Source organism: Metapseudomonas resinovorans (genome assembly GCF_002003485.1).
GTDB classification, from domain to species: Bacteria; Pseudomonadota; Gammaproteobacteria; order Pseudomonadales; family Pseudomonadaceae; genus Metapseudomonas; species Metapseudomonas resinovorans_D.
The window spans coordinates 262500-314004 of the sequence record NZ_BDMA01000020.1 but is presented as its reverse complement, the minus strand read 5'-3'; the positions used below and the strand labels follow the sequence as shown (position 1 = coordinate 314004).

Annotated in this window: 35 protein-coding genes; 22 read left to right on the top strand and 13 right to left on the bottom strand. The window is 64.8% G+C overall.

What is annotated here, in order from left to right; genetic code table 11:
* Positions 1 to 358 precede the first annotated feature (358 nt).
* Positions 359 to 1684, bottom strand: coding sequence for an MFS transporter (locus MnOB_RS07240; RefSeq protein ID WP_077523486.1), 1326 nt, complete (start codon positions 1682 to 1684; stop codon positions 359 to 361).
* A gap of 300 nt (positions 1685 to 1984) precedes the next feature.
* Here MnOB_RS07240 and MnOB_RS07235 point away from each other — a divergent pair, with 300 nt between their 5' ends.
* The 9 genes from MnOB_RS07235 to MnOB_RS07195 all read left to right on the top strand — a co-directional run bounded on the left by MnOB_RS07235 (position 1985) and on the right by MnOB_RS07195 (position 13533).
* Positions 1985 to 3955: an alkyl/aryl-sulfatase gene (locus MnOB_RS07235; protein ID WP_077523484.1), complete on the top strand. Its 1971-nt coding sequence runs from the start codon at positions 1985 to 1987 to the stop codon at positions 3953 to 3955.
* 4 nt (positions 3956 to 3959) lie between these two features.
* Positions 3960 to 4655 (top strand): TetR/AcrR family transcriptional regulator, encoded by a 696-nt coding sequence (locus MnOB_RS07230; RefSeq protein ID WP_077523482.1) that lies wholly within the window; start codon positions 3960 to 3962, stop codon positions 4653 to 4655.
* A 213-nt stretch (positions 4656 to 4868) separates the two neighbouring features.
* A complete protein-coding gene (locus MnOB_RS07225; protein WP_077523480.1) occupies positions 4869 to 6299 on the top strand; it encodes a phenylacetate--CoA ligase family protein in 1431 nt (476 codons plus the stop codon).
* Positions 6300 to 6302: 3 nt separating this feature from the next.
* A complete protein-coding gene (locus tag MnOB_RS07220) occupies positions 6303 to 7760 on the top strand; it encodes an acyl-CoA reductase (RefSeq protein WP_077523478.1) in 1458 nt (485 codons plus the stop codon).
* Positions 7761 to 7812: 52 nt separating this feature from the next.
* The gene (locus tag MnOB_RS07215; protein WP_077523476.1) at positions 7813 to 8865 is read left to right on the top strand and encodes an NAD(P)-dependent alcohol dehydrogenase; all 1053 of its coding nucleotides are present in this window, start codon (positions 7813 to 7815) and stop codon (positions 8863 to 8865) included.
* A gap of 145 nt (positions 8866 to 9010) precedes the next feature.
* Entirely contained in the window at positions 9011 to 10351 is a 1341-nt protein-coding gene (locus MnOB_RS07210; RefSeq protein ID WP_234358208.1) for a DUF1214 domain-containing protein, read from the top strand.
* Between the two features lie 17 nt (positions 10352 to 10368).
* Positions 10369 to 11406 (top strand): DUF1254 domain-containing protein, encoded by a 1038-nt coding sequence (locus MnOB_RS07205; RefSeq protein WP_077523474.1) that lies wholly within the window; start codon positions 10369 to 10371, stop codon positions 11404 to 11406.
* A gap of 547 nt (positions 11407 to 11953) precedes the next feature.
* Positions 11954 to 13105, top strand: coding sequence for an iron-containing alcohol dehydrogenase (locus tag MnOB_RS07200; RefSeq protein WP_077523472.1), 1152 nt, complete (start codon positions 11954 to 11956; stop codon positions 13103 to 13105).
* Complete coding sequence (locus MnOB_RS07195; protein WP_077523470.1) at positions 13102 to 13533, top strand: acyl-CoA thioesterase; 432 nt, start codon at positions 13102 to 13104, stop codon at positions 13531 to 13533. The genes MnOB_RS07200 and MnOB_RS07195 overlap by 4 nt, the downstream gene beginning before the upstream one ends.
* 351 nt (positions 13534 to 13884) lie before the next feature.
* Here MnOB_RS07195 and MnOB_RS07190 read toward each other — a convergent pair whose 3' ends face one another.
* From MnOB_RS07190 to MnOB_RS07160, 7 genes are all read right to left on the bottom strand, one after another.
* Positions 13885 to 15483, bottom strand: coding sequence for an arylsulfatase (locus tag MnOB_RS07190; protein ID WP_077523468.1), 1599 nt, complete (start codon positions 15481 to 15483; stop codon positions 13885 to 13887).
* 69 nt (positions 15484 to 15552) lie between these two features.
* A complete protein-coding gene (locus tag MnOB_RS07185; RefSeq protein ID WP_077523466.1) occupies positions 15553 to 15993 on the bottom strand; it encodes an acyl-CoA thioesterase in 441 nt (146 codons plus the stop codon).
* Positions 15994 to 15996: 3 nt separating this feature from the next.
* The gene (gene hisD / locus MnOB_RS07180; RefSeq protein ID WP_077523464.1) at positions 15997 to 17280 is read right to left on the bottom strand and encodes a histidinol dehydrogenase; all 1284 of its coding nucleotides are present in this window, start codon (positions 17278 to 17280) and stop codon (positions 15997 to 15999) included.
* Between the two features lie 58 nt (positions 17281 to 17338).
* The gene (locus MnOB_RS07175; RefSeq protein WP_077523462.1) at positions 17339 to 18385 is read right to left on the bottom strand and encodes a LacI family DNA-binding transcriptional regulator; all 1047 of its coding nucleotides are present in this window, start codon (positions 18383 to 18385) and stop codon (positions 17339 to 17341) included.
* 242 nt (positions 18386 to 18627) lie between these two features.
* The gene (locus MnOB_RS07170; RefSeq protein WP_234358207.1) at positions 18628 to 19584 is read right to left on the bottom strand and encodes a SphA family protein; all 957 of its coding nucleotides are present in this window, start codon (positions 19582 to 19584) and stop codon (positions 18628 to 18630) included.
* Positions 19585 to 19794: 210 nt separating this feature from the next.
* The gene (locus tag MnOB_RS07165) at positions 19795 to 21165 is read right to left on the bottom strand and encodes a DUF1329 domain-containing protein (protein WP_077523460.1); all 1371 of its coding nucleotides are present in this window, start codon (positions 21163 to 21165) and stop codon (positions 19795 to 19797) included.
* 26 nt (positions 21166 to 21191) lie between these two features.
* A complete protein-coding gene (locus MnOB_RS07160; protein WP_077523458.1) occupies positions 21192 to 23024 on the bottom strand; it encodes a DUF1302 domain-containing protein in 1833 nt (610 codons plus the stop codon).
* A 376-nt stretch (positions 23025 to 23400) separates the two neighbouring features.
* Between MnOB_RS07160 and MnOB_RS29165 the strand changes: the two genes are divergently transcribed.
* Positions 23401 to 25911: a LuxR C-terminal-related transcriptional regulator gene (locus MnOB_RS29165; RefSeq protein WP_234358206.1), complete on the top strand. Its 2511-nt coding sequence runs from the start codon at positions 23401 to 23403 to the stop codon at positions 25909 to 25911.
* 4 nt (positions 25912 to 25915) lie between these two features.
* Here the strand turns inward: MnOB_RS29165 and MnOB_RS07145 are convergent, their stop codons facing one another.
* Entirely contained in the window at positions 25916 to 28636 is a 2721-nt protein-coding gene (locus tag MnOB_RS07145) for a winged helix-turn-helix domain-containing protein (protein WP_077523452.1), read from the bottom strand.
* A 240-nt stretch (positions 28637 to 28876) separates the two neighbouring features.
* Here MnOB_RS07145 and MnOB_RS07140 point away from each other — a divergent pair, with 240 nt between their 5' ends.
* The 10 genes from MnOB_RS07140 to MnOB_RS07095 all read left to right on the top strand — a co-directional run bounded on the left by MnOB_RS07140 (position 28877) and on the right by MnOB_RS07095 (position 40774).
* Positions 28877 to 30004, top strand: a complete 1128-nt coding sequence (locus MnOB_RS07140; RefSeq protein ID WP_077523450.1) for a CaiB/BaiF CoA transferase family protein — start codon at positions 28877 to 28879, stop codon at positions 30002 to 30004.
* A 153-nt stretch (positions 30005 to 30157) separates the two neighbouring features.
* Positions 30158 to 31345: a lipid-transfer protein gene (locus MnOB_RS07135; RefSeq protein WP_077523448.1), complete on the top strand. Its 1188-nt coding sequence runs from the start codon at positions 30158 to 30160 to the stop codon at positions 31343 to 31345.
* 59 nt (positions 31346 to 31404) lie between these two features.
* A complete protein-coding gene (locus MnOB_RS07130; RefSeq protein WP_077523445.1) occupies positions 31405 to 31845 on the top strand; it encodes a MaoC family dehydratase N-terminal domain-containing protein in 441 nt (146 codons plus the stop codon).
* Between the two features lie 10 nt (positions 31846 to 31855).
* Positions 31856 to 32290, top strand: a complete 435-nt coding sequence (locus MnOB_RS07125; RefSeq protein ID WP_077523443.1) for a MaoC family dehydratase — start codon at positions 31856 to 31858, stop codon at positions 32288 to 32290.
* Positions 32291 to 32336: 46 nt separating this feature from the next.
* On the top strand, positions 32337 to 33167 hold the full coding sequence (locus tag MnOB_RS07120; protein WP_077523441.1) for an SDR family NAD(P)-dependent oxidoreductase: 831 nt from the start codon (positions 32337 to 32339) through the stop codon (positions 33165 to 33167).
* A 17-nt stretch (positions 33168 to 33184) separates the two neighbouring features.
* Complete coding sequence (locus MnOB_RS07115; protein ID WP_077523439.1) at positions 33185 to 34336, top strand: acyl-CoA dehydrogenase family protein; 1152 nt, start codon at positions 33185 to 33187, stop codon at positions 34334 to 34336.
* A gap of 229 nt (positions 34337 to 34565) precedes the next feature.
* Positions 34566 to 35156 carry a DUF2889 domain-containing protein gene (locus tag MnOB_RS07110; RefSeq protein ID WP_234358205.1) on the top strand — a complete coding sequence of 197 codons (591 nt, stop codon included), beginning with the start codon at positions 34566 to 34568 and terminating at the stop codon, positions 35154 to 35156.
* Positions 35157 to 35188: 32 nt separating this feature from the next.
* Entirely contained in the window at positions 35189 to 36757 is a 1569-nt protein-coding gene (locus tag MnOB_RS07105; protein ID WP_077523436.1) for a long-chain-fatty-acid--CoA ligase, read from the top strand.
* 133 nt (positions 36758 to 36890) lie between these two features.
* Positions 36891 to 37913, top strand: a complete 1023-nt coding sequence (locus tag MnOB_RS07100; RefSeq protein ID WP_077523434.1) for a DUF1254 domain-containing protein — start codon at positions 36891 to 36893, stop codon at positions 37911 to 37913.
* 185 nt (positions 37914 to 38098) lie between these two features.
* Positions 38099 to 40774, top strand: coding sequence for a winged helix-turn-helix domain-containing protein (locus tag MnOB_RS07095; protein ID WP_077523432.1), 2676 nt, complete (start codon positions 38099 to 38101; stop codon positions 40772 to 40774).
* A gap of 281 nt (positions 40775 to 41055) precedes the next feature.
* On the opposite strand, the gene MnOB_RS07090 is transcribed toward MnOB_RS07095, so the two are convergent.
* The 4 genes from MnOB_RS07090 to MnOB_RS07075 all read right to left on the bottom strand — a co-directional run bounded on the left by MnOB_RS07090 (position 41056) and on the right by MnOB_RS07075 (position 47031).
* Positions 41056 to 41832, bottom strand: coding sequence for an SDR family NAD(P)-dependent oxidoreductase (locus MnOB_RS07090; protein ID WP_077523430.1), 777 nt, complete (start codon positions 41830 to 41832; stop codon positions 41056 to 41058).
* On the bottom strand, positions 41832 to 43016 hold the full coding sequence (locus MnOB_RS07085) for an acetyl-CoA C-acyltransferase (protein ID WP_077523428.1): 1185 nt from the start codon (positions 43014 to 43016) through the stop codon (positions 41832 to 41834). Before MnOB_RS07085 ends, MnOB_RS07090 begins: the two co-directional genes overlap by 1 nt.
* Positions 43017 to 43078: 62 nt before the next feature.
* A complete protein-coding gene (locus MnOB_RS07080; protein ID WP_077523426.1) occupies positions 43079 to 45190 on the bottom strand; it encodes a 3-hydroxyacyl-CoA dehydrogenase NAD-binding domain-containing protein in 2112 nt (703 codons plus the stop codon).
* A gap of 38 nt (positions 45191 to 45228) precedes the next feature.
* Positions 45229 to 47031, bottom strand: a complete 1803-nt coding sequence (locus MnOB_RS07075; protein ID WP_077523424.1) for an acyl-CoA dehydrogenase — start codon at positions 47029 to 47031, stop codon at positions 45229 to 45231.
* A gap of 246 nt (positions 47032 to 47277) precedes the next feature.
* Between MnOB_RS07075 and MnOB_RS07070 the strand changes: the two genes are divergently transcribed.
* Together MnOB_RS07070 and MnOB_RS07065 are read left to right on the top strand one after the other, a co-directional pair.
* Positions 47278 to 48420, top strand: coding sequence for an acyl-CoA dehydrogenase family protein (locus MnOB_RS07070; protein WP_077523422.1), 1143 nt, complete (start codon positions 47278 to 47280; stop codon positions 48418 to 48420).
* Between the two features lie 257 nt (positions 48421 to 48677).
* Positions 48678 to 51359, top strand: a complete 2682-nt coding sequence (locus MnOB_RS07065; protein WP_077523420.1) for a winged helix-turn-helix domain-containing protein — start codon at positions 48678 to 48680, stop codon at positions 51357 to 51359.
* The last annotated feature ends 146 nt before the right edge of the window (positions 51360 to 51505 follow it).

The following is a 51505-nucleotide window of genomic DNA, read 5'->3' as shown; positions in this document are numbered from 1 at the left end:
TCTTCCAGGTGGCCGATTACGGCCTGGTGGCTGACCTGTTCGAAGCGGTGCCGGAGATCGAAAGCCTGCTCTGAGGCTCACCGGCAACGAAAAAGCCCGCTCACTGAGCGGGCTTTTTTGTAGGGTGCGCCGCGCGCACCGACGGAGTTTCCGGTTTCCCCCGTTCCACGTCTGGGCGCCGATCCGGTGCGCATGGCGCACCCTACGGGAGCATCGCGAATGAATTCGCTCCCACAACGACGTGGGATTCACTGCCGAGATGTTGGGCCTCGCTTCGTTCGACCCAACCTACGGATGGAGTGGGGCGGGATTTTGTAGGTTGTGGCAGAGCTACGCGAAGCCCAACGCTTACCGAATCTTAATGGGGCCTTCCGAGGCGTCGGGCGGGGATGCCGATGAGCAGCAACAGCGCACCGAATACCAGCAGGATGGCAATCAGGTCGAACGCCAGGTAGAGGCTGCCGGTTGCGTCCTTCACCGCGCCCACTGCCATCTGGCTGAGCACGCCGGCCAGGTTGCCGATGCTGCTGATGACGGCGATGCCACCCGCCGCGCCGGACGCGCTCAACAGGGCGGGTGGCACCGTCCAGAACAGTGGCATGGCCGACAGCGCTGCAGCGGCGCCCAGGCTTATAAGTGCCACCGAAAGCACCGCATTCCCTTGGGCCAGGTCAAGCAGGCCGAAGCTGGCAGCCGCCGCCAGCATCGTCAGGCCAAGATGCCAACGGCGCTCCATATGGCGGTCCGAGCTACGGCCCAGCAGGTACATGGCGCAGAGGCCGCCAAGGAAGGGGAGGGCTGTGACCATTCCAATGACCTTCAGGTCTTCCAGGCCGAAGCCGCGTACCAGGGTCGGTAGCCAGTAGGACACGGTATTGGAGCCGCTGTAGATGCAGAAGTACACCAGGCCCGCTATGTAGAGCAGCGGATCGCGCAGCACGTCAGCGAAACCATGGTGCTTCACGGCGCAGGTCGTTTCCTCGGCCAGAGCCTGCTGGACCTGCTGCTTTTCCTCGTCGTCCAGCCAGGTGGCCTGCTCGGGACGGTCGGTCAGCCAGAAGCGGCCGATCACGCCCAGAACTACCGCCGGCAAGCCGGTGAGGACGAACAGCACCTGCCAGTCGCGAAGTCCGCGCCAGCCGTGTAGGTGCGCCATGATGGTCCCCGACAAGGGGCCGCAGATCACCCCGGCGAACATGGCCGCCATGAAGAAGGAAGCGGTGATGCGGCCGCGCAGGGCGGCAGGAAACCAGTAGGTGAGATAGAGGATCAGGCCCGGGAAGAAGCCCGCTTCGGCGATGCCCAGCAGGAAGCGCGCGGCGATCAGTTGGTTGGGCGTGGTGACGAACGCCGTGGCCACGGTAATCAGGCCCCAGAGGATCATGATCCGCGTCATCGTGGCGCGTGCGCCGACGCGCTGCATGTAGAGGTTGCTGGGCACCTCGAAGAGGATGTAGCCCAGGTAGAAAATGCCGGCACCGATGCCGTAGGCGGCATCGCTCAAGGCAATATCTTCGGCCATGCGCAGCTTGGCGAACGACAGGTTGAGCCGGTCGATGGCGTTGATGATGAAGGCCAGCATCAGGAAGGGCAGCAGTCGCCAGATGACCTTGGTGAACGTGCGTTTGAGATGTTGGGCCGGTAGTGCGGAGGTAGCCGGGAAGGGCTGGATGGCATCGCTCATGGAACCGCTCCTGCGGGAAAGCCGGATTGTTGTTGTAGTGGGGCCTCGGCGGGCCATTGGGCGAGTATAGGGACGCAGGGGTACCCGATGTTCCGGATTCCATCGAAATACAAGCTATTGATTTTATGAGTGAAATCACGCAAATCCGTGAGGTCGAAATGCCTGATTCCGATTTCCGTCGCCGTCCATCGCTTGAGGCCCGTGAACCCCCCCCGGAAGAGGGGGAGACGCCAGGCACTACCGGGTTAGCCTCTAGATCGGTAAACCTGGTCGAACCCGTGGATGAGAAGGAAACCCAGAATGCGCCATGCCCTCGCTACCCTTGCCACCGTCGTTTCCCTGCTGAGTGGCTCGGCATACGCCGCGACCGCTCCGGCCAACTCGGCCAAGGACGCCAGCCCGGTCACCGCCGCCGCCAACCGGGAGCTGCTGGGCAAACTGCCCTTCGACGACCGCGCCGACTATGAAGCAGCCAGTCGTGGCTTGGTGGCGCCCTTCGAGGGGGAAATCCGCAATGCCGAGGGCAAGCCGGTCTGGAACACCCACGCCTATGACTTCCTGCAGCAGAAGGACTCGCCGGATACGGTGAACCCGAGCCTGTGGCGAATGGCGCAGCTCAATACCAACGCAGGCCTGTTCCAGGTGACGGAGGGGCTGTACCAGGTGCGCGGCATCGACCTGGCGAACATGACCATCATCGAAGGCAAGGACGGGCTGATCATCATCGACCCGCTCTATGTCACGGAGACCGCCAAGGCTGGCCTGGAACTCTACTATCAGCATCGTCCGCGCAAGCCGGTGGTGGCGGTGATCTATTCCCACAGCCACGTCGACCATTTCGGTGGCGTACGCGGTGTGGTCGACGAGGCAGACGTCAAGGCCGGCAAGGTGCGCATCTATGCCCCGGAAGGCTTCATGGAACACGCCATCAGCGAGAACGTCCTGGCCGGTACCGCCATGTTCCGTCGCGGCATGTTCCAGAGCGGCGGTACGGTGCCGAGAAGCGAGCGAGGCCAATTGGATACCGGGATCGGCAAGGGCGCTCCTGTAGGCGGCACCATCAGCCTGATTCCGCCGACCGACCTGATCGTTCAGCCGCTGGAAAGCCACGAGATCGCGGGCGTCCAGGTGGAGTTCCAGCTGACCCCCGGCACCGAGGCGCCGGCGGAGATGAACCTCTACCTGCCACAGCTGCATGCCCTGTGCATGGCGGAAAACGCTACCCGGACGATGCACAACGTCCTCACTCCACGTGGCGCCGAAGTGCGCGACGCGAAGGCTTGGTCGCGGTTCATCGATGACAGCCTGGTGCGCTACGGCGACAAGGCCGAGGTGATGTTCGCCCAGCACAACTGGCCGACCTGGGGAGGCGAGGGCATCCGTACGCTCCTGGCCGACCAGCGTGACATGTACGCCTTCATCAACAACGAGACCTTGCACCTGCTCAACCAGGGCCTGACGCCGCTGGAGATCGCCGATGCGGTCAAGAAGCTGCCGGGCGAACTGGACCGCAAGTGGTACGCCCGTGGCTATTACGGCACCCTCAGCTTCAACACCCGCGCGGTGTACCAGCGTTATCTCGGCTTCTACGACGGCAACCCGGCCAACCTCGATCCGCTGCCGCCGGTCGAATCCGGCAAGCGTTATGTGGCGGCCCTGGGCGGGGCAGACAAGGTGTTGCAACTCATGGGCACGGCGATGGAGCAGGGCGACTATCGCTGGGCCGCAGAGCTGGGCAACAACCTGGTCTTCGCCGAGCCGGAAAACAAGGCGGCCCGCGCAGTCCAGGCCGACGTGCTGGAGCAACTGGGTTACCGCAGCGAATCGGCCATCTGGCGCAATATCTACCTGACCGGTGCCCAGGAGCTGCGCCAAGGCGCCCCTGAGCAGGGTGGCAGGGCCATCGCCGACCTCGTGACTGCCGCGACGCCGGCCATGTTCCTGGACATCCTGGCGGTGCGCCTGGACGCGGACAAAGCCGTGGGCCACGACATGACGCTCAACTGGGACTTCGAGGACCTTGGCCAGCATTTCGCGCTGACGCTGAGCAATGGCGTGCTGACCTACCGCGAGAACACCAGCCATGCCAAGCCGGATGCCTCGGTGAAGATGAGCAAGGCCGTGCTCGATCGCATCAGCCTGCGCCAGCTCGACTTCCCCACCGCACTGAAACAGGGCGACATCAAGCTCGAAGGGGATGCTGCGCGATTCAAGGCGCTGCTGGGCATGCTCAGCACCTTCCAGCCGACCTTCAATATCGTGACCCCCTGATCGCATGACGCGCCGAGCCAGCAGTTCCTCCCGTGGCGGGTCCGCCAACGACAACGCCCTGCGCGTGGAGGTGCCGGCCCGGCCGCGCAAGCTTCCGAAGCAGGCGCGCTCAGTCGCACTGGTCGACGCCCTGAAAGCAGCGGGGCGCGACATCCTCGAACGGGAAGGGCGGGAGGCGCTGTCCATCTATCGCCTTTCCGACTACTCGGGGGTGGCGATCAGTTCCATCTACGAGTACTTCCCCACCATCGAATCGTTGGTCGGCGCCATCTTCGAGGACTTCCGGGCTGCCACCCGCCTCGAAGCCATCGCCAGCATCCAGGCGCTGCCAGCGTCGGCGACGCTCTACGACGGCATCGAAGGGCTTCTGCGCACCGGCCTCATGGCGCTGCATCGCTGGATGCGGATCGATTCTGAACTCAGTCTCAAGGCCGCCTACTACGGCGAGTTGGTCCGGCTGGAAATCGTCAAGCCCGAGCGGTTCTGGATTTCCACGGTGATTCCCGCCCTGGTGGAGCGCTTCTCCGACGAGGTTCTGGTTCGTGATCGCGAGAAGGCCGGCTTCCTCGCCTACCAGGCCGTGACGGCCTTGCCCCGTGCCCTGCTGATCGAAAGGCCGGAATACCTGGTGGAGCCCGACACGGTTCGCCTGCTGGCGCGGATGCTCCACGCGCTGTTGACCACACCGGATGCGGAATAGTCACCTTCTGTCACCCGGTATTCGAATAAAAGTCCTTTAAAAACAGATTCTTGCCGTATCCCTTGTGGCTGCGGAATCCGGAAATGATTTCGCCCTTTCGCCCCCTAAACTGGTCCTGCCATTCAGGCCGTCCTGCCCCGACGGCCCAGTGATCAGCGCCTTCCTGACCGGCTGCCGGCCAGGACGCGAAGGTAAATCCGAGGAGACCGTCCCGTGACAAGAACAACAGAAGAACAGGTCGAACTGCTGCTGACCGATCCAGCGGCCCTGGCCGACCATTCCTTGCAGAACTGGGTCCAGTTGCCGCGCGAGCGGATCGACGTCCTCCAGTTGGCGGGCCTGAAGCGCCGCTTCGCTGAAATGCGCGAGCGCATCCCAGTGCTGAAGAAACTGGCGGACGCCGAAGGCGTCGAGCGCATCGAGCAACTGGATGATGCGCTGCCGCTGCTGTTCGAGCACACCATGTTCAAGTCCTACCCACCGTCGCTGCTGGAGAAGAACAACTTCGCCGCTATCAACAAGTGGCTCGGCAAACTGGTTACCCCGGAGCTCGCGGAAAAGATCGCAGCCGTTAACGTCAGTGCCTGCAAGGGCCTGGATGACTGGTTCGAGACCATGGACCGCGATGTCCCCGAGCTCTGCCTCAGCCATACCTCGGGGACCTCCGGAACCCTGTCCTTCCTGCCCTGCAGCGTGCGCGAGTTTGAGAAGGCCACCCAGGTGCGCAAGTTGTACGCCTGGAACATGGCCGGCCCGGACACCCCGGACCCGCATATGCACACCGCCTACCCGTATTACCGCAAGGGCTATCTGAGCCACCTGCGCGGCGTCGGTGCGCTGGTCAAGGGGCTGTTGCCGGACGAATCCCATTTCCATCCGGCCTATCCCTCCACCCTTTCCAGCGACGTGTTGCACCTCGGCGCCAAACTGCGTTCGGCCCATGCCAAGGGCACCCTGGATCGTCTCGTAGTGGCGTCGGAGCTGCTGGCCAAGAAGAAGCTGTTCGACCAGCAGCAAGCCGAAATGCCACAGCATCTGGCCGCTTTCTTCGACGACATCGCCACTCGCCTCAAGGGCAAGCGTGTCTACATCGGCGGCACCTGGAACCTGCTGCACGACATGGCCAAGGCCGGCCTTGAGCGCGGACTGGAAGGCGTGTTCCACCCGGACTCCTACATCGCCACCACCGGTGGCGCCAAGGGTGTGGTACAGCCCGAAGGCTGGCGCGAGGACGTCAAACGGTTCATCGGTGTGCAGGTGCTTCACGAGTCCTACGCGATGTCGGAAGTGGTCAGTGGTTCGCACATGCGTTGCGAGCAGGGCAACTACCACTTTGCGCACACCGCGATTCCTTTCCTGCTCGATCCGGAAACCAGCAAACCATTGCCGCGCTCAGGCCGCCAGACAGGCCGCGCGGCCTTCTTCGACCTGGGGGCGGACATCCACTGGGGCGGTTTCATCACCGGCGACGAAATTACCGTGGAGTGGGACAAACCCTGCACCTGCGGCCGACCGAGCCGCTATGTGGCGGGGGCGATCCAGCGTTACAGCGACAAGAACGGCGGTGACGACAAGATCACTTGTGCCGCTTCCGAGCAATCCCATCGCGAAGCGATGGATTTCCTGAATACCCTGGAGCTCTGAGTCATGTCCCATCCAATCGCGCCGATGATCATTCGCGGCGAAGTCATCACCGACAACCTGATCGAAGTCGGCGGCCGTGGCGGCGACCTGGCGTTCCTTACCCCAGACGCGCGCAAGTACATCGACCGCCTGCCCCTGGGCAATCCGACGAAACTGGCCGATCTCTACGAACTGAGCTTCGACGACATACTTGATTACTGCGTGGCCCTCGGCGAGCGCCTTGATTTCAGCAAGAACCGCTACCTGCAGGAAGCCTGCGAGCTGTCCTTCCTGACCGCACCCACCACCCCGACCATTGTCAAGGCCTCCTACATGGGCCTGCAGAACCTGCTGTCGCGGCCCTTCATCACTGAGATGGTGGAAAGCACGGTGGGTGTGAAGTACCTGGAGGGCTGGGTTCCACAAACCCTGCTGGATGGAACTCAACTGGAGGTCCGCTGCTTCGGCGCGCGCACCCTGCACATCGTCGCCGGCAATGCCGTGGCCCTGTCGCTGTGGACCATCATCCGCAACATGGTCCTGCGCAGTGACGCCATCATCAAGGCACCGTCCAACGATCCATTCACCGCCCTGGCCATCGCCCGCACCATGGTCGACATGGCGCCCGATCACCCGCTGACCAAGCACCTGACCGTGGCCTACTGGAAGGGGGGCGACCAGGAACTGGAGCAGCGCCTGTACCAGCCGCAGAACCTCGAGAAGATCGTCGCCTGGGGTGGTTTCGCTTCGATGAAGCACGTCACCCGCTACATCCAGCCTGGCCTGGAGCTGATTTCCCTGGACCCCAAGCGCAGCGCCAGCATCATCGGCAAGGACACCTTCGCCAGCGAAGCCAGCATGCGTGAAGCGGCGGTGCGCCTTGCCTCCGACATCGGCGCCATCAACCAGAAGGGCTGCGTTTGTGCCCGTTCCGTCTACGTCCAGTCCGGCACCGACGAGGCAGGCCTGGAGCGGCTGAACACCTTCGGCCAGTACGTCTACGAGGCCATGCTGGGGCTGCCCAATACGATCAGCACCACGCCCAAGTCCTATGACAAGAACCTCAAGGCCCACGTCGACGCGCTGCGCCTGGATGACGAGTGGTACAAGGTGATCGGTGGGAAGGAAGGCGAGGGCGCCATCATCTGCTCGCAGATTCCCGAGCCGGTGTCCTTCTCCACGATCCTCGACGACCGCACCGCAAACCTGGTGCCGGTGGACGAACTCAGCGAGATGCTCGATGCGGTGGACGCCTATACCCAGACGGTCGGCATCTACCCCGAGAGCATCAAGGACCAGTTGAAAGACGTACTGCCGCTCCATGGCGCGCAGCGCATCGTTTCCTTGGGTTATGCGGCGGCGATGAAGTTCGCCGCCCCGCAGGATTCCCTCGAACCGATGCGCCGCATGGGCAAGTGGATTTCCAACCAGATCGCCACGCCGGAAACCAGCCCGGCGCCCTGGCTGCGTCCTTCCATCTGACACCCCGCGCCCTGCTTCGGCAGGGCGCCTCCCCAAATTCGAGGAATCACCCATGACGACCTGTCTTGGCTATGGGGCCCTTGAGGCCCATGCGCAACTCAAGCCCCTGAGCTTTGAACGCCGTGCCTTGCGCGACGACGACGTCGCAATCGAAATCGCCTACTGCGGCGTCTGCCACTCGGACATGCACTACGTGCACAACGACTGGAACAACACCCGCTTCCCCTGCGTACCCGGCCACGAGATCGTTGGCCAGGTCACCGCAGTCGGTCCTGCCGTCACCCACTACAAAGTGGGCGACAAGGTCGCAGTCGGCTGCCTGGTGGACAGCTGCCAGCACTGCGCGGCCTGCGAGGCCCACGAAGAGCCTCACTGCAGCAACGGCATGACCGCCACCTATAACGGCCTGGACCGCATCAGCGGTCAGGTCAACTACGGCGGTTACTCCCAGCACATCGTGGTCCGCGAGCAATTCGTGCTGCGCATGCCCGACGCGCTCGATCCGCGCTTCGCCGGACCGCTGCTGTGTGCCGGTATCACGGTCTGGACACCCCTGCGCGAGTACGGCGCCGGCGCAGGCACCCGTCTGGCCGTGGTCGGGCTGGGCGGGCTGGGCCACATGGCGGTCAAGCTGGCGGTTGCGCTGGGTGCCGAGGTCACCGTCATCACCACGTCGCCGGGCAAGGCGGACGATGCCCGCGCACTGGGCGCGCACCATGTGCTGCTGTCCACCGATGCGCAGGCAATGAAGGAGGCGGCGAGCCGCTTCGACCTCATCCTCGACACCATCCCGCGCAAGCACAACGTCAACCCGTACCTGATGCTCCTTGGTCGCCACGGCAAGCTGGTGCTGGTGGGCGCTCTGGAACCACTGGAGCCGATCCATGGCGCGCTGCTGGCGATCAACAATCGCTCCATCGCCGGTTCGCTGATCGGGGGGCTGGCCCAGACCCAGGAGTTGCTGGATTTCTGCGCCGAGCACCAGGTGTTGCCTCAGTGCGAAATGATCGACATCCAGGACATCAATACCGCCTTCGAGCGCATGGAACGCAATGATGTGAAGTACCGCTTCGTGATCGACATGGCGTCGTTGAAGAACGCCTGACGGTCAGAAGTGGCATGGCCCTGGCAGGGTATGTCGGGGCTCTCTGCGTGAAGTCGGGGTTGCGCCCCACCCCAAAGGGGAGGGGCCAGTCGCGCCGGTAAAAGGCATAACTGCCGGTGATCGCTCATGACGGAGAAAAACAACAATGCGTTCAATACGTCTGGCGCTGGCCTGCGGCGCCTTCACTACTTCCTGCCTGATGGCTGCGGTCGCGCCATCGGCTTCCCATGCCGCTACCCCGCAGCAACCGGCACTTTCCGATCAGCAGGTGGGCGACGCCTACATCTACCTGCTCGGACGTCTGCTGGTGGTGCGCCAGCAGCAACTGGACTTCCAGCAAGGCATGCGCTGGAACCAGCTGGTACATCGCAAGCCGGGCGCGGTGGCTTGGCCCAATCCCAACCTGGACGTGGCTTATTCCGAAGCCTGGGTAGCGGTGGATGAAGGCAGTTGTACACTGGTCAGCGTGCCGAAGATTTCTGATCGCTATTACACGGTGCAGTTCCTCAATGGCTGGGGCGAGACCCTGGCCAACATCAATGAGCGCACCTTTGCGCAGCATCCCAGTGGCGACTTCGCGGTCTGCCTGAAGGGAACGAGCGTTTCGCTGCCGACGGGTGTTCAGCGCGTGGACCTGCCGGTCCGCACTGCACGCGTGCTGTCGCGGGTAGAACTTGGCGCCGACCCGCAACAGGCAGAGCGCTTGCAGCAGCAGTTCAGCATGCGGCCAACTGGCTCGCCGCGGCTTCCAGAAGTGCCCCAGGTACCGCTGTTTACGCTGCCGCAGCTGCCCGGCGTCGAGGCGTTCGACACCGCCGAGGTATTGCTGAAGGAACCGGACTTGAATCCCGGCATGGAGGCGCTACAGGCTCGCGTGCATGCGCTGGCCAATCTGGTCAGCGATCCGGCGCTGCGGACGCGTCTCGATGCGGTGATCAGGAAGCAGGCATTCGCCGTCCTGGCCAAGGCGGCTCCCACCCTCGGCCCCGGCACGGTTCTCAACGGCTGGGTGCGGCCGGCGGTATCGGGCAACTACGGCAGCGACTACCTGACCCGCACCCTGGTGAACCTGGGCGGCATCTGGGCCAACAACCAGCAGGAGGTGAACTATTTCCGTGGCGCCGTGGATAGCCAGGGCGAAGTGCTCGATGGCAGCCGCAGTTATTCCCTGACCTTCCCCCGTGAGCAACTACCGTCCGGTTTCGCGCGCTACTTCTGGTCGATCACGGCCACCGATGCGAAGACCTTCAAGGTCCTGCCCAACGCACAGGGGCGCTTCTTGCTCAACAACCAGTCTGCCCTGCGCTACAACCAGGATGGCTCGTTGACCCTCTACTTTGGACCGCAGCCGCCGGCAGGTGTCGCCGAGGCGAACTGGCTGCCGACCCTTGCAGGACAGAACTTCCGACTGATGTTCCGCTACTACGGCGCCAAGGGCCCGGTGGCAGGCGGTGACTACTTCCCGCCGACGCTGGTGAGACTCTGATGATGAGGACAGGAGCCATGTACGAATTGAAGGTAATACTGGCGGCCATCGCCCTGCTTGTGGCCTGCCTGCCGGATGCCCATAGCGAAGCGCTACCGGGCGAGCCGGTGCAAGTAACCGTGGACAACTTCATCCGCGCCGAGACAGACCGCTACTTCGGCCTCACCGTAGCGCGTGGCGGCCTGGGCAAGTTCTCTCACTGGCGCAATCTGATCCCGGTCGATCGTCCGACGGTGATCCGACCGAACCGCGACACGCTTTACTCCACCGCCGTGTTCGACCTGGACGCGGGCCCCGTCAACGTGACCATGCCGGATGCCGGCGACCGCTTCATGTCGCTGGCGATGATCGACGAGAACCACCAGGTCATCGGCGTCCATTACGGTGTCGGAAAGTACAGCCTGGACAAGGCGAAGGTGGGCACTCGCTACGTCCTGGTCGGCGTGCGCACGCTGTTCGATCCGACCGATCCGCAGGACCTGACGAAGGTCGCTGCGCTGCAGGACGCCATCGGTGTGTCGCAGCTCAGGGGGCCAGGCCGTTTCGAAGTGCCGAACTGGGACGAAACGAGCCGCGCGCAGGTGCGCAAGGCGCTGCTGACGCTGGGCGCGACCATTCCGAATTCCCACGGGATGTTCGGCAAGGACGGTGAAGTCGACCCGGTGCGCCACCTGATCGGCAGCGCCATGGCCTGGGGCGGCAACCCGGAGAAGGACGCCTATTACCAGGTGGTCACGCCTGCGCAGAATGACGGCCAGACGAACTACAGGCTGGAGGTGGGCAAGGTTCCGGTGGGGGCCTTCTGGTCCATCAGCGTCTACAACGAGGCGGGGCACTTCCAGAAGAACGCCCTGGAGGCCTATAGCCTGAGCAACCTGACAGCGAAGAAAGGCGAGGGCGGTGCCATTTCCGTGCGCTTCGGTGGTTGCACGCCGCAGGTGGAGAACTGCCTGCCGATCATGCCCGGCTGGAACTACATGGTGCGTTTCTACCTGCCTGGCAAGGCCATCCTGGATGGCAGTTGGAAGCTGCCTGAGGCGCAGCCTGCGTCCTGAAAGCATGAAGCGGCGAGGGCAGGACTGCGTCCTGCCTAGCGATTGAAATCGCCCCCACAGGACTGTGCCGAAGGTGGGCCGTGAGTCACCCCTCGCCCTTTGGGAGAGGGGCCGGGGGTGAGGGTTGCCATCGGCTGGCACGGGTGTCTCGCCATTTCGCGAATAAATTCGCTCCCACAAAAGCGGGCAGGACTGCGTCCTGCTTGGCGAATGAATTCGCCCCTACAGGACTGTGCCGAAGGTGGGCCGAGAGTCACCCCTCGCCCTCTGGGAGAGGGGCCGGGGGTGAGGGTAGTTACCGGCTGGCACGGTGTCTGACCATTTCGCGAATAAATTCGCTCCCACAAAAGCGGGCAGGACTGCGTCCTGCTTGGCGATTGAAATCGCCCCTACAGAACTGTGCCGAGGGTGAGCCCGAGCGTCACCCCTCCCCATTTCGCGAATGAGCTCCTGCACGCCCACTCCTAAGTGGGGGGGACTGTCTCCGGTCATCCCACTAAGGTGCCCTGGCAGTTCCCAACTTCCCGAACCACTCGCGAGGCGTCCCATGCGCACCCTGGCGTTCAATACGACCAAATCCATCCTCATCGAATGCGGTGCTGCGCGCCGCCTGGCAGCCCCGATACGAAGCATGGGCTGCCAATCGGTACTCATCGTCACCGACCCCGGTGTCCTGAAAGCGGGCCTTCTGGACTCGGTGCTGCCCGAACTGGAGCGCGACGGGCTTCGGGTGGCGGTGTTTTCCGATGTCCAGGCCGACCCGCCCGAATCGGTGATCCTCGCAGCGGTAGAGGCGGCCAAGGCCAGCTCGGCGGACTGCGTGATCGGCTTCGGCGGCGGCAGCTCCCTGGATGCCGCCAAGCTGACCGCCTTGCTTGCCCGCAGTGGTGAATCCCTGGCCGAGTCCTATGGCATCAATGTGGCCAAGGGGCCGCGCCTGCCGCTGATCCTGGTGCCGACCACGGCAGGCACGGGGTCCGAGGTCACGGCGGTGTCGGTGGTGACCACTGGTGCCGGCGAAAAGAACGTGGTGATTTCGCCGCTGCTCCTGCCTGACCTCGCCGTGCTGGACGCCGAACTGACCCTCGGGCTGCCGGCCGCCGTCACCGCCGCCACCGGTATCGATGCGATGGTGCATGCCATCGAGTCCTATACCAGCCGGCACCTGAAGAACCCGATCTCCGATTGCCTGGCCCGCGAGGCCCTGCGCCTGCTCGCGACCAACCTGCATGAGGCCTGCCGCAACGGTGCCAACCTGGAGGCACGGGAAAACATGTTGCTGGGCGCCTGCCTCGCCGGCATGGCGTTCGCCAATGCACCGGTGGCGGCGGTCCATGCGCTGGCCTACCCGTTGGGCGCGCGCTTCCACATTCCCCATGGGTTGTCGAACTCGCTGGTGCTGGAGCCGGTGATCCGCTTCAACCTGGAAGCGGCCGCGCCGCTGTATGCAGAGCTGGCGGATATCGTCCTACCCGGTCTCAGTGGCGATGCGTCGGCGAAGGCCAATGCCCTGGCCGACTACCTGGGTGGCCTGGCCGGTGAGCTGAGCTTGCCCACGCGCCTGCGGGAACTGGGCATCAGCCAGGCCGATATCGACGACCTGACCCGCGATGCCACCCGGCAGACCCGCCTGCTCGGTAACAACCCTCGGGAGCTGGGCATCGATGACATCCGCGCCATTTACGAGAAGGTCCTATGAGTCACGCACGTCCTACCCGCAGCCAGTTCTCCCACTTCACCAGCATGCCCAGCCGTTGGGGCGACCATGATTCCTATGGTCACGTGAACAATGTGGTCTACCACTCCTACTACGAGTCGGCCGTCAGCCTTTTCCTGGTGGAGCAGGGGACGCTGGACATCGCCAGCAGCCCGGTCATCGGGTTGATTGTGGAGAACTGCTGCACCTACTTCTCGTCGATCAGCTTCCCGGACCGCATCACCATCGGCATGCGCATCGCGAAACTGGGCAACAGCAGCGCCCGCTACGAGCTGGCGCTGTTCCGCAACGACGAAGAGGAAGCCTCTGCGGCGGGGTACATCGTGTACGTCTATGTCGACCGGGCCAGCAACCAGTCGACGGCCATTCCTGAGCATGTGCGAGCGGCGTTGATGAAGTTGGTGGATTAGTTCGTATCGGTCTAGTGGCGCCATTCCATACACGCCTCCGAGCCTGCTGATACAACCCTCTCCCCCGGCCCCTCTCCCGCAGGCGGGAGAGGGGTGACTTCCGGGCCACCTTCGGCGCAATCCTGTGGGGCACAACCCCTGTAGGGGCGAATTCATTCGCCAAGCAGGACGCAGTCCTGCCTGCTTTTTTTGTAGGAGCGAATTCATTCGCGAAATGGCCAGGCATGGAGCTGGCCTGCACTTTCCCTCTCCCCCGGCCTCTCTCCCAGAGGGCGAGGGGTGACTCGCGCCGGTGAGGTCAGAACAAACCTGATGCCACCAGCGGCCTGAAATTTGGAACGGAGGCGCGTATCAGTGTCCCTTCTTCTGCCCCTGCAGGAAATCCTGCACCAGGTTCGAGCGGTCGAACGACTTGGCGGATTGCACCGGCGGATACTCGGCCAGGGTCTTCAGATGTGCGCCGATCAGCTCGCCCATCGGCCCGGAAATCCACGACGACTTCTGGATGAGGTGGCCGTAGGAATCCTTGCTGTCGTAGCTCTCGAACGGGTCGCTGCGCAGGTTGAACATCAGCGGCGCGAAGCGCGGCACGACCTGCGCGTAGTAATCCTCCTTGGTGGAGAAGTGCATTTTCCAAGGACCCATGCGCACGGCAGTCAGCTTGCTTTCGATGTAGTACAGCAGGCTGCTGCGCTTGCTCTCCGGCGATTTGCCGGTCCAGTAGTCGCGGTTGTCGATGCCGTCGATGTACTGCTTCTTCTCCTGCTTCATCCGCTCGACGACGTCCGGCATGCCGGCTGCTGCGGCGAAGCTGGTGAACATGTCCTGGTGCGCCTGGATACCGTTGAGGATCTGCCCCGGCTTCACCACGCCCGGCCAGCGCAGCATCGACGGTACGCGCACGCCGCCCTCGTAGGTGGTCATCTTCTCGCCACGGAAAGGTGTCGTCGCGCCGTGGGGCCACGAAGAGTGCTCCGGACCGTTGTCGGTGGAGTACCAGACGATGGTGTTGTCCTCCAGGCCGTTGTCCTTGAGGAACGCGAGCACCTGGCCGATGTCGTGGTCGTGCTGGAGCATGCCGCTGCCCTGGGTGTCGTCCTCGTGGGTGTACTTGGCGGCGGCATGGCGCCACTGCTCGTTGAGGTGGGTGTACAGGTGCATGCGGCTGGTGTTGAGCCAGACGAAGAAGGGTTTGTCTTCCTTCTGCGCCTTGCGCATGAAATCCAGCGCCATGGGGATCACTTCGGCGCCGTCGAAGTCTTCCATGCGCTGGGTCGTCAGAGGCCCGGTGTCTTCGATGGTCTGCTTGCCGACCGGCCCGAAACGCGGGTCCACGGTCGGGTCGTCCTTGTCGCTGGCGAAGGTATGCAGTACGCCACGGGTCTGGAATTTCTTCGCAAACGCTTCCGGGCCGCCGGGGTAGGCATTCGCGAAGTTCTGGTAGTCGGTGTACTCCCGCTGTTCCTCGGTGTTGAGGTGGTAGAGGTTGCCGAAGAACTCGTCGAAACCGTGCACCGTCGGCAGGTTGGGATTGTTGTCGCCCAGGTGGTTCTTGCCGAATTGGCCGGTGCGGTATCCGACGGATTTCAGCACTTCGGCCAGGCTCGGTGAAGCGGCCTGCAGGCCGAGCTTGTCGCCCGGCAGACCCACCGTGGTCAGGCCCGAACGGATCGGGTACTGGCCGGTGATGAAGGCCGCGCGGCCGGCGGTGCAGGAGGGCTGGCCGTAGTGATCGGTGAAGCGGACGCCCTGCATGCCGATGCTGTCGATGCTGGGCGTGGTGTAGCCCATGGTGCCCATGCCGTAGGCGCTGACGTTCTGCCAGCCGATGTCATCGCCCCAGATCACCAGGATGTTGGGTTTTTCCGGCTTGGCCTGCGCGAAGGGTGCGGCGAGCAGGGCGCAGGCCAGGCCCGCCAGGGCCAGCATTCGGCCGATGCGTTCGTTCATGGAGGGTCTCCTTGTCGTTGTACGTTGCGGAACCCTGGCACCGTAGGTGCGCAGGGTCTGGAGCCGGTTTCAGGACGCGACGTGGATGCTCTCCAGCGCGTGGCGCAGTTCCGCCGGCAGCGGTACCGGACGACGCGTCACCCGATCGACGTAGACGTGGAGGAAGTGGCCCTGGGCGGATGCCACCTCGTTGTCATTGGCGAACAGGCCGACCTCGTAGCGCACGCTGGAATTGCCCAGGTGCGCCACGCGCAAGCCGGCACGCACGATGTCGGGGAAAGCGATGGACGAGAAGTAGCTGCAGCCGGTTTCCACCACCAGGCCGACGGTGGGGCTCTCGACGAAGTCCAGCACTTTCTGCTCCAGCAGCCAGGCGTTCACCACAGTGTCGAACCAGCTGTAGTAGACGACGTTGTTGACGTGGGCGTAGACGTCGTTGTCCATCCAGCGCGTGGTGATGTCGCGGAAGTAGCGATAGGCGTTGCGGTTCTCGGGACTGGGTTTGCCCATGGCTCAGGCCTCCTGCTTCATGCGGCGCACGCGGATGTCCGCCTGCTCCTTGTGTCCGGACATGTGCTCGTAGCCGCAAAGGCGCGAGCAGTACTCGCCCACCATCACGCTCGCTTCATCGGTCAGCACGCGTTGGTAGGTGTGGGTCTTGATGAACTTGCCGACCCACAGCCCGCCCGTGTAACGACCCGCGCCCATGGTGGGCAGCGTGTGGTTGGTGCCGATCACCTTGTCGCCGTAGCTGACGTTGGTGCGGTGGCCGAGGAACAGCGCGCCGTAGCAGGTCATGCGGTCGTGGTACCAGGCCGGGTCCTTCGTCATCACCTGCACGTGCTCGGAGCACAGGCGCTCGGCCACTTCCAGGGCTTCTTCGTCGGTGTCGCACAGGTAGATCTCACCGTAGTCGCGCCAGGCCGCGCTGGCGACCGGCGCGGTGTCCAGGCGGGCAAGCACTCGCTCGATGGCGGCCGGCAGTTCTTCGGCAATCGTCCTGCTGGTGGTCACGCAGTAGGCGGGGGAGGTGGGACCGTGCTCGGCCTGACCCAGCAGGTCGACGGCCACCAGTTCGGCATCCACCGTGTCGTCGCAGATCACCATCGTCTCGGTGGGGCCGGCGAACAGGTCGATGCCAACGCGTCCGAAGAGCTGCCGCTTGGCCTCGGCCACGTAGGCATTGCCGGGGCCGACGATCATGTCGACGCCCTTGATGCTTTCGGTGCCGATGGCCATGGCCGCTACCGCCTGCACGCCGCCGAGGCAGTAGATTTCGTCGGCGCCGGCCAGGTGCATGGCCGCCACGATTTCAGGGCAGGGCTTGCCTTCGAAGGGGGGCGCGCTGGCGATCACGCGCTTGACGCCGGCCACCTTGGCGGTGAGCACGCTCATGTGCGCGCTGGCGATCAGCGGGTACTTGCCGCCGGGGATGTAGCAGCCCACCGAGTTGACCGGAATATTGCGATGGCCGAGCACCACGCCCGGCAACGTCTCCACCTCGACGTCGTGCATCGAGTCCTTCTGCACCTGGGCGAAGTTGCGGATTTGCGCCTGGGCGAAGCGGATGTCGTCCAGCGTCTGTTGCGGCAGGCTGGCGATGCAGGCGTCGATCTGCTCCTGGCTGAGCCTGAAGCTTTCCGGCGCCCACTGGTCGAATTTCGCCGAGTACTCGCGCACAGCGGTGTCGCCGCGTTGCTCGATGTCGGCGAGGATGCCTTCGACGGTGCTACGCACCTGCGCCTGGTTGCTGGCCTTGGCCTGGGCCGACTGGCCTTTCTTGAGTTGTTGGATCATGGGATTACCTGTTGTTGTGGATAGCCGCCCGCGCGGCAGGCGGGTGATTGGGGGCTTTCTAGGCGGTGGAGCGCAGCACCAGTCGCCCCGGAATTTCGCGCAGCGACTCGGCGACGCTGCCGCCCGGGCGGCCTTCGTCGAGCAGCCGGATGGCGCACTCGATCATTTCGCGCAGCGGCTGGTGCACGGTGGTCAGGGCGTTCTCCGGGTAGGCAGCGGCGCGGATATCGTCGAAGCCGACCACGGCCACATCCTCGGGAACGCGTAGGGCGGTGTTCATGCGCAGGTGGCTGAGCACGCCAAGGGCCATCAGGTCGTTGGCGCAGAACACCGCATCGATGGCGGGCTGGCCGGCCGCGAACAGCTGGGCCACCGCGTCGCGCGCGCCTTCGTAGCTGTATCCGCCCTGCACGCAGGCGACCAGGCGCTGGCCTTGTGCGGCCAGGCCACGCTCGAAGCCGAGCAGGCGGTCGGTGGTGGTGGAGACGTTCGGGTCGCCAGAGACGAAGGCACAGGCGCGGCGCCCGCTATTCACCAGGTACTCGGCGACCGCCGCCCCCATGCGCTGGTTGTCGCAGCACACCGACCAGACCGTCGGGTCGTCGACGCGGCGGTTCATGAACACCAGCGGCACGCCCTGGCGTCCGCACAGGTCCGACATATGCGAAGACAGGCGCGCCGCGGTTACCACGATGGCGTCGACCTGATACTGCAGCAGCTGTGGCATCAACTCGTCCGCGTCGCCGCCCGGCGGTACCACGAAGAGCAGGAGTTGCCGGCCGCTTTGCCGCAGTTGCAGGGAGAACTCTTCCAGTGCCGCGGGGTAGAAGGGGTTGGTCATGTCGCCCATCACCAGCGCGACGATGCCGGTACGCCGCCGGTTCAGCGACCGTGCGATGGCATTGGGCCGATAGCCCGCTTCGTCGGCTATGGCGAGGATGCGCTGGCGAACGTCAGCTGAGATGCGCGACTGCGGGTCGAAGGCGCGGGTGACGGTAGAGGTGGCCACCCCGATGCGTTTCGCCAGGTCCTTGGCCGTTATTCGCCCGCCTGCCGGAGCGGAGCGCTGGACGGGGGATTCCGGAGGGAAAGTGTTGCGCGCCATCTGCAATGCCTCAGCTACTGTGCAAACGTGTGCACATGTGAGTTGAATGCTACCGGCGCGGTGTGAAGGTGAACCCGCCCCAATGGAGGGGGGCGTTCGAAAAAGGGCCAAGGGATTCGGTCGTAGGGTGGGTCACGCTTCATCGACCCACCAGCGAGGCTGGATGGGGCATCGGATGGTGGATGTAAAAAGCGACATCCACCCTACGCGTGCGCGAAACCCAATGTTCGCGGGTGAGGCAGCTACTCGCCGGACAACGGAATGTCGAGGGTCAGCCAGAGGTTCCAGCCCTCCGCGCGATTGCGCGCGTCGAATTCGTGGTAGCCCTTGAGATTGGTGTACCAGAGGTCCTTGCCCACCTTGAAGAAGTGGCCGACCTGCGGGCCAACGGCACTGACCTGGGACTTGAAGTCCCCCAGCACCGCGCCGCTGCCGGAATCGCCCGTTACCTGGTGATAGACGTAGCCGACGAGGCCCAGATGGGTGCTGTCGGTGACGAAGTGCGATGCGCTCCAGTCCAGGTGGGCGTCGATGCCGTTCTGGTAGTCGAGGTCGCTGTTCTCCCAGTTGTAGGTCAGGCCCGTCGCCACGGAGAACTCGTTGCGCTTGTCGAAGTAGGTGTAGCCGCCGCCAGCATCCAGCGCGGCATGGCCAAGGCCGATGTTGACCAGGCGATCGGGGTCGTAGGCGCCAACCGGCAGGTTGCCCATCCCGTACACCATGAAATTGTGCACGCCATGGTTCCACTTCAACGTTCCCAGGCCGTAGAGGTCGCTGGCACCTTTCAGGCTGTCGCTCACCTGGGTGGAGAGTGTGCGGCCGCGCGGGCCGGTAAGGGTGGATTCGACATCGACTTCCGAACGCGCCACGGCTGCCAGCACGGTGATGGCAGCCTGGCCGCCCAGGACCGGGTCGGCGAAGGTGTAGGTCGGCCCGCCGAACAGCAGGTCGGCCTTGGCATCCACGCCGGCGGCGATCCGGCCTCGTCCACCCCGAGGCAGGGGCTCGCTTGCGCCGATGTCCGCATCGACGTGCAAGTAGATCAGCGGGAAGCTCCAGCCCGGCGCGGTGGGTACTGCCGCCAGGGCGCCGAACTGGCCGGGAAGCCAGAAACTGATCCCGCCTTCATCGGCCGATGTCATGGCGGACGGCAGCCCGGCGAGCAAAGTCAGGAGTATTGCGGCCGCTGGCTTGTGCAATTGGGTTTCCTCGCTCGCTTTCCTGGTTGTGCCAACAATGGTAGGCGCTCTGGTCCGTGAGGCCAGTAGAGCGAATCCTGCACGGCGGCTCGTCCCCTCCTATTGGGTGGGGAGGATCGATCTCGGCTGACCAGCGGATAGCCTCTTCCCGGCCAAGGTCCGGACAAAGAAAAGCCCCCGGCCATTACTGGCCGGGGGCGGGGCAGGGCGTCAGCGAACGCCGGCGTTGCGCAGGGCGGCCGGGGTGAAGTCGTTCATGCGGGTCTGCTTGCCGTACATCGGCGCATGGCTGGCTTCGTTGGTCATCGCCAGGACGTTGTAGCGGCCGGCGATCAGGTCATAGATGCCCATCATGGCGTAGCCCGTGGCACCGCGCTCATAGTCCTGGACCGTGTAGCCTTCACCGACACGCCAGAGCTGGCCGCGACCGTCGTAGTGGTCCACCTCGGCGAGCTGCCAGGTGTCCTCGTCGAAGTACATGTCACGGGTGGCATAGATGTGGCGCTCGCCCGGTTTCAGCGTGGCCTTCACGTGCCAGACACGGTGCAACTCGTAGCGGGTCAGGTCCTGGTTGATGTGGCCGGGCTTGATGATGTCGGTGTACTTCACCTCGGGCGACCACAGCTTGTAGTTGTTGTAGGGGATGTAGATCTCCTTCTTGCCGATCAGCTTCCAGTCGTAGCGATCCGGCGCGCCGTTCATCAGGTCGGTGTTATCGGCGGTGCGCATGCCGTCGGCGCCCGAGCCGGGACCGTCGTAGGCGATTTGCGGTGCACGACGCACGCGGCGCTGGCCGGCGTTGTAGACCCAGGCCAGGCGCGGTTCCTTCACTTGGTCGATGGTTTCGTGGATCAGCACCACGTTGCCCGCCAGGCGGGAAGGCGCGGTGATCTGCTGTTTGTAGAAATAGAGGAGGTTGGCGGCCTGTTGCGGGTCGATGCCCTCCATGTTCTGCGGGTAGCTCAGCTCGTCATCGTATTCGACGATGGAGTAGCTGCCGTTGACCTGAGGGGCGGCCTGGGCGGCCTGGCGCAGCATGTTGCCGCCGCGATAGCGGTTGGTGTGGTTCCAGTACACCTCCACACCGCTCTTCGGAATCGGGAAGGGGTAGTAACGGATTTCGGCGAAGTTGCGCAGGCCGTTGCCGCCATCGGTCAGCTCGGTGGTGACCGCGCTCTTCTTGGCGACCGCGTAGATGTCCTCCGGTGCAGCCGCCGTGCGCTCGCTCTTGTAGACCGGGATGCGGTAGCTGTCGGCGTAGCGCTTGAACATCGCCAGCTGGCCGGGGGTCAGCTTGTCCTTGTACTGCTCGGCGTTGGCTGCGGTGATGGTGAACAGCGGCTTCTCGTCCTTGAACGGATTGCCGAGGAAGCCCTTGGCGTCGACCGGAGCCGCGCCGGGTTTGAGGCCGCCGGTCCAGGCCGGAATGCTGCCGTCGGCATTGCCTTCCTTCTGGGCGCCCAGCGGGGTCAGTGTGCTGCCGAGTTGATCCGCTTCCTGGGGCGAGACCGCAGCGATCACGCTGGTGGCCAGCAACGACAGGGTCAGTGCGCCGGTGCGCAACATAGAGATAGTGTTCATGCTTTTGTTCCTCTGCCAGTCTTGCGTCAGAAGTTCAGGCCAAAGCTGAGCGCGACGTAGTCGCGGTCGACGTTGGTGTTGAAGTCGCCACCGAAGAAGTCGGTGTAACTCAGGCTCGCGGTGTAGGTGTTCAGGTAGTCGGCATCCAGGCCGAGGCTGATGGCCTTGGAACCTTCCTCGAAGTTCGGCCCGAAGCCGTCCACGTCATGGGACCAGGCCAGGTTCGGGGAGAGGTTGATGCCGGCGATCACGTTCGGGTAATCGAGCTTGGCGCGCACGCGGTAGCCCCAGGAGCTGCTGGTGTAGAAGCCGTGGCTATTGCATTCCTGCGCGGGGTTGCTGGCAGCGGGCGTGCCTATGCCGGTGCCTCGGCAGGCGGCCAGTCCGGCTGCGCCCGGCAGGATGCCGGAGCCGTAGGCGGGGCTGCGACCGAAGCGCAGGTCGGTGCCATCGCTGTCTCCCAGGCCGTTGATGTGGTTGTAACCGACCTCGCCCACCAGTGTCAGGCGGCTGGCGCCCATGATCTGGTCGAAGAACTGGGTGGCGGTCAGCTGCGCCTGGACCACCGGCATGCGCTTGTAGCCATTGATGTCGGTGCCGGCGACTGCCGCCGAAGCGGGCGGAATGAAACCGGTGGTGATCAGCGGAGAGGTGGCGGTGTTGAGGGTGCCATTGAGCAGGTCGGCGGTATTGAGCTGCAGCGGCATGTTCGGGCGGTAGCTGACTTCGCCGCCCAGGGACACACCTTCCAGGTTGGTCTGGAAGCTCAGGCCATAAAGGCGAATGTCTTCCGGGTAATCGACGAAGTAGCGGGCATTGCGCGGTACGTTCAGGGCGCTCGGCGGGTTGCCCGCACCGGTGGTGCGCACGGTGCTGAGGTAGGGGCTGCGGCTGTGATAGTTCATGGCGTAGGCGCCGAACTCGGTGTCGTTCAGCTCCGGCACGAACCAGCGCAGGGCGATACCGTACTGGCCGCTGTCACCCGGCTCGTTGTCGGGCACGCGCGGGATGAAGATGTTGGTGTTGGCGTCCGGGGCACCCAGGTTGTCGGAGACACCGGGAGCCAGGTCGAGGCCGGATACCACCAGGCGGTCGTTGCAGCCCTTGGGTACGCCGTCGTTGCCGAAGAAGGTGCCGCAGTTGTCGAGCACCGAGTTGTCCCATTCCAGCTGGTAGAAAGCCTCGGCGGTGAGGTTCTCGGTCAGGCCCTGGGAGACGTACAGCATGTTCACCGGGATCAGGCCTTCCTTGATCTCGGCACCCGGACGACGCAGCGCAGCGACGTCGATGGGGTTGATGCTGTTGATCGAGTTGCCGATGAAGGTGCTTTCGCCCCAGCTCACCACCTGCTTGCCGAAGCGCACGTTACCGGCCAGGTCGCCCAGGTTGTAGTTGTGGTAGACGAAGGCATCGAGGAACTCGGCGCCGGAAGCCTTGGCGAAATCGTCGCGGCCGCTGTCGTCGATGTCGTAGAACAGGCGGTGCTCGTCCTTCAGTTCGAAGTCGTACCAGTACTTGCCACGTACGAATACGCCGCTGTCACCGTATTTCAGCTCCAGGTCATGCACGCCCTTGAAGATCTTCGAGAAGGTCTCGCCTTTCTTGAAGTTCAGGCGGTTGTCGTCGACGGTGCGCGAGGACGATTCGCCGCGCTTGCCCATGGAGTTGAAGTTGGAAATCAGCGACGGGTCAGCGCCGCGTACGGCCCAGCTGGCGCCGATCGACAGGGACGAATCGAACTGGCCCTTGATCTCCCCGATATTGAAATCAATGGCGCAAGCCTGGGTGCTTGCTCCTATGGCGACGGCTGCAGCCAGCAGACTTGGCTGAAATACTCCGCGCTTTGTTTTTCTTGTCATGCGGTTCACCAGATTCGGATGAAGTGGAGGCCTCATGCTAGGTGGCGGAACCGGGGCGTTGAATTGCCTGATCAGGTAGTTTCGCGCATTACCCGAAAGCATAATCCGGCCGCTTTCGGCCTGCTGCTCAAGGGGCGTCGAGGGGGATTCCAGTGATTGTCGGACGAGGCATGTTGCTGAAGGTAACAGTACCCCCTGTGGCCCCTGTGGCACGCGGTTTCCGAGTGGGGGAGGGAGATGGGGTAGGGCGAAAATACCTCGAATGACGGATGGGTGAGACGTGCTCCGCGCGCGAATATGCGAGCCCTGATCTTCCAGTTCGCCCGGTTTCGGTTTCCGGTGTGGATTGATCCGTCACTCAACTTCGGGAGGTTCCGTGACCCAGCCCCTTTCCATGATGGTTCAGGACGCAAGCATGGCTCCGGATGGCTCCGAAAACAGTTCCATGGGTCTGCCCAGGCCGCCTTCGGCGCATCTGCCGCGGGAGCGCTTGCAGGCGGTGTTGTTGGCCCGCCCCCAGCGTCTGCGTCTGCTCTGCGCGCCAGCGGGATATGGCAAGACGGTGCTGCTGAACGAGTGCCTGCGCTTGCGGCCAGCGGGAGTCCGTTGCTTGTGGCTGGACTTCGTCGGACAGCCCCTGGCCCTGGCTGACTTCTGCCAACGCCTGGCTGCGGGTCTCGGCCTCGCCCCCTCGGTCAATCGCGACGCCGACGCTCTGCTGGCGATGCTGGAGCGCAGCGAGGAAACCTGGTGGTTAGCGTTCGACGACTTCCCGGCTGACGCCTGTGCGCAGGTGAATGCCTGGATAGACCGGCTGCTGCGTTCGCAAGCGCGGGTACAGCTCTGGGTCGGTTGCCGGCAGAGGCCGCAATGGAAACTGGCGCGCTTGCTCCTGGACGGCGAATTGGTCGAGCTGGGCGCCGGGCAGCTGGCGTTCTGCCGCGAGGAACTCGACGAGGTGGTGGAACGCATCGATCCACTGGCGACCGAAAGCACCCTGGCCGAACTGTGGCGCCAGACCCAGGGCTGGTGCGCCGGGGTCCGCCTGCTGCTGAACATCCCCGGACGAAACGATCGGCCCGGCGGCCTGTGGATGCGCGAGTACCTGGTAGGCGAGCTGCTGGCGCGCCTGTCCGATGATGAGCGCACGCTGTTGTTGGGAGCTGCCCATCTGCCGCGCGTGTCGGTGGAGTTCTGCAGCCACCTCTGGCCGGAGCTGGATGCGGGATTCGTCCTGCGGCGCCTGCTGCAGTCCGAATCCTTCTTCCTGCCGGTGGGCAAGGATGCGCAGTGGTATCGGTTGTTGCCGGCGGTGGCGGTGGCCCTGCAGGGCGAACTCGGCGCAAGCGAGCTCAATCGGCTGCGCCTGGATGCCTGCCGCCTGCTGTGCGCGGAAGGCTTCACCGACGAAGCCATCGAACTGGCGCTCAGCGCCAACCAGGCGGAGGTCGCGGCCTGCCTGATGGAGCGGCTGACGCTGGACTGGATGATCAGCGAAAGGCATCTGCACACCTGGCTCGACTGGCGTGCGCGCCTGCCGTCGCGACTGCTGGAGAGCACGCCGAACCTGATCTACCTGAATGCGCGTGCGCTGCTCAGCAGCTGGCGGCTGGACGAGGCGCAGGCCTGCATTGCACATCTGGCCTCGATCTCGCCGCAGCCAAAAGCACGCGTCAACGTGCGCATTCTCGCCAACTGGCAAGCTCTGCAGGGCACCCTCCACGGCCTCACCGGCAATGCGACGCAGGCCCGCGAGCATTGCGAGTCGGCGCTGCAACACCTGGAGCTGCGCGACTGGCAGTCGTCCTTCCTCTGCTACTCGACCCTGGCGCGGGTCTCTATGGCCGACGGCGAGCCGGAACAGGCGCGCAAGCTGCTGGAAAGCTCCCTGGAGCTGGCGCGGCGCCAGGGCTGCCTGGCCAGCGAGGTGCTGATCAATGCCGATCGTATTCGCCAGATGATTCTCAGCGGCGAACTGGAACTGGCCGAGTCGCTGCTCCAGGAGTGCTTCACCCTGGTGGTGGCCGACGGGGGCGCTCACGACCTGCTGCTGGGCCGCCTCTTGCTATTGCGCGGCGAGCTGTACCTGCTGCGGGGCAATCTGGATATCAGCGAAAGTGCTTTGCTCTCCGGCCTGGAACGCGGCAGGGAAAGTGCTGATCCCTATGTGCTGCACGCCCTCATCGGATTGTCGGAAGTGGCAGCCTGCCGAGGCGATCTCGATCAGGCCCGACTGCATCTGCGTGGCGCAGAACGGCACATGCAGCGTGCCCGCGTCAGTGACTCCTGCTACCGGGGGGTGATCGAGTACCAGCACCTTCGGCTGTTGGCGCGGGAAGGCGCGTGGGATGCCATGCTGCCGCGCGCCCAGCTGGCATGCACCGATACCCGTGGGCTACCTCCGCTGCACGCGCCGTCCTTGCCACAGCGGATGCAGATGATGCTGGCGCTCGCGGAGCTGGGCTGCGGCAGACTGGATGACGCTACAGAACGGCTGCAGACGCTCCTGATCACCTGCGAGCGCTTGCGTTTCCGAGGCCTGATGCCTGAGCTGCTGGCGGCACTTGCACGCATAGAGCGAAAGCAGGGTGTCGCCAATCCGGGACAGCTACCGGCGCTGGCGTCTACCAGCCTGCTGGTGGCGTGGAAGCACCAGGATGCCGCGCCGACGCGGCTCAAGACCGGCAATCGCGACGAACTGACGTCGCGGGAGTTCTCGGTATTGCAACTGGTGGCCCAGGGGCTCTCCAACCAGGAAATCAGTGAGCGGTTGTTCATCTCGCTGAACACCGTCAAGGCTCATACCGTGAACATCAATCACAAGCTCGGGGTCAAGCGCCGCACCCAGGCGGTGATGCGGGCCAAGTCCATGGGCATGCTGGCCTGAGCCGCTAGTCCAGCAGGCCGCGCGCGCGGGCGATGGCGATCGCCTCGGTGCGGCCCTGGGCGCCGAGCTTGGCGCTGATATTGCGCAGGTGGGTCTTCACCGTGTGCTCCGACAGATGCATCTGGTCCGCAATGGCCCGATTGCGATTGCCGGCTGCCAGCAGACGGATCACCTGCAGCTCGCGGGCGGTCAGCTGCTGCTCGGGATCACCTGGCTCGTTGTGCTCGCTCGTGGCTCCCTGCGCGCCGATGCGCTGCAGCAGATCGGCAAGGAACTCGGGCTTGATATCCAGGCTGCTGCACAAGGCCTGAAAGGCCACGGCCCAGCGCTCCAGCAGTTTCACCAGCATCGGCCCTTCTTCAAGGAAGGTGCGCAGGAAGCCCTCATGGCTGGCCAGGCGCAGGGCTGGAGTGAGGGCGTCCAGCGCCTGCTTCTGCCTGCCCATGCCTGCCAGGGCCATGGCATGCAGCAGGCGCAATTTGAGTCCCCGGCGGCGCTGCTGTCGGCTGTCGGCCACTTCGATGGCGCTGCGCAGTTCGGCGGCAGCCTGTTGGTGTTCGCCACGGGCGATGGCCAGGCGCTGGCGGGCGATGAACGGTGTGTCCGAATCACAGGCGAAGGTGAGGTGTTCGGGACGTTCCCATTTGCCGGACAGTGCGACGGACGTCATCGCCTGGGCGGCGATATCCAGGCGACCTTCCAGGGTGGCGACACGCGCCCGCTCCAGCCAGGCACTGCAAAGAATTCGCATGGACCCGCTGCGGCGCCCCAATTGCTCCAGATCTGCCAGATGGCGCAGCCAGGCTTCCCGATTGCCGTTGTGCAGGGCAATACGAGCGAGCAACACCCGGTGTGCGATCAGGGCGTCGGGACCGCCGAGATCGAGGACGTTCTGCGGAATTTCGCTGAGGATGTTCCAGGCCTTTGCCAGCGCATCCTCTTCGTAGAGCACCAGGGCGTGGAGAATATCCAGCGTCGCCTTGCCGCCTACCCATTTGCCCTTCAGACCGGGGGGCTGGCTCGCACTGGAGGCTTCCAGGCGGGCCAGCGCACTGGTGCGATGGCCGAGTGTGAGTTCGAGTGAACATTCGATAAACACCGCGATGCCATCCACCAGCGCCGAGCGCTCCTGTGGCGCCTGTTGGGTGATGCGGATCAGCACTTCCCTGGCTTCATCGTAGCGGCCCGTCGCGATCAGGCAGAACGCCAGGGGAGTGGCCACGATGCCGTATTGCAGCATGTGGTCGGGCGAGACGTGTTCGATCTGGGCCTGGGCAGCGCTGATGGCAGCGTCGAGCTGGTCGGTGAAGGACAGCAGCAGGCAGCGGATGGAGTCCGTCTCCCGGCTGGAGGGCGTGCGCTCGACCATTTGCATGGCGTCCCGGTAACGATGATCCAGCACCAGGAGCCAGGAATGCGTCAGGATCAGTCGCGGACGGCCATCCAGCGACTCGACGGGAATCTGTTCGAACCAGCGCAACAGCAGACGTAGTCGACCCGCATCCACCAGGTCGTCCAGGTGCCGTTCCAGTTGCGCCACTGCTTCGTGGGTGGCACCTGCGCGCAGCAGATGTTCGATGGCCGACTCCGGCCGCTTCTGCGCCAGAAACCAGTGGGCGGCTGCCCGGTGCAGCGCTTCTGCCTGGCCGGGAAGCTGGCGCGCCAGGGCGCCCCGCAGGAACCCGGAAAACAGACGGTGATAGCGGAACCACTGGTGCTGCTCGTCCGTGGGCTGGATGAACAGATTGGCGCGCAACAGCTGTTCGATCAGCTGGCGGCTGTCCAGCCTTCCGGTGATGGCGTCGCAAAGGGGGGCAGAGAACCGATCGAGAATGCTGGTCTGGAGCAGAAACAGGCGGACCTCATCGCTCTGACTGGCGAGTATGTCTTCGGCCAGGTACTCGGCCAACTCCTGGTTGCTGCCCGAGAAGGCACGGACCACCTCGCCGGCGCTGCGGCCGCGCAGCGAAAGGGTGGCGAGGAACAGGCCGGTGATCCATCCCTCCGTGCTGTCCTGGAGTCTGGCGATGTCGGCGTCGCTGACCGGCATCTCACAGCGCTCCCGAATGAAGGCGACCGTTTCTTCAAGGCTGAAGCGCAGGGCGTCGGTGTCGATTTCCAGCACCTGACCCTGGATGCGCATCCGGCCGAGTCCGAGATCGGGATTGACCCGCGAAGCGATGACCAGCCGCCCATTGGACGGCAGGGCTGACAGCAGTTGCTGGATGAAGGCGAATGCCTGGGGCGAATCGAGGAATTCGAAATCGTCCAGCAGGATGGCGAATGGATGCTTGAACCCGCCCACATGCCGCAGCAGGGCCTGGCAATCGCCCTGGTCCTGCTGGTCGACCGGGAGGCCATCGAGGGTCTCGAATGCGGTCTGGAGGTGGGCGGCCAGGCGTCTCGGGTCGTTATCTGCACGGTCGAGGTTGAGCCAGAGCACTTGCCGCCCACCCTCGATGCAACGCTCACGGTATTGCCGCAACAAGGTGGTCTTGCCGAAGCCCGCGGCCGCTCTAACCAGGATCAGGCGGGTGTCGTCGCTGCGTTCCATGCGTTGCAGCAGGGCGTCGCGGACCAGCAGACCCGACGACGTTCCCTGGGCCAGGAACTTCTCCGCACGGATATCGAGGCGCGCGGCCTCCATCTCCTTGACGCTCTCCGACGGTTTGGTGCCCGTCGGTACGAGGCTTAGGCGGGCTATCAGGTCCGGGCGATTGGGCATGGTTCCCTCTGCGATTGGGGCCGTCTGTTCCGGCGACCTCGGGTTGTTCTTATCCCGCGCAATATTGCCACGGCTACCGCCGGTGAAAAGTCCCCGATCCCTGAGATGAGGAGAAAAGCGGGGGCGAACTTCACTCGTTTGAGCGATAGGTGGGGGCGACCCCGCTGGCTAGCCTGTTGCCGATCGCGAGCCGTGACGGCGCGCCGACGACAAAGCCAATAACAATCAGAGAGACGAGACATGGCGGGACCACTGGCTGGGGTGAAGGTAGTCGAAATGAACGCGATCGGGCCCGCGCCCTTCGCCACCATGCTGCTGGCGGATATGGGGGCGGAAGTGATCCGCATCGACCGCCAGCAATCGGGATTCCTCAACGGCGATGACAGCGTGATCAGCCGGGGTCGCCGCAGCCTGGTGATCGACCCGCGCAAGCCAGGCGCCACCGAGGTGCTGCTGCAACTGATCGAAGGCGCCGACATTCTCGTCGAGGGCTTCCGTCCCGGCGTCATGGAGCGCCTGGGCCTCGGGCCCGACGTCTGCCAGGCGCGTAATCCGAAGCTGGTCTACGGCCGCATGACCGGCTGGGGGCAGACCGGCCCGTTGGCGCCGAGTGCCGGCCACGACCTCAACTACCTCGCCATCACTGGCGCGCTGCAGGCCATGGGGCACGCGGATCGCGAGCCGACGCCTCCTTTGCATCTGGCCGGCGACATGGGCGGTGGCGCGATGTTCCTGGCCTTCGGCGTGGTCTGCGCGCTGCTGGAAGCGCGTCGTTCGGGCAAGGGCCAGGTGGTGGACGCCGCCATCAGCGACGGCGCAGCGCTGCTCAGCACCATGTATTACGAGTTCAAGCAGAGTGGTGAGTGGCGCGGGCGCGGTGAAAACATCTTCGACGGCGGCGCACCTTTCTACGGCTGCTACACCTGCGCCGACGGACGCTTCATTTCCATCGGTTCCATCGAGCCGCAGTTCTACAAGCAACTGATGGAGCTCTGCCAGATCGACGATCCCCTGTTCAAGGCGCAGTGGGACCGGGAGCAGTGGCCCAAACAGCGCGAAAAACTGGAAGCGCTGTTCCTCACCCGTAGCCGCGATGAGTGGTGCCAACTGCTCGAAGGCACCGATGTCTGTTTCGCCCCCGTGCTCGACTTCAGCGAGGCCCCGACCCATCCGCACCACCAGGCGCGCGGCACCTTCACGGAGAGCGGCGGGGTGATTCACCCAGCACCGGCGCCACGTCTGAGCCGCACCCCCGCCGAGATTGGCCGGGTGGTGCGCAATGGTAAACACAGCGTGGAAATCCTCCGCGAACTGGGCCTGGACGAGGCACGTATCGCCGCACTGCGCGCGGCGGGCGCTATCGCCTGAGGGGAAAAGGGGTGGGGCATCCCCACTCCAAACCCACCCCTTTCCACCCCCGGTGAGCGGGGTACAGCAAGAAAGCGTTGCGCAACCATGACTCCAAGGCGCCCCCGGACAGACCGGTGAGCCCAGCCCCGTTAACCGACCGTGGAGAAAGAGATGTCCCAGAAAACCTTCGTTGCCGGCGTCGGCATGATCCAGTTCGCCAAGCCCGGCGCCAGTGGCAGCTACATCGAGATGGGCGCCCAGGCCGTGCGCCAGGCGCTGCAGGATGCTGGCATCGGCTACGAGCTGGTACAGCAGGCCTACGCGGGCTACGTCTACGGCGACTCCACCTGCGGCCAGTCGGCCCTGTACGAAGTCGGCATGACCGGCATCCCGGTGATCAACGTCAACAACAACTGCGCCAGCGGTTCCACTGCGCTGTACCTGGCTCGCCAGGCCGTTGAAAGCGGCGCGGTCGATTGCGCCCTGGCCTTTGGCTTCGAGCAGATGCAGCCGGGCGCACTGAAGAACTTCTGGACCGACCGTCCGCTGACCATGGGCAAGGGTTTCGATGCCTCCGCCGTGGCCTTCCCGGAAGGCGTTGGCATGCCCGGCGCGCTGATGTTCTTCGGCGGCGCCGGCCGCGAGCACATGCAGAAGTACGGCACCAAGATGGAAACCTTCGCGGCCATTCGCGCCAAGGCCAGCCGTCACGCTGCCAACAACCCGCTCGCCGTATTCAAGAAAGTCGTCACCACCGAAGAAGTGATGGCTGACCAAGTGGTCTGGGAAGGCGTCATGACCCGCCTGATGGCCTGCCCGCCGACCTGCGGCGGCGCTGCTGCAATCATCGTATCCGAGCGCTTCGCCAAGAAGCACGGCCTGCGCACCGACGTTAGCATCCTGGCCCAGGCCATGACCACCGATACCCCGGATGCCTTCGATCCGCCGTCGATGATCGACATCGTCGGTACTGGCATGACCCGTTCGGCGGCCTGGCAGGTCTACGAGAAAGCCGGCGTCGGTCCGGAGGACATCCGTGTCTGCGAACTGCACGACTGCTTCGCCCACAACGAGCTGCTGACCTATGAAGGCCTGGGCTTCTGCCCGGTCGGTGGTGGCGAGAAGTTCGTGATGGATGGCGACAACACCTACGGTGGCCAGGTGGTGGTCAACCCGTCCGGCGGCCTGCTCTCCAAGGGCCACCCGCTGGGCGCCACCGGCTTGGCCCAGTGCTACGAGCTGACCCACCAGCTGCGCGGCACTGCCGAAGCCCGCCAGGTGGAAGGCCTCAAGCATGCCCTGCAGCACAACCTGGGCCTGGGTGGCGCAGGCGTCGTGACCCTTTACGGTCGCGGCTGATCGATCTGCGGCGCGCGCCTTCGGGCGCGCCCCTTGTCAACGAACAGGAATCTATCGAAATGGCAGACAAGAGTCTGATCGGCCGTTCGCTCGGCATCACCACCTCCGAGGTGGAAAAGGGCCGCCTGCGCTTCTTCGCCAAGGCCATCGGCGAGACCGACCCCGTCTACACCGATGAGGAAGCGGCCAAGGCAGCGGGCTACAAGACCCTGCCGGTACCGCCCACCTTCCTGCTGTGCCTGGAAAGCGAAGGCCGCAATCCGCAGGCCATAGTCGAAGACATCATGGGCTTCGACCTCGGCCGCATCCTCCACGCCGAGCAGGAATTCGTGTACCACCGCATGGCTTTCGCCGGCGATGTGCTGACCTTCGATACGCGCGTTGCCGACGTGTACGAGAAGAAGGGCGGGGCCCTGCAATTCGTCGTCCAGGAGACCCGCATCACCAACCAGGACGGTGAGCACATCGCCGATCTTCGTTCGTCGCTCGTGCAGCGCTGAGGTACAGCCAATGACCCTTTCCCGCACCCATGGCCCCCAGTTCAGCGATGTGCAGGTCGGCGACGTGCTGCCGCTGCTCAAGCTGCGCCCGGTCGATCGCACCATGCTGGCCCTGTACGCCGGCGCCTCCGGTGACCACAACCAGATCCATATCGACATCGACTTCGCCCGCAAGGCGCGCGTCCCGGATGTCTTCGCCCACGGAATGCTGTCCGCCGCCTACCTCGGTCGCCTGCTGACCGGCTGGGTGCCGCAGCAGCAGATCCGCAAGTTCTCCATGCGCTTCGTCGGTATCACTCAGATCGGCCACATCCCGCATCTCACCGGGCGCATCGCCGAGAAGTTCGAGGCTGACGGCGAAAAGCGCGTGCGCCTGGAAATCCAGTGCGCCAACCAGTACGGCGAACCCAAGGTGGTCGGCGAAGCCGTAGTGGCGCTGGCCTGACGACCAATCCCTGCAAACAAAGCAATAAGAATCGAAGGTACGAACAATGAAAAAGCTCGAAGGTAAAGTCGCCCTGGTCACCGGTTCCGGCCGTGGCATCGGCCGCAGCGTCGCCCTGAAACTGGCCGCTGATGGCGCTCGCGTGGTGATCAATGACCTGGATGCCGGCCCGGCTGAAGAAGTGGTCGCGGAAATCCGCGCCGCTGGCGGCGAAGCCGTCGCCTGCGTGGGCAGCGTCACTGCCGTCGATTTTGCCGACCGCTTCGTGAAGACCGCGGTGGACAGCTACGGCGGCATCGACATCATCGTCAACAACGCCGGCTACACCTGGGACAACGTGATCCAGAAGATGAGCGACGAGCAGTGGTACGCCATCATCGACTGCCACCTGACCGCGCCGTTCCGCATCCTGCGCGCCGCCCAGCCGATCATCAGCGCCATGGCCAAGCAGGAGCTTGCCGAAGGCCGTGTGGTGAACCGCAAGGTGGTCAACATTTCCTCCATCGCCGCTGGCGGCAACGCGGGCCAGGCCAACTACTCGGCCGCCAAGGCCGGCATCCTCGGCATGACCAAGTCCCTGTCCAAGGAGTGGGGCCGTTACAACGTCAACGTCAACGCCGTTGCCTTCGGCCACATCGACACCCGCATGACCCAGGCCCTGGCCGGCGACGCCAGCAAGACCGTGAACATCGAAGGTCGCGAGATCAAGGTGGGTATCCAGCCCGCCGCCATCGCCGCCAGCAACCAGCTGTGCCCGCTGGGCCGCCCGGGTACCCCGGACGAAGCCGCCGGCTCGGTCTACCTGTTCTGCATCCCCGAATCCAACTTCGTCTCCGGCCAGGTCCTGGTCTGCGGCGGCGGTTTCGGCAACGTCTGACCTGGCGAGGAATCATCATGCGTGTAGAGAATTACGTTTCGCCCTGGGAAGACGCCGACCTGGTCGCCTTCCGTGACAGCATCCGTCGTTTCGTTCGCGAGCAACTGCTGCCCCATGAAGACAAATGGCGCGAGCAGAAGCGTTCGGACCGCAGCGCCTGGCTGGCCTGCGGCGAGATGGGCATGATCCTGCCGGACATGCCCTCCGAGTACGGCGGCGCCGATGGCACCCCGGCGCATTACGTCGTGGCCATGGAAGAGCTGACCTATGCCGGCTCCATGAGCATCGCCCTCAGCATCAACCACATCGTCGGCCACTACATCCTGGCCAGCGGTACCGAAGCGCAAAAGCGCCAGTGGCTGCCGAAGATCGCGTCCGGCGAGTGCATCACGTCCATCGCCATGACCGAGCCGGGCACCGGTTCCGACCTGCAGGGCGTGCGCACCCGTGCTGTGAAGCAGGGCGACAACTACGTCATCAACGGCTCGAAGACCTTCATCAGCAACGGCCAGAACAGCGACATGGTCGTGGTGATTGCCAAGACCGACATCGAGGCCAAGGGATCGCGCGGCATCTCGCTGTTCATCGTCGATACCGCCACGCCCGGCTTCCAGCGCGGCAAGTGCCTGGACAAGGTCGGCCTGCCTGGCCAGGACACCTCCGAGATGTTCTTCCAGGACTGCGTGGTTCCGGCGGACTGCCTGCTCGGCGGCGTCGAGGGCCAGGGCTTCATCCAGCTGATGCAACAGCTGCCCTACGAGCGTGCGGAAATCGGTATCCAGGCGGCTGCGGCCCTGGAGCGCGCGTTGGCGCTGACCGTCGAGTACACCAAGGAGCGCAAGGCGTTCGGCAAGTCGATCCTCGAATTCCAGAACACCCGCTTCACCCTGGCCGAGGTGAAAGCCACCGTGCTGGCTGCGCGCCTGTTCGCCGACCTGATCGTGCAGCGCTGGGTGGACGGCACCCTGGACACCACCCTGGCGTCCATGGGCAAGTTCTGGTTGACCGATCGCCAGGGCGAGGTGGTCGACACCTGCCTGCAGTTCTTCGGCGGCTTCGGTTACATGAACGAGTACCCCATTGCACGGATGTTCTCCGACTCCCGTGTGGCGCGCATCTACGGCGGCGCCAACGAGATCCAGCGCGAGCTGGTGGGACGTTCACTCTAAGGGGGGAGGGCGGTGCGGCGTTCATCCACGCGGGTGCCGCATCGCCACCACGGATGGGGCGACGGGTAGGGTGCGCCGTGCGCACCAAGGGTCGAGCGAGGCGCAGGAGTTGATCCGCCAATCGGTGCGCATGGCGCACCCTACGGTTGGGGTGACTGCAGGAGTTGCGCCGCGAATTCACAGGTTGGCCCCAGCCAAACGTAAACGTCTACTTCAGGAAGCAGCGCACATGCTCGAATCCATGCCGGAGAGACCCGGCCGCCGCCTGTTGCATACCCGCCGGGTCGACTGCACGGGCTACGTGCGAGAAGACGACCTGTTCGAATTCGAGGGTTGGTTGCTGGACACCAAGACCCACGATATCCAACTGTCCTCCAAGGCCGTTGCGGCCGGCGAGCCGGTACATGATCTGGGCTTGCGCCTGACCCTCGACCGGGGCCTGCTGATCCGCGCCGTAGAGGTGCTCAGCCGCACCGTGCCGAACCCGGCCTGCACGCAGGTCAACGCTGCCTATGCTGGATTGGTAGGGCTGAAGATCGGACCCGGCTTCAAGCGCCAGGTCGTCGAGCGGGTAGGCGGTGTCAGGGGTTGCACCCATCTCACCGAGCTGCTCGGCCCGCTGGCGACCACCGTGTTGCAGACCCTCTCGCTGATCCCTGCGGAAAACGACAGCTCGCTGGAGGTGCAGGCCAGGACCCGGGCCGAAGCCCAGCGCTGGGTGATCGGCACCTGCCACGTCTATCGCCCGGACGGCGAACTGGTCCGCAAGCTCTGGCCGGAAATCGCCAGTGCGCCCGCCCCGCATGCCGGGGCTGACTGATTTTCACCATAACAACAAGATTGGAGGCCCCGATGTACATCACCCAAGGCTTGCATCGCCATGTCCAGCAACGCCCCGACGCGGTCGCGATCCGCGAACTGGGCCGTAGCCTGACCTTTTCCCAGCTCGCCGACCGGGTTGCCCGCCTGGCGGGTGCCCTGAAACAGCTGGGCCTGGCCAGCGGCGACTGCATCGCCATGCTTTCGCGCAACTCGCAGCGCTACATCGAATACAGCCTGGGCGTGCCCTGGGCAGACGGTGTGCTCAACCCGGTGAACACCCGCTGGAGCGTGGCGGAGATCGTCTATTCCCTGGACGACTCCGGCTCGACCATGCTCATCGTCGACGACACCTTCAAGGACGTCGGCGCGGTCATTGCCGATCAGGCCAAGACCATCCGTCATCTCATCTATGCCGGCGACGGCGAGACCCCGGCGGGCATGCTGTCCTACGAAGCCTTGCTGGCGGAGGCGGAACCGGTGGAAGACGTGCGCCGTGGTGGTGATGCGCTACTGGGCATTTTCTACACCGGCGGCACCACCGGTTTCCCCAAAGGCGTGATGATCAGTCACAGCAACCTGGCGTTCGCCTCGATCTGCGCCCAGGTGAAGGGATTCTTCGGCCGCAACGCGGTGTTCATGCACGCGATGCCGATGTTCCACCTCGCCGATTTCTCGGCCATGTACGGACTGATGGTGTCCGGCGGCACCCACGTCATCCTGCCAGCCTTTACCGGTGAAGCGGCGCTGGACACCATCATCGCCGAGCGGGTCACCGATCTGATGCTGGCGCCGACCATGATCCAGATGATGCTGGATGCCCGCCAGGCGAACCCGGCCAAGGCCAATCTGGAACTGGGCACCATCCGGCACATCGTTTATGGCGCCTCGCCCATCTCCCCGGCCCTGTTGGATCGCGCCTGTGAAGCCTTCCCGGCCGCCGGCTTCTTCCAGGGCTACGGCATGACCGAACTGACCACCGGCGGCACCATGCTGGATGCCGAGTACCACTGCGCCGAGCACCAGGCCAGCGGCAAGATGTACTCGGCCGGCCGGGCGGTGACCTGCGTAGAGGTGAGAATCGTCGACGACCAGGGGCGCGAAGTGCCGCGCGGCACGGTCGGCGAGATCACCGTGCGTGGACCCAACGTCATGCTCGGCTACTGGAACCGGCCGGAAGCCACCGCCGAAGTCCTCAAGAACGGCTGGATGCACACCGGCGATGGCGGCTACATGGACAGCGAGGGCTTCGTCTACATCGTCGACCGCCTCAAGGACATGATCGTCAGCGGCGGCGAGAACATCTATTCGGCCGAAGTGGAAAACGCCATTGCCAGCCATCCGGGCGTCGCCCAGTGCGCCGCCATCGGTATTCCCTCGGACAAGTGGGGCGAGACGGTGCATGCAGTGATCGTGCTGAAGCCGGGCGTAACGGCCAGCGAGGAAGAAGTCGTCGCCCATTGCCGTGAGCGGATCGCCGGTTACAAGTGCCCGCGCAGCGTCGAGTTCCGTACGGCGATGCCGCTGTCCGGCGTCGGCAAGATCCTCAAGAACGAGCTGCGCAAGCCCTTCTGGGAAAACCGCGCGCGCAACGTCGGCTAATCGGATCGAGCCGCGCCTCCGGCGGCGGCTCAAGGAAGCATTCCAATATGAGCAAACAACCCGTTCTCATGGCTGCGGCCCTTTTTTCCGCCTTCCTGGCGCTGCCACACCGTAATTTGCGGAGGAAAACCCGATGAAGCATTCGATCAAGCTGACCGCTGCGTTGCTGCTGGCGTCCCTGGGCAGCGCGACCGCCCTGGCGGAAGACAGCGTTCACGTCAGCGTCGACAACTTCGCCCGCGCGGAGTCCGACATGTACTTCACCCGGATGGTGAACAAGGGCGGCTTCGGCAAGCTCAACCACAATCGCGCGCTGGCGCCCATCGACCAGCAGACGGTCGTGCGCCTCAACCGCGACACCCTGTATTCGTCAGGCGTGTTCGACCTCGACGCTGGCCCGGTGACTGTCACCTTGCCCGACGCAGGCACGCGCTTCATGTCCATGCAGGTGATCAGCGAGGAGCACTATGTCCCCAACGTTTTCTATGGAGCCGGGACGCATACCCTGACGCGCGACGGCGTCGGCACGCGCTATGCGGTGGTAGGGATCCGCACCTTGGTCGATCCCAATGATCCGAACGATGTCCAGCAGGTAAGCGCCCTGCAGGACCAGGTCCAGGTGCAGCAGGCAAACAGCGGTAAGTTCGAGGTGCCGAAGTGGGACCCCGAGAGCCAGAAGCGCGTGCGCGAGGCCCTGATTGCGCTCAACGCGACCCTGCCAAACCTGAAGGGCGCATTCGGCAGCAAGGACCAGGTCGAGCCGGTGCGTCACCTGATCGGTGCCGCTGCGGCCTGGGGTGGCAACCCCGACAAGGACGCCACCTACCTCAACGTCACGCCGGCCGCCAATGACGGTAAGACCGTCTACCGGCTCACGGTGCGCGATGTACCGGTCAAGGGTTTCTGGTCGATCAGCGTCTACAACGCCAAGGGCTACTTCGAAGCCAATCCCTACAACGCCTACACCCTGAACAGCATCACCTCGAAGAAGTCGGCAGACGGCTCGGTAACCGTGCAATTCGGCGGCTGCGACGGCAAGGTCGTCAACTGCCTGCCGGTGATGCCCGGCTGGAACTACATGGTTCGCCTTTATCGTCCCGGCCCCGAGGTACTGGATGGCTCCTGGAGCTTCCCGGAGGCCCGTCCGCTGAACTGACACCAGCGATCCGCGCGCGGCCATCTGGTCCTGGTCGCGCACCCTTGACCCACGACTCCAGCCGTGGGACCTGCTCCCGTCGGGAACAGGACAAAGCTTAATCCGTGGCACCGGTTGGGCCACCACTCGAATGGAGTGGTTGGCCCCACTCGCCACGGTTCGTTTCGATTCCGAGTTCCTTTGCCATGATTGCATCCGCCCCGTTGATCACTACCCGGTTCGCGCCACCGCGCATCAGCCCCCAGACCGTTTCCCGCGAGCAATTGCTGGAGAAGCTGCAACGCGGTCGCCATAGCCGCCTGCTGTTGGTGACCGGTGGGGCGGGGTTCGGCAAGACCACGCTGCTTGCCCAGTGGCGCCAGCAACTGATTAAGGAAGGGGCGCGGATCGCCTGGCTGTCCCTGACACCCGACGACGCCACGCTGGAGTCCTTCTGCGCCAGCCTGCTGGGGACGTTGCGTCAGGCCGGCTTACCGCTGGATGAGGACTTGCTGCTCCTGGCGGGCGCCGAAAACACCAGCCTTCAGACGATATCCGGGTTGCTGATCAATGCCCTGGCGAGGACCAGCGGCTCCCTCTACCTGATGCTCGACGACTTCCACCATGCCGTCGATCCGCGCACATCGGCGCTGGTGCAAGCGCTGCTGGATAGCCTGCCGCAAGATGTGCATCTGCTCCTGGCTTCGCGTACCACGCCGCCGCTCTTGCTGGGGCGCCTGCGGGGACTGGGCGAGCTGTGCGAGGTGGAGTGCAAGGAGTTGCCGTTCGATTTCCGCGAGACGGTGGCCTTCGTCAAGACACACCTGGATCAGGGGGTGGAGCTGGACGCCGTGCACGTGATCCATGAATTGACCCGCGGCTGGCCCATCGGTCTGCAGCTGATGTCCATCGCGCTCAAGGCCAATTCGAAGAAACCCATGCATGGCGCAGCCCTGCTGCACAACAGCTCGGGGTTGGTGGACTACCTGTCGGAAGACGTGATGGCGAACCTGCCGCCGGAACTGTTCGATTTCCTGCTGAAGATTTCCATCCTGCGCCGCTTCAACGCGGAGGTGGCGGCCTACCTGACCGATTCGCCGCAGGCGGCGGCGATGATCGCGTCCATCGAGGAGCGCAACCTGTTTATCCAGCCGGTGGACCTGGCGGGGCAGCAGCAGTGGTACCGACTGCATCCGCTGTTCGTGGAGTTCCTGGGCAAGCGCCTGCAGGAGAGCGGTGTGGATGTCCCGCGCCTCCATCGCCGAGCTGCCCAGTGGTTCGAGCAGGCCGGGCTGGTTCAGGACGCGTTGCGTCACGGTCTGCTCTGCGACGACTTCGACGTGATCGTCGGCCTGCTGGAGCGGGTGCAACCATCCACGCGCCGCGTGAGTCATCTCAGCCAGTTCATGCGCTGGCTGGAGCCGATTCCGCTGAATGTGCTGGCCGAACATCCCAGTCTGTTGCTGCAGGGCATTTGGGGCGCGGTGCTGACGGTTCTCACCAGCAAAGCGGAAACCTGGCTTGGTGTGGTGGAACGAGAGTCGCTGGGCGTGGGGCGGGCATCCCAGCTGGTGCTGCTCAAGGCTTCACTGGCCATGCACCGTGACGACGATACGACCTGCATGGCGCTGCTGGAGTCTATCGAGCACGAGCCGCTCGAGACACCCTTTCTGGAGCAGGTACGTATCGGCCTGACCCTCAGCGGCCTTGCCACGGCGGGGCGTCACGGCGAAGCCCGCAGTCTGTACCGGCAGCCCGCGGCACGCTGCCTGCGCAGCGACGACGAGATGGCCCTGATCGGCGTCATAGCCATGGCCTCGGCAAACTTCCTGGAGGGCAAGGTGCTCGAGGCGGAGCGCCTCTGCGCGCCGATCCTGGAACGAGCCGAAGCGTTGCATGGCCGGCGCTCGGTGAGCGCCTGCACCGCTGCTGTGGTGATGGCCGAGGCCTGCTACGAACTCGATCGCATCGAGGACGTCCACCAAGCCCTGGCGAACCGCCTGGACATCCTGCGCTTCTCCGCGCCGGTCTTCATGATCGGTGCCGCGCTCTGCCAGGCACGCCTGAAAAGCCTGCGGGAATCTCCCCGTTCCGCACTGGAGTATCTGGCCGAGAAGGAAGAACACTTCCGCAGCCTGGGCCTCGATCGTGGAATCGGCAGCATGCTGGCCGAGCAGTTGCGCCTCGTGCTGGCGTGCGGCGATTGGAGCCACGCCGAGACCTTGTTGGCCAAGCTCGACGACCTGGCGCGCAGCCATCGTGGCGCGACGCCGTGCGACGCGGAAATCATGACCTTGGCTGCCCTGGCCAAGGCGCGACTCTCCCTGGCGCGGTATCAGCCGGAGGCGGCCATGCAGGCGCTGGACATCGCCCACCGCTATGCCAGCGAGTTCGACAGGGGGCGCTGGCGCGTCCAGGTGGACCTGCTGCGCGCCTTTGCCCTGGACGCTCTGGAGCGTCACACGGAAGCACAGGAGCGACTGCACGCGGCACTCGCCTGCGGTTATCGTCTGGGGTTGGTAAGAACCTTCCTGGACGAGGGGGAACGCTTTCAGTCGATGCTCGATCAGCTTGAGCTGGACGAAGATTCCGTGTTGGGCGGGTACTGCCGGAGCCTGGACCGAAAGTCGCCGGTGGCCCGGTCCGAGCCGTCCGTTCCCCGGCCGACCAGTGCCCAGGCAAACCAGATGATGACCCGGCGCGAACTGGAAATCCTCGATCTGCTGGAACAGTCGATGTCCAACAAACGGATTGCGCTGGCGTTGAACCTGAGCTTGCAGACGGTGAAATGGAACCTGAAGAACATCTTCGCCAAGCTCGGCGTGTCCAGCCGTTACGACGCCATCATCGCGATGCGTAGGCGGCGGGAAGAGGGTTCCTGATTGGCGAGGGCAGGACTGCGTCCTGCTTGGCGAATGAATTCGCCCCTACAGGATTGCGCCGGAGGTGGGCCGAGCGTCACCCCTCGCCCTCTGGGAGAGGGGCCGGGGGTGAGGGAAGTTCCAGGCTGGCTGGGTGCCTCGCCATTTCGCGAATGAATTCGCTCCCACAGGGAATGTGCCGGAGGTGGGCCGGGAGTCACCCCTCTCCCGCGTGCGGGAGAGGGGCCGGGGGAGAGGGTTGGATCAGGCTGGTGCAATAGCCCGTAAGTGCCGTAAAGCCCCTACAAACTCCCCACCAATTGCCCACCATCCACCGCCAGCACCGCGCCAGACATGTAGGCCCCAGCTTCGCTGGCCAGCAGCAGGAAGGGCCCATCCAGCTCTTCCAGCCTGCCGAGGCGGCGCATAGGCACTGCCGAGCGGATGTAGGCCTCGCCTTTCTCGCTGTCGAAGTAGCCGTCGGTCATCTCGGTTGCGAAGTAACCCGGGGCGATGGCGTTGACGCGGATGTTGTAGCGCGCCAGTTCCAGCGCCAGGGACTTGGTCAGCTGGACCACGCCGGCCTTGGCCGTGCAGTAGTGGCTGTAGCCGGTGCCGACCCGCAGGCCGAGCATGGAGGCGATGTTGACGATGCTCCCCGGTCGCTCGGCGCGTGCCAGGCGTTGCGCCGCGCACTGGGCGACGCGCCAGACGCCGTCGAGGTTGGTCGCGAGCATGGCGCGCCATTCTTCCTCGCTGATTTCCAGCACGCGCAGGCCGCTGCCGATGCCGGCGTTGTTGAGCACCACATCCACCGGTCCGAAAACCACTTCGGCGGCATCGAAGGCGGCTTCCACGCTGGCGCGGTCCGTGACGTCCATGGCCACCGGCAGCGCCTGGCCGCCGTCACGGCGGATGGCATCGGCCAGCTGTTGCAAGCGCTCGACGCGACGCGCTGCCAGGACCACGCGCGCACCGGCACGGCCGGCTACGCGAGCAAGGTGGGCGCCGATACCACTGGAGGCGCCGGTGACCAGAACGGTGCGGCTGGCCAGGGAGAAGGGGGCGAAGACACTCATCAGAACACCTCGAACAGGCCAGCGGCACCCATGCCGCCGCCGACGCACATGGTTACCACGACGTATTTCACGCCGCGACGCTTGCCCTCCAGCAGGGCGTGGCCGACCATCCGCGCGCCGCTCATGCCATAGGGGTGGCCAATGGCGATAGCGCCGCCATTGACGTTGTAACGCTCGTTGTCGATGCCCAGCTTGTCGCGGCAGTAGATCGCCTGGCAGGCGAAGGCTTCGTTGAGCTCCCACAGGCCGATGTCGTCGACCTTCAGGCCGTGCTGCTTGAGCAGGCGAGGCACGGCCAGTACCGGGCCGATGCCCATTTCTTCCGGCGCCAGGCCAGTGACGGCCATACCACGGTAGGCGCCCAGGGGTTCCAGGTTGCGTTGCTCGGCCAGGCGGCCGTCCATCAGCACGCAGGCGCTGGCGCCGTCGGACAGCTGGCTGGCGTTGCCGGCGGTGATGCAGCCGCCGGCGATAACCGGCTTGAGGCGGGCCAGGTCTTCGAGGACGGTCTGCGGACGGTTGCCATCGTCCTGGGCGAGGGTCACGTCTTCGAAGCTGATGGCGCCGCTGGCCTTGTCGACCACCTGGCGGGTGACGGTCACCGGAACGATCTCGCCCTCGAACAGCCCGGCGCTCTGGGCCGCAGCAGTGCGCTGCTGGGACTGCAGGGAGTAGGCATCCTGGGCCTCGCGACTGATGCCGTAGCGCTCGGCCACCAGCTCGGCGGTCTGCAGCATGGGCATGTAGGCATGGGGCACATGGTTGATGACCTGGGTGTCGTGGTACTCGCCCACCCACTCCATGTGACGGTTCTGCACCAGGCTGATGTGCTCCTGGCCGGCGCCGATGGTTACGGCCATGCCGTCGACCACGATCTGCTTGGCGGCGGTGGCGATGGCCATCAGGCCCGAAGCGCACTGCCGGTCGAGGGTCTGGCCGCTGACGGAAATCGGCAGGCCGGCGGCCAGCACGCTCATGCGGCCGAGGTTCCAGCCGGCGGTACCGGCCGGCATGCCGGTGCCCATCACGAGGTCCTCGATCTCGCCGCTATCGATACCGGCGCGCTCGACGGCGGCGCGAATGGCGAATGCGGACAGGCTGGGAGCGGTGGTCGCGTTGAAGGCACCGCGAAACGCCTTGCCGATGGGCGTGCGTGCGGTGGAGAGGATGACGGCTTCTTTCATGGTCGTGTCCAGTTGGGAGTAGGGGCGGGCACCGATAGGAATCGGCCGCCCGCCGGTTGCAATCAGATGCGCTCGATGCGGGTCTTGCCGGCGGCCACCAGACGCTGCAGCAGAGGCGCCGGCTGGAACCACATCTCGCCGTATTCGCCGAGGGACTGGCGGAAGTGGTTGATGCCGGCCAGCACCTTGTCCAGGCCGAGCTGTTCCGCGTAGTGCATCGGGCCGCCCAGGTGGGCCGGGAAGCCATAGCCGTTGATCCATACCAGATCGATGTCGCCGGCGCGCAGGGCGATGCCTTCGTCCAGCAACTGGATGCCCTCGTTGATCAGCATGAACAGGCAGCGGTCGTGGATTTCCTGCTCGCTGATGGGGCGACGCGCTACGTGCAGCTCGCCGGCCAGGCGCTCGGCCAGTGCGACGACTTCGTAGTCATCCTGGCGATTGCGCCCTTCGTAGGCGTAGAAGCCGCGACCGGTCTTCTGGCCGTAGCGGCCCCGGGCATAGAGCTCGTCGCCGAGGCGGCAGTAGCTGTCGTCATGGGCGAAAGCGGCGCGATTGGAGTCGCGCACCAGGAAGTTCACATCGACGCCGGCCAGGTCGAGCATGCTGAACACGCCCATGTTCAGGTCGAGGCCGGTGAGCACGCCATCGACCTGGGCTGGAGTCGCGCCTTCCAGCACCAGGCGATGGGCTTCGCGGGCATAGGGTTCGAGCATGCGGTTGCCAATGAAGCCGAAGCAGACGCCGGATACCACGGGCATCTTGCCGATGGTGCGGCCCATCTTCAGCGTGGTGGCCAGCACGTCCGCTGCGGTTTTCCGCCCACGCACCACTTCCAGCAAGCGCATGACGTTGGCCGGGCTGAAGAAGTGCAGACCGATCACATCCTGCGGACGGGAGGTCACGGCGGCGATCCGGTCGACGTCCAGCGACGAGGTATTGGTGGCGAGGATGGCGCCGGGTTTGCACACCCGGTCCAGGGCGCGGAAGACCTCCTGCTTGATCTCCATCTTTTCGAACACCGCTTCGATCACCAGGTCGGCGTCGGCCAGGTCGGCATAGTCGAGCGTGCCGCCGAGCAGGGTCATGCGCTGTTCCAGCCGGGCCTGGGTCAGCTTGCCGCGCTTGACGCTGATCTCGTAGTTGTTGCGGATCTGCGCCAGACCACGATCCAGGGCCTCGCCCTGGCGTTCCAGCAAGGTCACAGGAATGCCGGCATTGGCGAAGTTCATGGCAATGCCGCCGCCCATGGTGCCGGCACCGATCACCGCGACCTTGCGGATCGGACGGAGCTGGATGTCGCTATCGATGTCGGGAATCCGTCCGGCCTCGCGCTCGGCGAAGAACACATGGCGCAGGGCCTTGGACTGGATCGAGGCTTCGGCCTGCTTGAACAGCGCCACTTCGCGGGCCAGGCCTTCCTCCAGCGGCAGCAGGCAGGCGGCTTCCACTGCGGACAGCACCAGGCGGGGCGCCAGGCGGCTCTTCCAGCGCGGCTCGTTGTCCTGGCGGAAGCGCGCGAGGAAGTCCTCGGGCAGGCCTTCGGCGGGTGCCGGGAAGGGAGCGGCGGGCCGCGCGGGTGACTGGCTGGCAACCAGTTCATGGGCATAGGCGCGGGCCTCGTCGAGCAAGGTTTCCGAACTTGCCGAAAGCCGGTCGAGGATGCCCAGGCTACGGGCGCTTTCGGCACCGACCGGGGCGCCCGAGAGCATCATGTCGAGTGCCGCCTCGGCACCGATCAGGCGCGGCAGGCGCTGGGTGCCACCGGCACCGGGAAGCAGGCCGAGGTTGATTTCCGGCAGCCCGACGCGGGTGGCAGGTTCGCCAATGCGGTAGCCGCAGGCCAGCGCCAGTTCCAGGCCACCGCCGAGGGCGAGTTTGCCGATGGCGGCCACCAGCGGCTTGTCCAGTTGCGTGAGGCGCAGGAGCAGGGAGGGCAGATCGGGCGCGGCGAAGGACGCATCACTGCCGAATTCGCTGATGTCGGCACCGGCGCTGAACAGACCGTTGGCGCCATGGAGGACGAGCGCCTTCACCGAAGGATCGGCTACCGCGCGCTCGCAGGCTTCGAGAACAGCGGCGCGCAGGGGCTGGCCAAGGGCATTGACCGGCGAGCGGACGAGGCCGATCAGGGCCAGGTTGTCTTCAACCTGATAGGTAACCAGGGCGTTCATGGTGGCTCCTTGTAAAGGGTTGGAAGTCGGAAGACAGATCAGAACCAGTGGTCCTGCATGTCGAAGCTGCTGCGGTTGCCGGCGATCAACAGGCGCGCCTGGGCTTCGACGGCTGCCAGTTCCCAGTCGATGAAGTAGCGGGCCGCCTGGAGCTTGCCGAGGTAGAAGTCCGCCTCGCTGCCCGTCGCGCCGGTGTCGAGGGCACGGCTCGCGACCAGCGCCATGCGCAGCCACAGCCAGCCCACCAGCACGCGGCCGAACAGGTCGAGATAGGCGGTGGCATTGGCCAGGCCGAGGTTGGTGTCGGCGGCCACCTGGTCGAGCAGGCTTTCGGTGACTTCCTGCAGGCGGTCCAGGGCGCCCGCCAGCACGAAGGCGAGTGGGGCGCAGCGGCCGTCGTGAGCGGCCTCGTTCAAGGTGCCACGCACGCGCGACAGGAACAGGCGATAGCCGGCGCCGCCGTTCTGTTGCAGCTTGCGACCGAGCAGATCGAGGCCGTGGATGCCTTCGGTGCCTTCGTGGATGGGGTTCAGGCGGTTGTCGCGGTAGTACTGCTCAAGCGGGTACTCGCGGATATAGCCCGATCCGCCAAGCACCTGGATGCCGATGTCCGAGGCCATCACGCAGTACTTCGACGGGTAGGACTTGACCATGGGAATCAGCAGGTCCAGCAATTCCCCGGCTTCGCGCCGCTGGCTGTCTTCGGGCGCGGTGTGGGCATCTTCGAACAGGCTGCTCGCGTACAGGCACAGCGCGAGGCTGCCTTCGGCGTAGACCTTCTGTTGCAGGAGCATGCGGCGCACATCGGCGTGCTCGACGATGCGCACCTGCGGAGCCAGCGGGTCCTTGGCGCCCGGCAGGCGGCCCTGGGGCCGCTCGCGGGCATAGTCCAGGGCGTGAATGAAGCTCTGATAGGCCAGCGCCGAAGCACCGAGGGCCACGCCGATGCGCGCCTCGTTCATCATCTGGAACATGTACGACAGGCCCTTGTTGGCCTCGCCCACCAGGTAGCCGACAGCGCCGTCTTTTTCGCCGAAGCTGAGCACGGTGGAGGTGGTGTTGCGGTAGCCGTGCTTGTGCAGCAGGCCGGCCAGGGCTACGTCGTTGCGTGCACCCAGGCTGCCGTCTTCGTTGACCAGGAACTTCGGCACGAGGAACAGGGAAATGCCACGGGTGCCTGCCGGCGCGCCTTCGATGCGGGCCAGCACCATGTGCACGATGTTGTCGGTCAGCGAGTGGTCGCCGCCGGAGATGAACATCTTCTGGCCGTGAATGCGGTAGCTGCCATCGGCGGCCGGGCGGGCGCTGGTGCGCAAGTCACCCAGGGCCGAACCCTGGCCGGGCTCGGTCAGGGCCATGGTGCCGCTGAAACGGCCATCGAGCATGGACGGCAGGAAGCGTTCGCGCAGTGCATCGCCGGCAAAGCTCTTGACCAGGTTGGCGGCGCCGATGGTCAGGAACGAATAGGCCACCGTGGCGATGTTGGCGGCGTTGAAGTAGGCCATGCTGGCCCGCAGGATGACCTCCGGCAGCTGCAGGCCACCGTCTTCGGCATCGTGGTGGGCGGCGAGGAAACCGGCCTGGGCGAAGGCGTCCCAGGCGACCTTGGTTTCCGGAATGAGGGTCACCTTTTCCCCGTCGAAGGTCGGCTCATTGGCGTCGCCCTTCTGGTTGTGCGGGGCGAAGTATTCGGCGGCGACACCGCGCGCGGTTTCCAGCGTGGCGTCGAATACGGCGCGATCATGATCCGCATAGCGGGGGCGCTGCAGCAGGGCTTCGGTATCGAGCAGCTCATAGAGCTGGAAGCTCAGTTCGCGTTCGTTCAGGAGCGAATCGGTCATCTCGTTCTCTTGTACTTTCTGGCCGACGGGCGGCCGGGGGAGTGGGCTTTGCCAGTAAATCGAAATGCCGACGAGGTCGCCCCCACCCTTATGGAGTGGGAGCGGACGAGGTCCACGAACGCTCGACTGATTCGCCTGCGCCTACCCGCTTGGAGGGGGCACGAGTGCCTGGAGCCGCCCTAAGGTGGCGAGAAGGGTTCTGACCGATCGGCGCCCGCATAGCCAACCGCATCCAGGGGTATATCCATGATTCCGCGCACCCTCTTCGATCATGAGCATGAAGAGTTCCGTAGTACCGTCCGCCGTTTCCTGGCGGAGGAGTGCACGCCGTTCCATGAGCAGTGGGAGGAAGATCACCTCGTCCCCCGCGAGATCTGGAAGCGCGCCGGCGAGCTGGGCATGCTCAATGCCACCACGCCGGAGGCCTATGGCGGCCTGGGCCTGGACCGGCGCTTCTCGATGATCGCGGTGGAAGAGGTGGCCCGCGCCGGGCTCTCCGGCCTGAACGGCTTCAACGTGCACGACATCTGCGCCGGCTACCTGATCAACTTCGGCACCGAAGCGCAGAAACACCAGTGGCTGTTGAAAATGGCCAATGGCGAAGCCATCGCCGCCGTGGCCATGACCGAGCCCGACACCGGTTCCGACCTGCAGGCGGTCAAGACCCGGGCGGTTCTGGACGGCGACGAGTACGTCATCAACGGCGCCAAGACCTTTATTTCCAACGGCACCAACAGCGACATCATCGTGGTGGTCGCCAAGACCGGGAACAGCGGCAAGGGCTCGCGGGATATCTCGCTGATCCTGGTGGAGGCCGACCGACCTGGCGTCAGCAAGTCCAAGCCGTTGCGCAAGGTCGGCCTGCACGCCCAGGACACCACCATGGTGTTCTTCGAGGACGTCCGCGTGCCCAAGGCCAATATCCTCGGCGGCGAGCCCGGCCAGGGCTTCTACCAACTGATGAAGGAACTGGCCTGGGAGCGCCTGAGCATCGGCATCCTGGCCATCGCAGCGAGCCAGGCGGTGCTGGAACAGACCGTCGACTACACCCGCGAGCGCAAGGTGTTCGGCAAACCGATCATCGAGTTCCAGAACTCGCGCTTCAAGCTGGCTGATATCAAGACCGAGATCGTTCTGGGCCAAACCTATGTCGATCGCTGCATGGAGCTGCTGCTGGAGCACGAATTGACACCGGAGGCCGCAGCGGCGGCCAAGCTCTGGTGCACCGAGCTGTACTCAAAGGTCGTCGACCAGTGCGTGCAGTTGCACGGCGGCAACGGTTACATGCTCGAATACCCGGTCGCCCGGCATTACCTCGACAGCCGCGTCAACCGCATCTACGGCGGTGCCAACGACATCATGCGCGAGCTGGTGGCGCGAACCCTCTGATCCGCTCCGGCGGTCCCGCCCTGGTACCGCCGTCCCACCCCCTCGGTTCGAGGGGGCGGCCCCCTCGCTTTCCCCGCCACCATCTGTTGCAGAAAAGGTCGCCCAAATGCCCGGAAACAAGGCGGCTACTGACCTGAGGCTAAGCTTCAGGTAAAAACCGGCTTACCACCTGGCCGTACCTACCCTGATTCCAACCCGCGCATGCCTGTCCGCTGCGTTTTGGTAGGCCATTTGCGAATCGGAGACCCGGTCTGGACATGCACACAGACAAACTGCTCGTATCGACGAAGTTCGCACCACCACGCATCGGCACCCAGACCATCCAGCGCCAGCGTCTGCTGGAGGAACTGCAGCGGATGGCGCACTGCCGCGTCGGCCTGGTCACCGGCAGTCCGGGCTTCGGCAAGACCACCCTGCTGGCGCAGTGGCGGCAGGAGATGATGCGTTCCGGGGCGGACGTGGCCTGGCTGTCGCTGAGCACCGACGACAAGCATCTGGCGATTTTCTTCGCTTACCTGCGCGGCGCTCTGCAGCGCTTGGGGATTCCGCTGGACAGCGGCATTCCCCCGGAAGGCACGCGGCCGGAATTCATCGATGGCGTAGTGGCGGCCATCGTCGAAGGCGCCGCCAGCATCAACAAAGAGCTGTTCCTGGTCATCGACGACTACCAGCATGTGGTGGACCCGCGCTCCCACCAGCTCGTGCAGAAGCTGCTGGATCACAGCCCCGACAACCTGCATTTCGTGATTTCGTCCCGTGTCGGCCCGCCGCTCAGCTTCAGCCGCCTGCGCCTCAGTGGTCAGCTGGTGGAGCTGGACTGCGCCGCACTGCCATTCGATCTGGCGGAAACCCATGCCTTCCTCGAACAGGGCCTGGCCACGGTGAAACTCAGCCCGGAGGAGTTGCACCAGATCCACCAGCTCACCAGCGGCTGGCCGGCCACGCTGCAGCTGGTGGTCATCCTGCTGCGCAGTGACCCCGCTGCGCGGGACACTCTGCGGGAAATGGGCTGGCGTTCCGACGACCTGCAGAGCTACCTGGCCGAGAACGTCATGGCCCATCTGCCCGCCGACCTGGCGTCATTCATGGAGGACGTGAGCATCCTGCGGCGCTTCAATGCCTCATTGGCGGAAGCGGTGACCGGATGCGCATCGGCGCAGGCCATGCTCAAGCGGCTGGATGAGGAGAACCTGCTGATCTTCCGCGTCGAAGCCGATGACCGCCAACCCTGGTACCGCTTCCATGCGCTGTTCGGCGACTTCCTCGCGACACGGCTGCTGCGTCGCGACCGCGAGTCCCAGGACCAACTGCACCGTCGCGCCGCGCGCTGGTTCGCCGAGCGCAAGCTGCTGGCCGAGGCGGTGCGCCATGCAACCCAGGCGGGCGACCTGGACTTCGCCGCGCAATTGGTCGAAGGGGCGGCCCCTGCCACCTGGAGTCTCGATCAGTTGAGCCCGCTGCTGCGCCTGTTGGACCAGTTGCCGCAGGACATCCTGTTTTCCCGGCCGCGGCTGTTCTTCCTCGGCTGCCTGGCCTACGCGCTGACCGCCCGGCCGGCCAAGGCCGAAGCCTGGATGGAGCAGTTCAAGCGCAGTGGCGCGGCCCAGCAGGCCGACGAGGCTTATCGCCTGCCGCTGGTGCAGGCGGCGATTGAGGTTCAGCGCGATCGCAGCGAGCCGATCATCGGCCTGCTGGAAGACTTCCACGCCTTGCCGGACGACTACACCGTGACCCGCTACGGCGCGCCGGCGCTGCTGGCCATCGCCTATTCGGCGGCGGGAAGACACGAAGATGCGCTGCGCTGCCTGGACGAAAATCCCATTCCCGAAGCTGAGCGGGATGCGGAAATGGCCCTGGTGGCCGAAGGGGCGAGAACCACCTGCTACCTGCAGGAAGGCCGTATCCGCGAGGCGGAGCGCGTCGGTTCGGCGCAACTTGCCCGTTCCGTGGCCGTCCACGGTCACCGGTCCGCCAGCGCCTACCTGGGAGCGGCGACCCTGGCCGAGGTCTATCGCGAACTGGATCGGACCGACGAGGCGCGGGAAATCCTCGCCAATCGCAGTGGCCTGCTGCAGTGGACGATGCCCGACACCATGCTGCATGCCACCCTCTGCCGCGCTCGCCTGGACCTGCTACAGGATTCCGCAGCGGTGGCCATGGCCTTCCTCGAACGTCAGGAGCGCCACTTCCGCAGCATTGGCCAGGACCGCGCGCTGGCGCAGTGCCTCACCGAGCAGTCACGCATCGCCCTGCTGGAGAATGACCGTACCTACGCCGCCGAACGGGTCGCCAAACTGGAACCACTGGCGCTGCAATACCGGGATGCCCAGGGTTTTCAGGCGGAAGTCCCGGCGTTGGCGGCGATGGCGCGTGCGCGCCTGCTGCTGGCTACCAATTACCCGGACAAGGCCCTGGCGGACCTGGAAATCCTGCGCGGGTACGCCACCCGTTTCCGTCGCGGCCAACTGCTCGTCACCGGCCAATTGCTGATGGCCATCGCCCACTCCGATCTGCTGCAACCGGAGCAAGCTGAAGAACACCTGCTCGAAGCACTGGCACTGGGCTGCCAACTGGGGCTGGTGCGTACCTTCCTCGATGAGGGTGAGGTGCTGCGCAAGTTGCTGGCGGCCCTGGCGAGCAAGCCGCTGGCCGAAGAGGAAGGTGCCTACCTGGCACAGCTGCTGGAACGCTTCGGACCAGGCCGCGTGGGCCATGCCAGCGAATCCGCCACCAGCAGCGCACCGTCGATGCTGACGCCGCGCGAAGTGGCCATCCTGGAGTTGATCAGCCAGGCGATGTCGAACAAGCGTGTGGCGCTGACCCTGAACATTTCGCTGGAAACGGTGAAGTGGAACCTGAAGAACATCTACGTGAAGCTGGGCGTCTCCAGCCGCTATGACGCAGTGTCCTGGGCGCGCAAGCACGGGCTGATCGAATAAGCGCACGCCACAGTCCTGCCGTAGGGTGGATGACGCTCTTTTCATCCACCATCGGTGTCCAGTCGAGCCTTCGATGGTGGACCGGTGAAGCGTGGTCCAGCCTACGGTCGATGCCCACCTTCAGCTCAGCACCCTGTAGGAGCGAA

Coding starts and splice junctions, on each gene's coding strand:
- MnOB_RS07240 (WP_077523486.1), bottom strand. CDS start 1,684: ATGAGCGATGCCATCCAGCCCTTCCCGGCTACCTCCGCACTACCGGCC.
- MnOB_RS07235 (WP_077523484.1), top strand. CDS start 1,985: ATGCGCCATGCCCTCGCTACCCTTGCCACCGTCGTTTCCCTGCTGAGT.
- MnOB_RS07230 (WP_077523482.1), top strand. CDS start 3,960: ATGACGCGCCGAGCCAGCAGTTCCTCCCGTGGCGGGTCCGCCAACGAC.
- MnOB_RS07220 (WP_077523478.1), top strand. CDS start 6,303: ATGTCCCATCCAATCGCGCCGATGATCATTCGCGGCGAAGTCATCACC.
- MnOB_RS07215 (WP_077523476.1), top strand. CDS start 7,813: ATGACGACCTGTCTTGGCTATGGGGCCCTTGAGGCCCATGCGCAACTC.
- MnOB_RS07210 (WP_234358208.1), top strand. CDS start 9,011: ATGCGTTCAATACGTCTGGCGCTGGCCTGCGGCGCCTTCACTACTTCC.
- MnOB_RS07205 (WP_077523474.1), top strand. CDS start 10,369: ATGTACGAATTGAAGGTAATACTGGCGGCCATCGCCCTGCTTGTGGCC.
- MnOB_RS07200 (WP_077523472.1), top strand. CDS start 11,954: ATGCGCACCCTGGCGTTCAATACGACCAAATCCATCCTCATCGAATGC.
- MnOB_RS07195 (WP_077523470.1), top strand. CDS start 13,102: ATGAGTCACGCACGTCCTACCCGCAGCCAGTTCTCCCACTTCACCAGC.
- MnOB_RS07190 (WP_077523468.1), bottom strand. CDS start 15,483: ATGAACGAACGCATCGGCCGAATGCTGGCCCTGGCGGGCCTGGCCTGC.
- MnOB_RS07185 (WP_077523466.1), bottom strand. CDS start 15,993: ATGGGCAAACCCAGTCCCGAGAACCGCAACGCCTATCGCTACTTCCGC.
- hisD (WP_077523464.1), bottom strand. CDS start 17,280: ATGATCCAACAACTCAAGAAAGGCCAGTCGGCCCAGGCCAAGGCCAGC.
- MnOB_RS07175 (WP_077523462.1), bottom strand. CDS start 18,385: ATGGCGCGCAACACTTTCCCTCCGGAATCCCCCGTCCAGCGCTCCGCT.
- MnOB_RS07165 (WP_077523460.1), bottom strand. CDS start 21,165: ATGAACACTATCTCTATGTTGCGCACCGGCGCACTGACCCTGTCGTTG.
- MnOB_RS07160 (WP_077523458.1), bottom strand. CDS start 23,024: ATGACAAGAAAAACAAAGCGCGGAGTATTTCAGCCAAGTCTGCTGGCT.
- MnOB_RS07145 (WP_077523452.1), bottom strand. CDS start 28,636: ATGCCCAATCGCCCGGACCTGATAGCCCGCCTAAGCCTCGTACCGACG.
- MnOB_RS07140 (WP_077523450.1), top strand. CDS start 28,877: ATGGCGGGACCACTGGCTGGGGTGAAGGTAGTCGAAATGAACGCGATC.
- MnOB_RS07135 (WP_077523448.1), top strand. CDS start 30,158: ATGTCCCAGAAAACCTTCGTTGCCGGCGTCGGCATGATCCAGTTCGCC.
- MnOB_RS07130 (WP_077523445.1), top strand. CDS start 31,405: ATGGCAGACAAGAGTCTGATCGGCCGTTCGCTCGGCATCACCACCTCC.
- MnOB_RS07125 (WP_077523443.1), top strand. CDS start 31,856: ATGACCCTTTCCCGCACCCATGGCCCCCAGTTCAGCGATGTGCAGGTC.
- MnOB_RS07120 (WP_077523441.1), top strand. CDS start 32,337: ATGAAAAAGCTCGAAGGTAAAGTCGCCCTGGTCACCGGTTCCGGCCGT.
- MnOB_RS07115 (WP_077523439.1), top strand. CDS start 33,185: ATGCGTGTAGAGAATTACGTTTCGCCCTGGGAAGACGCCGACCTGGTC.
- MnOB_RS07110 (WP_234358205.1), top strand. CDS start 34,566: ATGCTCGAATCCATGCCGGAGAGACCCGGCCGCCGCCTGTTGCATACC.
- MnOB_RS07105 (WP_077523436.1), top strand. CDS start 35,189: ATGTACATCACCCAAGGCTTGCATCGCCATGTCCAGCAACGCCCCGAC.
- MnOB_RS07100 (WP_077523434.1), top strand. CDS start 36,891: ATGAAGCATTCGATCAAGCTGACCGCTGCGTTGCTGCTGGCGTCCCTG.
- MnOB_RS07095 (WP_077523432.1), top strand. CDS start 38,099: ATGATTGCATCCGCCCCGTTGATCACTACCCGGTTCGCGCCACCGCGC.
- MnOB_RS07090 (WP_077523430.1), bottom strand. CDS start 41,832: ATGAGTGTCTTCGCCCCCTTCTCCCTGGCCAGCCGCACCGTTCTGGTC.
- MnOB_RS07085 (WP_077523428.1), bottom strand. CDS start 43,016: ATGAAAGAAGCCGTCATCCTCTCCACCGCACGCACGCCCATCGGCAAG.
- MnOB_RS07080 (WP_077523426.1), bottom strand. CDS start 45,190: ATGAACGCCCTGGTTACCTATCAGGTTGAAGACAACCTGGCCCTGATC.
- MnOB_RS07075 (WP_077523424.1), bottom strand. CDS start 47,031: ATGACCGATTCGCTCCTGAACGAACGCGAACTGAGCTTCCAGCTCTAT.
- MnOB_RS07070 (WP_077523422.1), top strand. CDS start 47,278: ATGATTCCGCGCACCCTCTTCGATCATGAGCATGAAGAGTTCCGTAGT.
- MnOB_RS07065 (WP_077523420.1), top strand. CDS start 48,678: ATGCACACAGACAAACTGCTCGTATCGACGAAGTTCGCACCACCACGC.